This window comes from Vibrio sp. VP6 (assembly GCF_028823755.1).
GTDB lineage: Bacteria > Pseudomonadota > Gammaproteobacteria > Enterobacterales > Vibrionaceae > Vibrio > Vibrio parahaemolyticus.
In genome coordinates this window covers 115,344-173,014 of record NZ_JAPEID010000006.1, presented here as the reverse complement: position 1 = coordinate 173,014, position 57,671 = coordinate 115,344, and the positions used below count along the sequence as shown (strand labels likewise).

Genomic DNA, 57,671 nt, shown 5'->3' with positions numbered 1-57,671 from the left:
TTGCTGGTTTTCCTCGGTACTTAACGTACACGTTGAGTAAACTAGCACGCCACCTGGCTTAAGTGCGTGGAATGCGCTTTCGATGAGATCTTTTTGCGTATCTGCGATTTCTAGAACGGACGCTTGTGTCCAGTTCTTCATGGCATCTTCATCTTTACGAACTGTGCCTTCGCCAGAACAAGGGGCATCAAGCAATACAGCATCAAATTGTTCAGGTAACCAACCACCAAAAACGCGGCCATCAAAGTTGCTCAAAGCGGCATTGCGTACACCACAGCGTTCGATGTTGGCATGCAGAACTTTTACGCGGCTTGCCGCGTACTCGTTCGCGACAAGTACACCTTCATTTTTCATTAATGCGGCGATCTGCGTGGTTTTTGAACCTGGTGCAGCAGCGGTATCTAGTACCGCATCGTAAGATTCGTCATTCATGAATAGGGCAGATACAGGCATCATCGAGCTGGCTTCTTGAATGTAGAATAAGCCAGACATGTGTTCTGCTGTGTTGCCTAATGGTACAACCGACTCGTCGGCTTCAATCCAAAAACCAGTGTCACACCAAGGGACGGGTGACAATGTCCATCCTTTGTCTTCCGCGCGCTTAACAAAGTCTTCCACACTCATTTTGAGCGTGTTTACGCGGATACTTTTGCGAAGAGGCCTTTGACATGCAGAGATGAAATCTTCCATGTTGAGGTTCGCAGGAAGGATAGTTTGGATTTTTTCCAGAAACGCGTCTGGGATGTAAACATTAGGATGCAATGTGGAATCTCGTTTGCAGAATTTGCCGCAAATAATATACGAAAGCGACGCAGAAACGAATAGTGACAAGGTTAACGACCATAAAAAAGAGCAGCGATTGCTGCTCTTTACATCGAATCAATATCCCGCCTTAGGGCTTAGGAATTGGCGTTCTCCATTGAACCCAACTTTCATCGGCACGTGGGTAAAGATAGAAAGAGTGACCACGTTTTGCAGCTGGTGGAATTTGTGATTGCTCTGGCGTTGAAAACGCAATGCCACCACGCACGAGGCTATCAATCGTACCTGCTTTGATGTTCGCACCAGTAATACCGATAGAAACATCCACACCAGACACATTCCAGAACACGCTGTTTTGACGCACTAAATACGCGTATTCAGGTTTGATCTTGATGGTGGAAACCACGCGATCAGCGAACTCGCCCAAGCGAACATCGGTAACTTGACCAACTTCCATTTGACGGTAGAGAACAGGAGTGCCGACTTGAACCGAACCGCGTTGCTCACTTTGCAGGGTAAACATGACGCCTTCTACACGGTCAAACCCTTTTTCTAATTGGAAATCGAACTTCGCCTTACCATTACCCGGTTCAACGCTGATAGATTTTGAAACCAGCGCACCTAAGTTCTTCACGCCGCCAAGGCCAATTTCAGGTTCAGTTAGCCAAAAATGCGTGCCTTCTACCGCGATATTTTCCACGTATTCCGGCAAAATTCGGGCGGTGACTTCAACCAGATTGCGACGGAAATTCGGTACGACAAGCGTCACTTCACCTACCTTCACGCCTTGGTATTCAATCGGCATACCTTTAAGTACTTCTTGCGTGCCGTCTGTTTCTAGCGAAATGACTCGACCAAATTTGCGCGCTTTTTGCTGATCAGCGTAAAGTTTCCAACGTTCTCCGACTTTGTTTTCCACGCCAGGCACGGAATCAAAGGCAATTCCACCTTCAATTAGAGATTTTAGTGGATGTGCTTTAACGCTAACGCCAGAAAGTGAGGCATCAATTTCGATACCTGAACGATTCCAAAAAACGGTTTGTGGTGTGATCAGATAAGCAAAGCGATTTTCAATGGTCGCTTTAATCAATACGCCACCATCGACGAGATGAAAGTCCGAGACGTTACCTACAGGCAGATTTCGATAGAGTAGAGGGCTGCCTTTCGAAATTGGTGGTAGCTCTGAAGCAAACAGCATTAATGTTTTCGAGCCAGTTTTGTTGTATTGCGCGAGTTCTGCTAACGATTCGTTCTGGAACAGTTGGTATTCTTTCTGAATCGACTCAGAACCTTCACTGACGAAACTGATAGAACCGGTCAGTAGTTGTTTTGCTGGCGGAACAGTGACGCTCAACCCAGACTCAGTAAGCTCTGCAGAAGCGCTACCAGTCACGTAAAAACGGTTATTTGACTTAATAAGATGCTTGTATTCGTGATCAATCAGCACATCCATAAAGACTTCGTGCTTCGCTTGTTTTTTCTCATCAACCAAACCTACGTTGATGATGGAGCCTACCACAATGCCTTTATAGAGCACGTTCGCGCCGCTATCTAAACCAAATGAATTGTCAGAAATTAGGCGAATCGCGATAGACTTTTCTTGCTGTTGATTAAATACGTTTTTGCGAATTGCAGTGAAGCGGCGAGAGCGTTCGCCGTCGCCAGGAACGATAGTGAGGAAGTTTCCTCGAACTAAGTTTGCGATGTTTTCGACACCAGACAACGACACTTTCGCTTCTTCCAAAACAAAGCGAGTGCCAGTGGTAAGCATGTCACTGAAAGCAGGCTGAATTGCTGCTGACGCCAAAATGACTTCTCGTCCTTCAGAAAGGCTTAAGTCGGTGACCTGACCAATTTCAATGCCACGGTACATGATTGGTGCGCCTTCGCTGCTGACTTTATTGTCGTCAGGTAGAGCAATTTTGATCGCAATGCCTCGACCTGCTGTTTTTAAGTCTTTGTATAAGCGGAACTCGGTATTTTCTTCCACTGGTTCGCCATCGTCCGGAGAGTCAACGGCGATAGCGCCACCAAGTAGGGCACTCATGCTTTCTAAGCGTACGTCAACGCCTTCAAAACCTATACTTGCGCCAATGCCGCTGACGTTCCAAAAGCGGCTGCGGTCATTGATGATGTGTCGATATTGCTCTTGGATATTAGCTTGAATAGTAATGGATTTTGCATCTTCATCCAGTTGGTAGCTGTAGACCGCACCGATAGGAATTTTCTTATAGACAATCTGAGAGCCAATCGACACGCCGCCTAAGTCTCTGCTTTTAAGCTTGATGTTCAAACCCTGTGAAACACGTAGGTCCGTTGGCGCCGAATCGAGAGCGTGGAATGTGGTCTCAAATTCTTGACCGTCCCCCGGTTGGATAGAGATGTAGTTACCAGAAACAAGCGCATCCAAGCCCGACACACCAGTTAAACTCGCGGTTGGTTTAACAAGCCAAAAACGCGTTTTATCGTTTAGTAACTTCGTTGCTTCAGGGTAGATGTCTGCATCCACGTAAATGCTGCCGAGATCTTCGGACAAATTAATGTCACGGACCATACCGACTTCCAAACCTTGGTAACGGATAGTTGTACGTCCCGCCACCAAACCAGCAGCGTCGGAGAAGTAAATCTGTACTCGTTGCCCCGCATCATGGATGGACTTCACCACAAGCCAGCCGGCGAGCACCATCGTCAAAATTGGCAGTAGCCAAAGTGGAGATATGCCTTTGCTCCTCTTAACATCAGGCACATACGATGTTTGAGAATTGTTCTGATCACTCATTAATTGACTCTTTTTCTGATTGTTTTGGGGCTTCATCCCAGATTAGCCTTGGGTCAATACTCTCTGCGGCTAACATTGTCAGCACAACGACTAAACCAAACGCGACCGCGCCGTAACCTGGCGTAAAGTCGAGTATTTGACCGCGATCGACCAAGGTCATCATGATAGAAATAACAAACAAGTCCATGACAGACCATTTACCGATCCACTTTACTGCAAAGTAAACCATCATTCGTTGTCTTCGAAACACCGAACGCTTGAATTTGATGCACAGCATAATATAGGCAAGGCCGAGGATCTTAACGACTGGCACAACGATACTGGCAACAAAAATAATAATGGCGATACCATACATTCCGCTTCTGACCAAAGACGCAACACCAGAGAAAATCGTATCTTCAAGGCGTTGACCGTTGGTTATCAAAATCGAAATAGGAATAAGGTTAGCAGGAAAAATCGCGATAGTAGCCGCGACTAGGTAAGCCCACGTTTTTTGAATCGAGTTTGGCTTACGATGATAGAGCTCATGATGACAACGTCGGCAACGCTCACCTTCAGGTTGAGAGAGATGACACTCGTGACAATGCACATCTTTGTGTTCGAAAGAGTACGTGTTTTCCGGTTTCCAAGCTTCCCAATAACGACGAACGCTGATGCGTGATACCAGAAGAACAGTAAATATTTGCAGCAAGACCAAGCCAATCAAGCCCGGGCCAACAAAAATATCTGAATAGTCTTGAAGCTTAAAACAAGAGATCGCAATGCTGACCAAAAATACATCCAACATTACCCAATGTTTCAAATGTTGAATCAGCCACAGTGAGACGCGCAGCCCCTTAAACCATCTTTGATGCAATGAGATATGTGCAGTCACGACCGAGACACATACGGTCAATGGGGCAAGTGAGCTACAAAATAGAATTAACAATGAAAGAAGAACAAAGCCTTCTTCCATCAAGGTTATCATCCCAGAGGGTAAGGTTGCCGGAATCATCACACCAAAAAGCCTGATGCTAATGAAGTTAAAGAAGTGCGACGGAATAAATAGCAGGATACAGGTTATCGCGACCGCTAAATTACCAGAAAGGCTAGGGCTGCCTCCGCGATATAATTGCGTGCCACAGCGTGGGCAATGTGCATTTTTACCGTTAGGTAAATCGACAATATCGACAGGGAGTTCGCAACCTTGGCATAAACGCACACTATTAGGTTGCATGGCATGCTTAGACAGAGAGGTCATAAAGACCTCTCTAATAAGAAGGGTTTAAGCTTGGGACTGAATGCCCCCGTACAAGGTTTGATATAAGCCTTCTTGCTCAACGAGCTCACCATGGGTTCCTGTTTGTGTCACTTTCCCATCTTCAAGCACATAGATCAAATCTGATTGTTTTACTGCCGATAGACGGTGCGCGACGATTAAGGTTGTTCGACCACGTAGGAATTCTGTTAGCGCTTTATGTAGTGCAGCTTCTGTTGCAGTATCGAGCGCAGACGTGGCTTCATCTAAAATAACAAATTGAGGATTGCTTAACACCATACGTGCAATCGCTAGGCGTTGGCGTTGTCCGCCGGATAAACGAATCCCGTTGCGGCCAATTTGCGTATCCAAACCGTGGTTAAGTTGAGAAATCACATCTTGTAATTGAGCAACTTCGAGCGCTCTCCACAAAGACATTTCATCAAAGTGACCACCGAGCGTCAGATTATGCCTCAAGGTGTCGTTAAATAGTATAGGTTGCTGTAATACCACGGCAATTTTGTCGCGGATCACTTCAAAACCAATATCTTCTGTTAACTCATCATTAAAACGAATGCTACCTGCGTTCTGTCGGTAAACACCAATTAGCAGTTGAATCAGTGTTGATTTACCACCGCCGCTCGCGCCCACTAACGCAACTTTTTTGCCCGCTGGAATATGTAACGACAGGTCATCCAACACTTTGTTCTCATTATTATATGAGAAATCCACATGCTCGATTTTTACATCGACTTCGCGTGTTTCGTTGAAAGGATTCACCTTCGAGACAGGTCTATCTTCTTCTTCCAACTCTAGAAGGTCGTTAATACGTTTCAATGCGGCTTTTGCGCTATACCAAGAGAATTGTATTCCAAGAAGCTCTTGAACAGGGGACAACATAAACCATAGATAACCAAATACAGCGAAAATTTGGCCAATTGTTAGGTCACTAAACATCACCATTAACATGGCAACCGCACGGAATAATTCAAAACCGATTAAGAAGAGTAAGAAAGAAACTCGACCAGCCGCTTCTGATTGCCAGGCGTATTTGTCAGCATCGACGCGGACTTGATTGGCACTCTCTTTTAACTGCTGAAGAAATTCGCGCTCTTTATTGGCAGCGCGCAGCTGGTAAATACCATCCAACGTTTCTACCAGTCGGTTTTGGAAAATTTCGAACGAGTGGTTTTCTTTACGCTTGAGATGCTTGACCATACTGCCAAGTTTGCGAGAGAAATAAATGACAATAGGGTTTACGAGTAGAATAAATAAGCCCAGACGCCAATCTAGCCAAAGCAGAACGATAGCGGTGCCTATTACGGTCAAAAAGCTGATAACAAACTTTGCGAGTGTCGAACCAACAAATTGATCGATGGTTTCTATATCAGTAATAAGGTGGGCGTTAATTCCTCCACTGCCTTTGGTTTCGTACTGACGAATACTGATTCGACCCAATTTGTCGATCATTTTACTGCGCATCTCAAACGTAATGGTTTTCGATACCAGTGTGAATTGACGACTTTGAACAATGTTCAACGCTTGGCTGGCTGCGCGCATGAGCACAACTAAAAAAAGCGTAAAAAAGATATATCCAGTTGGGGTATGCCACGCTTCAGGAAGCACAGCGTTCATGGCAGAAAGACCAGAGGCAGGTTTGTCCAATAGCACTTCATCAACCATTAATGGCATAAGAAGAGGGATTGGAACACTAATCAAGGTCGCCACAATAGCAATCAAGTTCGCTAAAATCAGCTTTGACTTGTGCTTTTTAACTTGTGTTATCAACCAAGAACGGCTAATAGTGTCATTTTTCGGAATCATTGTAATTGAGAATAAGTCCTATTTTAAAGTAGGTCAGCATTTTAGCGCCATACGAAGAGAATGGAAGCTTTAATAATAAGTAGGAAGTTAATATGAACATAGAACAATACCAACGACTCACCAAACAAGCAGTAGCCCTAATTGAATCTGAGCCAGACTTTATCGCTAACTTGGCGAACCTAAGCTCTTTACTATTTATGGAGCTTGAAGACCTCAACTGGGCAGGCTTCTACCTAACAAAAGGGGATGAGCTTATATTAGGCCCATTCCAAGGTAAACCAGCTTGCGTTCGTATCCCAATGGGACGAGGCGTTTGTGGTACAGCTGCAAAAACAAATACTACTCAAAGAGTATACGACGTTCACGAATTTGAAGGTCATATCGCATGTGATGCCGCGAGTAATTCTGAAATTGTGATTCCGTTTTCAATCAATGGAAAAGTTGCTGGCGTATTGGATATCGATAGCCCAAGTATCGGTCGATTCAATGAAACAGACGAGGAAGGTCTCACACATTTTATGTCAGAAGTAGAAAAGCTGCTTAATTCACACGCGAACGACGCATAAATTAGCCCACGAGTGTGGTTTTTCCTTGGCATGTCACTATAATACGAGAATATTTTTCTTAATGCTTCGCGGAAATCCGCTCAAATCAGGAACCCTCATGACTGAAAAGTTAAAAAACAGCAAAGAAGTTATCGCATATATTGCTGAATGTTTCCCTAAGTGCTTTACTTTAGAAGGTGAAGCAAAACCTCTGAAAATTGGTATTTTTCAAGATCTTGCGGAACGTCTAAATGAAGACGAAAAAGTAAGCAAAACTCAGCTTCGTGCAGCGTTAAGACAGTACACTTCATCATGGCGTTACCTACACGGTGTAAAACCAGGTGCGGTACGTGTTGACCTAGATGGCAACCCTTGTGGTGAACTAGAAGAAGAACACGTAGAACACGCTAAGGCGACACTTGCTGAAAGCAAAGCGAAAGTTCAAGCTCGTCGTAAAGAACAAGCACAGAAAGCTCGTGAAGAGGGTAAGGCGAAAGCAAAACCAGCGGCTAATAAAAAGCCTCAACAGCCTCGCCGAACTAACAAACCAAAAGTACAAAAACCAACTAAGCCTGTAGAAACGCGCGCTCTAAATGCTGATGAAATCACAGTAGGCAATGCAGTAAACGTGAACATGGGCAAAGGAAACATGGCAGCGACCATTGTTGAGATAAATAAGGATGATGTACGTGTTCAACTTGCTAACGGCCTACAAATGGTTGTAAAAGCGGAGCACTTGCGCGCATAAGGGAGATACTCCTACGCATGAATTGCCGTTCAAAAGTGACCCTGATTGCTGCTAGCTTATGGCTAGCAGCATCAGCTCAGGCTCTCGAAGCCAAACTACATAAAGATGACTTGCCGGTTCTCGTTCCTGAAGTTCAGCACGAAACAGCCAGCAAACGAGTCACCTCTCGATTTACCCGCTCTCATTATAAGCATTTCAATCTAAACGATGATTTCTCTAAAGCGATCTTTGAACGCTATGTAGAAATGCTTGATTACAATAGAAATATTTTCACTCAAGCGGATATCGATTCCTTCAAAGATTGGTCAATTGAACTTGATGATCAGCTTAAAGCTGGTAACAACAAGATTGCTTTTGATGTTTACAATCTTTCTATGCAAAAACGTTTTGAACGTTTCGCCTACGCGATGACTTTGCTCGACAAAGAGATCAAGTTTGATAACGCAGACGAGATTGAACTAGATCGATCAGAAGCCGCATGGCCAAAGGATGAAGCTGAGCTTAATGAGTTGTGGCGTAAACGCGTGAAATATGACGCTTTGAATCTAAAACTGACGGGCAAAGAATGGCCTGAAATTAAAGAAGTTTTAGAGAAGCGTTATAACAACGCGATGAAGCGTATCACACAGACCAACAATGAAGACGCGTTCCAGCTTTATATGAACGCCTTCGCAAGACAGGTCGACCCTCATACTAGTTACCTTTCTCCTCGCAACGCCGAGCAATTCCAATCAGAAATGAACCTGTCTCTTGAAGGGATTGGTGCCGTTTTGCAAATGACAGATGACTACACTGTTATTCGTTCATTGGTAGTTGGTGGCCCTGCGTCTAAGAGTAAGCAACTTGGTGAAGGGGACCGCATCATTGGTGTTGGTCAAGACGGTGAAGAAATTGTCGATGTGATTGGCTGGCGTCTGGATGATGTAGTTCAATTAATCAAAGGTCCTAAAGGAACAAAGGTTAATCTACAAATCTTGCCAGAAGGTAATGACGCAAAGAGTTACATTGTCACAATTGTGCGCGACAAAGTTCGTTTAGAAGATCGAGCGGTTAAGTCAGAGATCATTGAGAAAGACGGCAAGAAGATTGGTGTTCTTGAAGTACCAAGTTTCTACGTCGGTCTTTCACAAGACACAGACAAGCTACTTACTGACCTAAAAGCGAAAAACGTTGACGGTATCATCGTTGATTTACGTAACAACGGTGGTGGTGCTCTTACTGAAGCAACAGCACTTACTGGCCTCTTCATTAAAGAAGGCCCAGTCGTACAAGTGCGCGACAGCTATGGCCGCATCAAAGTTAATGCTGATACCGACGGACTGGTAAGTTACGATGGTCCTTTGACGGTATTAATCAACCGCTACAGTGCATCGGCATCTGAAATTTTCGCAGCTGCAATGCAAGACTACAACCGCGCCGTCATTCTTGGCGAAAACTCGTTTGGTAAAGGTACGGTTCAGCAGCACCGTTCATTGAATCATATCTACGATCTTTTCGATAAAGAGCTCGGCTATGTTCAATATACGATTCAAAAGTTCTACCGCATCGATGGCGGCAGTACTCAGAACCGTGGTGTAGCGCCAGACATTGCGTACCCAACACCAATTGATCCGAGTGAAACCGGTGAAAGTGTTGAAGACAATGCTCTGCCTTGGGATAGCATCGATAAGGCGACTTATCAGACATTTCCAGATAACGACAAGTTGATTGCAAACTTGACAGAACTTCACAATAAGCGAATCGCTGATGAGATGGAATTCCGCTTCATTAACGAAGACATTGAGAAGTATCGTAAAGAAAAAGACGACAACATGTTGTCTCTAAACGAGAAAGTCCGCAAAGACGAGTCAGATAAAGCAGAAGCATTACGTTTGAAACGTATTAATGAACGTCAAACGGCTTTGGGTAAGAAAACATTCAAATCTTTGGATGATGTGCCTAAAGACTACGAAGCACCTGATGTTTATTTAGATGAATCTGTTGCGATTATGGTTGATATGCTTAAAGCACCAAAACAGTCATAAGCACTGGCAATTCAGTACAAAAAGGGCGAGTCCTAAGGGTTCGCTCTTTTTTTATGCCTTTTAGCCTGCAAAGTTGACGGCACAAAGTCGGTTGTGCGCTTATTTTACTGCAATAATTTACGTGATATAGATCAAATATTTCGCGAAATAGAGCACCAATGCCTAAGCTAAAAGAAAACGATAAGGATGCCGATATGAAATGGTTCTTTATTTTGCTTAGCTTTTGCTGCTTAAGCGTGTTCGCTGGAGAAAACACAAAGGAAGACGATCTTAGTCACTTTGATACGCCGTTTCTGATTGGGGATTGGTATTTAATGAATCCGAGGCCCGACGAATCGGCTGAAAACTTCCGAGCGATCAAACTTTCTTTAGGCTCTGATTACACATTCTCCATTGATATTCAGAAAAAAGATTATTCTGTTGATCATTGGGAAGGTATGTATAACGCCAATGAAGACACAATTGTTCTTGGATTGAATACCGATGAGCCCCAAATTTACGCTTACCGAAACAATCACAATACCTTGGATTTAAACGGTGTCACTTTTACTAAAGGGTTATCGAACGCTTTAGCCGGTATTTGGTCAAGCTCTCATGTCTCTGGCGATGGATTGATGGCAAATAACATTAACCACATGGATCTGATTTTGCAGCCTGACTTCGTGTTCTTGTTCCGTGTCTCAAACGAAGCCGGTGAAGAGTCCGTTAAACAAGGCGTGTTTTACACTGAAGACGAGTATTTAGTTCTTTTGTATGAAAACGGCGAGCAGGGCACAACGTACAAACTTAAAGAAAATGAACTCACCATCCAAGATAGTAGTGGTGATATGTATGCCGTACTCAACCGAGTCACACAATGAGTCATTCATATTGTTGATTCTATAAATGAGTATTCATACGGCAAACTTGTAATGTTGAGTAAATGTTAATCAGAAAGCGGAGCTAACCATCAAAAAGCTCCGTTTTTTTATAGAAAGACTTGTATTCTGATACCACAACCCATACAAATAGCTTATATCGTGATACCAGTTAAAGGGTTTGAGACCTGTAAACTGGTATTTTTGTAGTTCGACATACAAGGATTTATGGACATGTCTCAAGCTCCCCAGGCGAAATATCGTAAAGATTATCAAGCGCCATCCCACACAATTACTGATATTGATCTTACGTTTGATCTTTACGACAACGACACCATCGTTACTGCACTATCAAAAGTAGTTCAAAAGGGTGAATCAACGACTCTAGAACTGGATGGTGAAGGGTTAGAGCTTCGTTCAGTTAAGGTGAACGGCGAAGATTGGGCGCATCATGAAGTAAAAGAGGCGTCCCTAGTACTGTCTGACTTACCTGCTGAGTTCGAACTTGAAATCATCACTAAAATTGATCCTGAAGCCAACACCGCACTTGAAGGTCTGTACAAATCTGGTGGTGCATTCTGTACACAGTGTGAAGCAGAAGGCTTCCGCCGCATCACGTATTACTTAGATCGCCCAGACGTACTGGCAAAATACACAACCAAAGTCATTGCAGATAAAGCAACATATCCATACTTGCTCAGCAATGGTAACCGTATTGCACAAGGCGAAGCAGAGAACGGTCGTCATTGGGTGCAATGGCAAGATCCACATCCAAAACCAGCTTATCTATTTGCGCTTGTCGCTGGTGACTTTGATGTTCTTCGCGATAAATACACCACAATGTCTGGTCGCAACGTTGACCTAGAAATCTTTGTCGATAAAGGCAACTTAGACCGAGCGGGTCACGCGATGACATCGCTAATCAACTCAATGAAGTGGGACGAAGAACGCTTTGGTCTAGAATACGACCTCGATATTTACATGATCGTGGCGGTTGATTTCTTCAACATGGGCGCAATGGAAAACAAAGGCCTAAATATCTTTAACTCTAAGTTTGTTCTGGCGAATGACCAAACGGCGACAGACCGAGATTACTTGGGTATTGAAGCTGTGATTGGCCATGAATACTTCCATAACTGGACAGGCAACCGCGTGACTTGCCGTGATTGGTTCCAGCTGAGCCTAAAAGAAGGTTTGACGGTGTTCCGTGATCAAGAGTTTTCTTCTGACTTAGGTTCACGTGCGGTAAATCGAATCGACAACGTACGCATTATTCGTGGCCCTCAGTTTGCTGAAGATGCAAGCCCAATGTCACACCCAATTCGTCCTGACAAAGTTATTGAAATGAATAACTTTTATACGCTGACCGTTTATGAAAAGGGCAGTGAAGTGATTCGTATGTACCACACTTTGCTTGGCGAGGAAGGTTTCCAAAAAGGTATGAAGCTTTACTTTGAGCGTCACGACGGTACCGCGGCAACATGTGAAGACTTCGTTTCTGCAATGGAAGATGCAACGGGCGTTGACCTTAAGCAATTCCGTCTATGGTATAGCCAATCTGGTACACCAACACTTCGTGTAAACAGCGAATACAACGCTGAAGCAAAAACTTACGCGCTAACAGTTGAGCAATTTACTGAAGCAACGCAAGACCAAGCAGAAAAACAAGCACTGCACATTCCATTCGATATCGAGCTGTATGATTCGAAAGGTCAGATTATCCCACTGATCATTAACGGCGAATCAGTTCACAATGTTTTGGACATCAAGCAAGATAAACAAACATTTGTGTTCGAGAATGTCGCAGATCAACCAGTGCCTTCATTGTTACGCGAGTTCTCTGCGCCAGTTAAATTGGAATACGATTACAGCGACGCAGAACTGATCTTCCTAATGAAGCACGCAACCAACGATTTTGCTCGTTGGGATGCAAGCCAAATGCTATTAGCGAAGTACATTCGACAAAATGTCAACAATGTCCAAACGGGCAGTGAGGTTCAACTTTCAGAAGATCTTATCGATGCATTCCGCGGCGTATTATTGGATGAAAACTTAGAGCCTGCATTTATCGCTCAAGTCTTCTCATTGCCATCTATCAATGAAATCACAGGCTGGTACAAACAGATTGATGTAGATGCAGTTGATACGGCTTTAAATAGCATTACAGTGTCACTTTCTGCCGCATTGGAAGACGAACTAAGTGCCACTTACCACACGCTAAAACAAGCCGAATACACCATCGACCATGCAGCAATCGGCAAACGTGCGTTGCGTAATCAATGTCTTCAGTTCTTAGCTCATACAGACAAAGGTAATACGTTAGTTAAAGCGCAGTATGAAGCTGCCAATAACATGACCGATACCATTGCAGCTATGAGTGCAGCGAACAGTGCTCAACTGGAATGTCGTGAAGAGCTGATGGCTGATTACAGCGACAAGTGGAAACATGACGGTTTGGTTATGGACAAATGGTTTGCAATGCAGGGTAGTAACCCAGCAGAAGATGCACTTGAAAAAGTGAAAGCTACCATGAATCACGAAGCGTTCAGCTTGAAGAACCCGAACCGTACGCGCAGCTTAATTGGCTCGTTCTTGGCTGCAAACCCAGTTCGTTTCCACGACAAATCGGGTTCTGGTTACCAATTTGCCGGTGAAATTCTTCGTCAGTTGAACGACTCCAACCCTCAAGTTGCATCTCGCATGATTGATCCTCTGCTGAAGTTCCGTAAATACGATGAAGCTCGCCAAGCGATGATTCGAGCAGAACTTGAAAAACTAAAAGCAATGGACAACCTTGCCAAAGACCTGTTTGAAAAAGTGACTAAAGCACTAGACGAATAGTCGCTAAAATAATAGGGTGGTCGCAATGACCACCCTAATTGTATCTACTACAACGTTTCTAGTTCATGAAGCACTATTACTTTACGCTGAATATTCCTTATCAAACATTTCTGTCCCATTACTCGGGCGCCGCAAGTTCCGTTCAAGTCATAACAAACAACGGCTTAAGGCTACAACTTCCTGCAGCCAAATTTAGACCATTTCTTAGCCAATTAGGGGTGAGAGGCCAATTTAGGCTAACAACTGACCAAAATAACAAGTTTCTAAAGTTAGAAACTCTGTGATGCTTTGTATTTGTAGAGAGTTAAATAGGAATCTTAGTCACAGAATCAGACATTTCACCTCCTACCACAGCGAATAGTTGTTAAACATTTGTAATTATGCTTTTACAATGAGTGCATGCATTACCTATGCTTAGTTTCTAGGGTAACAACCCTGTTACTAAGTCCCCCTACAAAACAACAATTCTAATGTGGAGTGTGAATATGACCGCGCGTGAAAATGTAGTGCCGGTTCTGCTTGAAAAGGTTTACCAACTGATTCAAGACAAACTCGAGCTTTCTCACCAAACGCTTGTAACCAAACTTGCTCAACACTTATTTAGTAACATTGCTGATGATGACTTGATTCAGCGAAACGAATCCGACCTCTATGGTGCTGTTGTCAGTCTTTGGCACCACATAAACGAAAAAAAACCAGAAGATATCTCGGTCCGTGTGTTTAACCCGACCGTAAGTCGTCAAGGCTGGCAATCCACACACACAATCGTAGAAGTTGTTGTTCCAGATAGTCCATTCTTAGTGGATTCAATCAAGATGGCGCTAGCGCGCTTAGATCTTGTTTGCCATTTAATGCTCAATAATCCAACTCAGCTAGAGCGTGATAAAAAAGGTCAAGTAACAGAAGTGAACGGTGAGGGTGGTGTTCTTCAATCACTATTCCACATCGAAGTTGACCGCCTAACAAGTAAAGAAGAGATGCAAGCTCTTAAAGAAGAGTTATTGAACATCCTGTCTGATACACGCCTAGTTGTTAATGACTGGCAGCCAATGGTCGACAAACTCAAGATCGTTACAGATGATCTTGAAAAAAACAAAGATCGTGTTTCGATGAAAACCGATCGTTTGGACGAAACCATCGCATTTTTACGTTGGCTTGGTGATCATAACTTTACCTTTATGGGTTACAAAGATTATGACTTAGCGGAAATAAATGGTGATACGGAACTACGACCAGCAAAAGAAAAAGGCCTAGGTCTGTTTGCTGATGAAAAGCGCATTCGCAGCGTTAAATTGTCTGAATTGTCTGATTCAGCAAGACTAGAAGCGAAAAAACCTTACGCTTTGATCATTACGAAAGGCAATCAAGCGTCTCGTATCCACCGTCCTGCTTACACCGACTACATCGGCATCAAAAAGTTTGATGAAAATGGCAAAGTAATTGGCGAGCACCGCTTCACTGGTTTGTACACATCCGCGGTATACAACCAAGCTGTTCACAGCATTCCTCTAATTCGAGAAAAAGTAGATCGTATCTTAGAAGCAAGTGGTTACCGCCGCGGCTCATACTCCTACAAAGCGCTGCATAATATTCTTGAAAACTACCCACGTGATGAACTGCTACAAGCGAACGAAGAAGATTTGCTTGAAGTCGGCATGGGCGTAGTACAAATGCAAGACCGTGACTTACTACGTTTGTTCGTACGTAAAGACCCGTTCGGTCGTTTCTTCAGCTGCATGGTGTACGTAACGAAAGACCGTTACAACACAGAACTCCGCCGCCAAACTCAACGCATTCTTAAGCAGTATTTTGGCTGTGAACAAGAAGTTGAATTTACGACGTTCTTCTCTGAAAGCCCATTGGCAAGAACGCATTACATTGTTCGTGTAGACAATAACAACATTGATGTAGACGTGAAAAAAATCGAGCAGAATTTAATGGAAGTTTCTACCTCTTGGGACGACAGATTAAAAGAGTCGATCATTGCTAACTTTGGTGAAAGCAAAGGTCTACCACTATCGAAAGAGTACATGAGCGCGTTCCCTCGTTCATACAAAGAAGACATGATGCCTGGTTCTGCTGTTGCAGACATTGAGCGCCTTGAAGCACTGAGTGACGACAACAAACTTGGCATGCTTTTCTACCGTCCGCAGGAAGTTGCAACGGATTCGAAAGCGGTTCGCTTAAAACTTTACCATCGTGACGAACCAATCCATCTATCAGACGTAATGCCAATGTTGGAAAACTTGGGTCTACGCGTGATTGGTGAATCTCCTTACGAGATCGAGAAAAACAATGGCCAGACGTTCTGGATCCTAGATTTCTCAATGCTGCATAAGAGCGAAAAAACCGTTGATCTTCGCGAAGCTCGTGATCGTTTCCAACAAGCATTTGCAGCGATTTGGGCAGGGGATCTAGAAAGTGATGGTTTCAACCGTTTGGTACTGGGTGCTTCGTTATCTGGTCGTGAAATCTCGATTCTACGTGCTTACGCGCGCTACATGCGTCAAGTTGGTTTCCCATTCAGCCAACAATACATTGAAGATACACTAAGCCATTACCCTGATTTAGCTACTGGCTTGGTTAACCTATTTGCTAAACGTTTCGATCCAAAACATAAAGGCAGCGAAAAAGGCCAAAGTGATCTGATTAAGAAGCTGACTGAACAACTGGATCGTGTAGAAAGCCTAGATGATGATCGTATTATTCGTCGTTACATGGATATGATTATGGCAACGCTGCGTACTAACTACTACCAGTTGGACGAAAACAAGCAGTCGAAGCCTTGGCTATCTTTGAAGATGAAACCAAGCGAAATCCCAGAGATTCCTCAGCCAGTTCCTGCTTTTGAGATTTTCGTCTACGCGCCAGACATTGAGGGTGTTCACCTTCGTGGCGGTAAAGTTGCACGTGGTGGCTTACGTTGGTCAGATCGCCAAGAAGATTTCCGTACAGAAATTCTTGGTCTTGTAAAAGCTCAGCAAGTTAAGAACACCGTTATTGTTCCAGTTGGGGCAAAAGGTGGTTTCGTTTGTAAGCGTCAGCCGTCTCTGACCACTCGTGATGAAATCTTTGCAGAAGGTCAACGCTGCTATAAACAGTTCATTCGCGCATTGCTTGATGTTTCTGACAACATCATTGAAGGCGAGGTGATTCCACCACAAAACGTAATTCGTCACGATGAAGATGACCCATACCTAGTGGTTGCTGCCGACAAAGGCACGGCGACATTCTCTGATTTGGCGAACTCAGTCTCAGCAGAATACAACTTCTGGCTTGGCGATGCGTTTGCGTCAGGTGGTTCAAACGGTTACGACCACAAAGCAATGGGTATCACTGCAAAAGGTGGTTGGGAATCAGTTAAACGTCATTTCCGTGAAATGGGCATCAACTGTCAAACGACTGACTTTACCGCAATCGGCGTAGGCGATATGGCTGGTGATGTGTTTGGTAACGGTATGCTGCTATCTAAGCACATTCGTCTGCAAGCTGCGTTTAACCACATGCACATCTTTATTGATCCGAACCCAGATTCAGCCACCAGCTGGGAAGAGCGTAACCGATTGTTTAATCTACCAAGATCAAGTTGGGAAGATTACAACGCCGAGTTGATCTCGCAAGGTGGTGGTGTGTTCTCACGTCGTGCAAAATCGATCCAACTAACGCCTGAAATCCAAAAAATGTTGGGCACCAAGAAGGCATCCGTAGCACCAAACGATCTGATTAAAATGATCCTAAAAATGAAAGTGGATCTACTTTGGAACGGTGGTATCGGTACTTACGTTAAAGCTTCGACTGAAACGCATACAGACGTTGGTGACCGAGCAAATGACCTGCTTCGTATTGATGGTCGTGAGCTGCGCGCAAAAGTGGTTGGTGAAGGTGGTAACTTAGGTATGACACAGCTTGGTCGTATCGAGTACGCACTAAACGGTGGTCGAGTTAACACCGACTTTGTTGACAATGTTGGCGGTATAGACTGCTCGGATAACGAAGTAAACATTAAGATCTTTTTGAACGGACTGGTTTCAAATGGCGATCTTACCGTTAAACAACGCAACCAAATTCTTGAATCTATGGAAGAAGAGGTCGGTGAAATCGTTCTGGATGACGCATACCGTCAATCTGAGTCCATTTCAGTGACAGAGCAACAAGGCGTTGGCATCGTTAAAGAACAGATTCGTTTCATCCACACAATGGAAAAAGCAGGGTACTTGGACCGTGCACTTGAGTACATTCCTGATGATGAAACGTTGCTGGAACGCGAAAAGCAGGGCCTAGGTCTTACTCGTCCTGAGCTATCGGTACTTGTCGCTTACGGCAAAATGGTTCTGAAACAGCAACTCGTGACGGATGACATTGCAAATGATGAATTCCATGCGAAACAACTGGTTGAGTACTTCCCAAGTGAGTTACGCCGTAACTATAAAGATCAAATGGTTAACCATCCGCTACGTGCAGAAATTATCGCGACTGCGCTAGCAAACCAAATGGTTAACGAAATGGGCTGTAATTTCGTCACTCGTCTTCAAGAAGAGACGGGAGCAAGTGTTGTTGATATTGCAAATGCTTACAGTGCAGCACGTGAAATATTTGATCTTGCGGAAATTCTTAAGCAAACTCGCGCGTTAGACAACGTTGCAACGGCAGATGCGCAGTACGAGATCATGTTCTACGTACGCCGAGCACTACGTCGTATTGCTCGTTGGTTACTGCGTAATCGCAGCGGTAAATCTACCGTTGGTGAGTTGATTGCAATCTACAAACAAGATGTGAATGTTATTGCTGAAACTCTTGATAGCATGCTGGTTGAATCTGAAGTGGAAGAGCACAATGAGTTGGCTCAAACATGGATGGAGCGTGGGGTAGAAGAAAAACTTGCCCATCAAGTAGCACGTCTATCGAGCCTTCAATCGGCACTGGATATTTCATCGGTTGCAAGTGAAACTGGCAAAACAGTTGAACAAGCATCGAAGCTATACTTCAACCTTGGCGATCGCTTGTCGTTGCACTGGTTCTTGAAACAAATCAATAGCCAAGCTGTCGACAACAACTGGCAAGCTCTAGCTCGCGCGGCATTCCGAGAAGACCTAGATTGGCAACAACGTCAGTTGACAGCGCAAGTTCTCAACTGTGCGTGTGCAAGCGAAGATCTTGATGTAATGCAAGCGCTTGAAGAGTGGATGGAAGCAAACGAACAATCACTTCATCGTTGGGAAAGCATCCTTAATGAGTTCAAAGTCGGTTCTGTACATGAATTTGCCAAATTCTCGGTAGCTCTTCGTGAACTGGTACTGCTTAATTTGAATTGCTCTTCAAACGAGTAGGTGAGTTAACTTATTAGAAAAAGCCTCGTAAATGCGAGGCTTTTTTGTATCCGCAAACACCAATTTCGGCTATTAACGTGACATTGTAACTAAATTTTAAAACTTAACTTCTGCTGAAATCGATTGCTTTTCCATTAGAAACTGAATATTTCAATGCGGCAAAAAATCGCTAATTCTTTGTTTTTATGAAAAAACTTCTAACTCAAGATGCAATTTTACTTAATTCATTCATTTTCATTGAATTACAATAAAAAACAGTAAATAATATTGACCCGTTTACACGGGGCTTTTTTCTTTCGGAGGCACAATGCTTTACCGTCTAGCCAGAACTGGCTTTTTCCAACTTGATGCCGAAAAGGCACATGATCTTGCAATCAAGAACTTCCAACGCTTTAACGGCACACCACTCGATCTTTTCTATCGTCAACAATTACCTAACCGTCCAGTAGAATGCATGGGGTTAACATTCCGTAACCCAGTGGGTCTTGCTGCTGGTTTAGATAAAAACGGGGAATGTATTGAAGCATTCGATGCGATGGGATTTGGCTTTGTTGAAGTTGGCACAGTGACTCCTCGTCCTCAGCCAGGTAATGACAAACCGCGTTTGTTCCGTTTGGTTGAAGCAGAAGGCATCATCAACCGAATGGGCTTTAACAACTTAGGTGTGGATCATCTGGTTGAGAATGTGAAAAAAGCAAAGTTCAACTGTGTTCTTGGTATCAACATTGGTAAAAACAAAGATACACCAATCGAGAACGGGGCAGAGGACTACTTGATTTGTATGGAGAAAGTGTACGAATATGCTGGTTACATCGCTGTAAACATTTCTTCTCCAAACACTCCGGGGCTTCGCTCTCTACAATACGGTGAAGCACTCGACGAGTTACTATCAGAGCTTAAAGCGAAACAATCAGAGCTTGCAGAAAAACACGGTAAGTACGTTCCACTAGCACTTAAGATTGCCCCTGATTTGAGCGATGATGAAATCACTCAGATTTGTGAATCACTACTGAAAAACAATATCGATGGTGTTATTGCAACAAACACTACACTGGATCGAACAGTAGTTGAAGGTATGAAACACGCAAATGAAGCAGGTGGTTTAAGCGGTCGTCCGGTGCAATCTCGTTCAACAGAAGTTGTTCGCAAATTGCACGAAGCATTGGGTGACAAACTTCCTATCATTGGTGTTGGCGGCATTGACTCTTATGTTGCTGCAAAAGAGAAAATGATGGCAGGCGCTCAACTCGTACAAGTTTATACTGGCTTTATCTACCATGGTCCTGGCCTAGTACGCGATATTGTTAAAAATCTGTAGCACTCATCAAATAAATCGCTGAGAATTCAACGCTTATTTCAGAAAAAAGAGGAACTCGTTTCCTCTTTTTTTTTGTCCGTTCGTTTGTAAAATTTAGAAAATCATGAGTAGGTAATTAAGCGTCTTACCTCTTTACCATTGATTCACTAGTCAAGAGAGAACGGAATAATGCTTAAACCCAGCGACAAATGGAATTGGTATTTTGACGAGCACAAAGCTTGCTTAATGCTGGATCTGGGGGAGGAAATGATTTTCCAAACCAATCTATCCCGTAAGCTGTTGGTCAACTGTGCCTTCTCAAAAAACGAATTTACAGTCGACGATGCTAGTGCGTTTCAAACGTTTAATGAACGCATTCGCTGTCTCGATATCAATGAGTACCGTCAGGCCGAGCTAACACTTTACTGTGTAGCTGCGAAACGCTTCCATAAACCAGTCCAGCCTAAGAGCTGGTTCTTCGATGCTCAATCAACAGGGCACGAACCAGAAGAAGGGGACATGGTATTTCTATCTAACCGCTATTCTGAAGGGGTTTTCATCGTTTTAGAACCTGGCGAAGCTTCAAGCTTATGCGCGTATGTCGGTCAAGAAGAGTTCATTCTTGATGGCCATAAAACGCTGCAGTTTGGACAACCAATAAAAGTTATGCACGACAGAATGGTTTGTGCGAATCATTTATTTGTCATGGCTCCAATGGCTATGGTGGGTTAAACCTCTTTAAGTTTTCTCTATTTCGTTCCTTTGTTTGCCTTAATCGACCGCCTCAGGTCGATTTTTTTTATCCTTCTCCTTTCAAATACCTTTATTAATCGGCTGAAATCACTGCGTTGTTAAGCACATAACTATGAAGCTGGTCACTTTTATTCCACTTTTTTCATCTTAGCGATCACTAATATTAGGCAACTTATCGCCTAACATTCCCCAATTTCTTCCCCAATACATACAATTAGTAAGTAAATTACAACATAATTTTGCCATTGGTATATACCAATTATGAAGTAAATAAGTATTCACTTCTTCTTTAAAGTAAGGTTTTCGGTTAGCTAAAAGAATGGGAAAAGAATGGGAAAAGAAATGCTCAGCTCGAAATGTAGGAAGTTTCAGATCAAGTGATTGGTGATTGTTTGCTCTGGTGAAACTAAAAACGCCTTTAAAAACGAGGCATTGATCGTAAAGTCAGGTATAATTAAGGCCATTTTTTATTAACGAAAGAACACTATGAATCAATATCTCGCGGTAACTTCAAACGGCATGGAAAACCTGCTTGTTGAAGAACTGACTAAACTAGGCATTGAAAACGCGAAACCAGTACAGGCGGGCGTAAAATTTAAAGCCACGAATGAGCAAATCTATCGTTGTTGTTTGTGGAGCCGCTTGGCATCACGATTTGTACGTGTTTTATCTGAATTCACTTGTAACGACGACATGGATCTATACCTATCGACTTCGTCAATTAACTGGGTGAATCAATTCCACAGTTCTAAGCGTTTCGTTGTGGACTTTAACGGTACCAACCGCGAGATCCGCAACAGTCAGTACGGCGCGATGAAAGTAAAAGATGGCATCGTTGATTGCTTTGAGAAGAAAGGCTTACCTCGACCAAACATCAGCAAAGAACGTCCTGATATTCGCGTTCATGTTCGCCTTCACAAAGATAAAGCTATCTTAGGTGTTGATATGGTAGGCAGTGGCCTTCATCAACGTGGCTACCGTCCGGAATCTGGCCGAGCACCACTTCGTGAAACATTAGCAGCGGCGATCATTATGCGTTGTGGTTGGGACGGTCATCAGCCACTTCTCGATCCAATGTGTGGTTCTGGTACGTTACTGATTGAAGCGGCAATGATGGCTGCAAATATGGCTCCTGGTGTAAAACGAAAGCAATGGTGCTTTGAATCACTTGAAGACTTTGAGCCAGATACATGGGCTGAAATCAAATCAGAAGCAAACGTTCAGGCTAGACGCAGTGTCAAGAAAGTTGACGCTAAGTTTTTTGGCTTCGATAACGACCCTAAAGTGCTCAAAGTTGCACAAGAGAACGCTCGCAGAGCAGGGGTTGAGGAACTGATTGAGTTTGCTCAAGGCGATGCGGCAACTATTACGCGACCTGCAGGTTTTGAAAATGGTGTGATTGTATCTAACCCACCTTACGGCGAACGTTTGGGTACAGAGCCAGGTCTGATTGCGCTTTACACCGCGTTTGGTGGCCAATTGAAAGCAGAATTTGGTGGCTGCAAAGCGTCTATTTTCTCTAGTTCAGATGAGTTGTTGAGCTGTCTTCGCATGCGTGCAGATAAGCAATTCAAATTAAACAATGGTGCGTTACCGTGTCACCAAAAAAACTACAGCATCGCAGAACGTAGTGCCGATGAAGTAAAAGGTGCAGATACCAATACTCAAATCGCTCCTGATTTTTCAAACCGTTTGAAGAAAAACATTGGCAAAATTGGCAAATGGGCTCGTAAAGAGAAATTAGATTGCTACCGCATCTATGACGCAGACCTTCCTGAATATAACGTAGCGATTGACGTATATGGCGATCAAATCGTGATTCAAGAATACGCAGCACCTAAAAATATCCCTGAAGAGAAAGCGAAACGCCGTTTGACGGATATCATTCGCGCAACGATTCAAGTGACAGGCGTAGAAGCGAACAAAGTTGTCCTTAAAGTTCGTGAAAAGCAGAAAGGTCGCAGCCAATATCAAAAGTTGGGTCAGGTATCTGAAACGTTAGAGGTGAACGAGTACGGCGTGAAGCTGATCGTGAATTTGCACGACTATCTTGATACGGGACTATTCCTAGATCATAAGATCACACGTCGTCGCTTAGGCGAAATGGCTCAAGGCAAAGATTTCTTGAACCTATTTGCTTACACAGGTAGTGCAACAGTACACGCGGCAGTTGGCGGAGCTCGTTCAACAACGACAGTAGACATGTCAAACACTTACCTGAACTGGGCAAAAGACAATATGCAGTTGAATGGTTGTATTGGACGCCAACATAGCTTTGAGCAAGCCGATTGTCTGCAGTGGCTTGAAAATGCAAAAGGCGAATACGACCTTATCTTTATTGATCCACCGACGTTTTCAAACTCAAAACGTATGGAAACGTCATTCGACGTGCAACGTGACCATATCAAGCTAATGACGAACTTGAAACGTTTGTTACGCGCAGGCGGTACGATTGTGTTCTCGAACAATAAACGTCACTTTAAGATGGATGAAGAAGGGTTGGCTGAGCTAGGACTAAAAGCTCAGAATATTTCATCGCAAACTTTACCTTTGGATTTTTCTCGAAACAAACACATCCATAACTGCTGGTTAGTGACACACGCAGAGTAAAGAAACGATTGAGTATAAGGACGTATAAGTGCTGACATTGTATAGCACAGAGGGGTGCCATCTTTGTGAGATGGCATTTGCTCTAGTAAGCCAGGTCGGCCTGGCGGAACAAACAGATATTATCGATATCGCATTCGATGATGAACTGTTTTCTCGTTACGGTGTAACGATACCCGTATTAAAATATCAAGATTCTGAGTTGAACTGGCCGTTCGATTTAGATGAACTCAAAAATTGGTTGGAAAATAATGGCATTACTTACCATTCATAACGCGCAACTTGCTTTCGGTGATCATCCGCTATTAGACCGCGCAGAGTTTGCTTTGCAGGAAAATGAGCGTGTTTGTTTAGTAGGGCGAAACGGTGCTGGTAAGTCAACGTTGATGAAAGTACTTGCTGGCGACATCTTACTGGACGACGGCAAAATTCAAATAACACAAGATGTTGTTGTTTCTCGTTTGGAGCAAGATCCACCGCGCAACCAAGAAGGTACTGTTTATGAGTATGTCTCTGGTGGCTTAGCGGAAATTGGCGAACAGCTTAAGATCTACCATGATCTTCTTGATCTTGTTGCGCAAGACCCAAGCGAAAAGAACATCAACCGCTTAGCAAAAACTCAAGAACAATTGGATCATTCCAATGCGTGGCGTTTTGATGACCGAGTTAAAAACGTACTTAGTGCCCTAAAGTTAAGTCCAGACACATTACTTCGTGACTTATCTGGCGGCTGGCAACGCAAGGCGGCATTAGCTCGCGCTCTAGTTTGTGACCCTGATGTATTACTACTTGACGAACCAACCAACCATTTGGACGTCACAACCATCGAATGGCTAGAGAACTTCCTGAAAGATTTCAAAGGTTCGATTATCTTCATTTCCCACGACCGCGCATTCATTAAATCTATGGCGACACGTATTGTCGACTTAGACCGCGGGCAACTTTCCTCTTTCCCTGGTGATTACGACAATTACTTGCTTGAGAAAGAAGAGATGCTTCGTGTTGAAGAGATGCAAAACGCTGAGTTCGACAAGAAACTGGCTCAAGAAGAAGTGTGGATTCGCCAAGGTATTAAAGCGCGTCGTACTCGTAATGAAGGACGCGTACGAGCACTTAAGAAACTTCGTGAAGAGCGTCGCGACCGCAGAGAAGTGCAGGGTAAAGTTAATCTCAATATCGATGATGCGTCACGCTCAGGCAAAATCGTCTTTGAAGCAGAGAATGTGTCTTTTGCTTACGACGGTAAGCAAATTGTTGATAACTTCAGCTTCAACATCATGCGCGGCGATCGTATTGCCCTTATTGGTCCAAATGGTTGTGGTAAAAGTACCGTACTGAAGTTATTGCTTGGGCAACTAGAAGCTCAATCGGGTCGCTTACATTGTGGTACCAAGCTTGAAGTCGCTTACTTCGATCAATACCGTGAGATCCTCGATCCTGAGAAAACTGTTATCGACAACTTAGCGGACGGTAAGCAGGAAGTAATGGTAGGTGGTCGTCAGCGTCACGCTTTAAGCTATCTTCAAGATTTTCTGTTTGCACCAAAGCGCGCTCGCACGCCAGTTAAAGCCTTATCTGGCGGAGAAAAAAACCGATTGTTGCTCGCTCGTATCTTACTGAAACCTAATAACTTACTTATTCTTGATGAGCCAACCAACGATTTGGATATCGAAACGTTGGAACTTTTAGAAGAAATGCTTGCCAATTATCAGGGTACGTTGCTGTTAGTAAGTCACGACCGTGAGTTTGTTGATAATACAGTAACGACTAGCTGGATTTTTGAAGGTGACGGTGTAATCGAAGAGTTCGTGGGTGGTTATCACGATGCGAAGCAGCAACGTGATCAAGCACTTGCAGTTCGTTTTTCGACGGAAAAACCAGCGAAAAAAGAGAAAGTGGTTGAGGAAACTCCCAAAACAACTCAACCTAAGAACAACTCTAAGAAGTTATCGTATAAGCTGCAAAGAGAATTAGAAGCTCTTCCAGCTAAGCTAGAACAGTTAGAATCGGATATTGAAACTCTGCAAGAACAAGTGAATGACCCTGAGTTTTTCGCTAAGCCAGTCGAGCAGACTCAACCGGTATTGGAACAACTTGCTGCTTTAGAGCAGGAGTTAGAAATCGCATTCGAGAGATGGGAAGAACTCGAAGCAATGCAACAGGATAGTTAAGAATTCAATGAATTGTAGTAAGAAATTCAAGTTAACCGCTGTCGCTTTGATGGTGGGTACCGCAATGAATGCTAATGCAGCACTGTATCAAGTAGTTGAAGTTTCCCCTGAAAACGTCACTACGGAAACAATGCACGGTGTCGCAATTCAACAAGGTGACGTGGATAATAATCCTGATACAGGAAAACCTTTCGCGCTAGGTTGTTTTGATAAAGGAGCAGATTGTGATTCAAAGCACTTTAAACTTGCGCTTGAAACGCGAGTAACCCCAATCTCAACTGGGCAAGAAGTCGACGGTGTTAGCTACCGTGAAGAAGTGCCATTTGCTTTGGATTCTGGCTTCTATTACGTACAAGAGTATGACGATTTTGAAAGATACTGTTTCAACGAACGTCGCTACTCAACCTGTGAATCTTGGGCATCCGTACATTGGAATCCTTGGCAAAAAGAAGCGTTTAATAAAGATTTTACTCCAAATGCACTAGCTTATGTTGAGGGGGATACGCCCAATACAATCGATTCTTCAGCGTATACAAATGAGTACAATAATATCATTAACAGTCTGACTAAAGACGGTGAGCCCGTAGGTAATCAGAGTGTTGTTGATCAAACGGTAACACCTCCGGTACTAAAAACTCGAAATACCATTGTTGCACCTGGAGTAGAGCCGCAGTTCGAAACTGATGGTACTACTCCCAAAGTTCTAGAAAGCAGGGCTTGGAAAACAAACGGAACATTTACTGTAGGTAGCGTTTCGAGATTTGCTAACAATGATAATGGCGACCATTCTACGTCTAAAGCTGCCATTTGGGACTCGACAGGCTCTGCCTTCGAATTAAATTGGCCAAGTGGACAAGCTCAAGAAGATGAACGCTTGGCACAAGGTAGCATGCGAGATCTTGTTGTAAAAGGTTCAACTGTTTATGGTGTTGGGTACAACACCTATGACAGTGACAACAACTACATGAACGCAACAGTCTTCGTAGGAACGTTGGCAAAAGAAGGCTCAGTCGTTGATTCTACATGGGTAAATAAAGAAGTTGATGGTGCCCAACAAAGAATCAGTGGTGATACGGTTCATACCAACTCACGTCTAACTGATGTAAATGCAAATTTTGTTGCGATTGGTGAAGCCAAACGTTCGGGGGCTTACTTAATGCCAACGGGGTCAGCACCAAATCGTCTTTTTGTTGTTGACGATGTGACTAAGAGCTCAGTAAGTGCCTTCTACCCAACTTCTGGTATATTCTTTAGCGGTGCTGGCGGTCAAATGGGTGGCATCAACTCATACAATGAGATTGTTGGTCAATTAGACGCTGAGAAGACTCGTGAAGAAGAGGGTAAACCTCGTCGTAAGCGTGGATTTATCTATCCATATGCTCAAGGTGGTACAGTTAGTGAGCGTGCTAAAGAAATCTTCGATGGCAAAGCGTGGTTTCTCGACGATCTTACCAACGGTGCAAACGATCAGAGCGCAAGCGCTAGAGATATTTCTGACAGCAACAACGAGTTCCGTATCATTAATGCTTCAGATATCAACGACGCCGGCGTTATCTCAGCGACAGCAATGAAGTGCGCAGGCGGTTACGACACAACGGCTCACAACTCTTTCTGTAGTAGCGGTGAAGAGAAAATCGTTGCTGTCAAGCTTAAGCCGATTCCAGGTGCAACTAAAGCTAATATTCAACCACGAAGTGTTGAAGAAGCAACAGCGGAACGTCAAGGCGCAGGCCTTGGTTGGTTAGCTTTGACCATGCTTGGTTTGTTTGGGTTCCGTAGAAAATAGTCAGTAATTTTTAATTCAAGCAGAGGCTCACAGAATTGAGTCTCTGCTTTTTTTATGCCTTGAGAAATCGCGCAATTTGATCGATTCTTATAAGTGGAGTCATAAAAACTCCACCAAAGTTTCACAATAACAGCTGTACGTTAGTAAATGGACCTGTATGAGGAATTAACTATGAAGAGACAAAAGCGTGATCGCCTAGAACGAGCTCAATCTCAAGGCTATAAAGCTGGGTTGAATGGAAGGTCTCAAGAGGCTTGCCCATATCAACAAATTGACGCTCGGTCGTATTGGTTAGGTGGTTGGCGTGATGCCAGAGATGAAAAACAATCTGGTCTCTACAAATAACTCTCCACATACAAACAGAAGGATTTGAAAGGGCTCGTTAAGAGCCTTTTCTGCATTTGATAGCTAGGAGTATGGTTATCTAGATAAAGAAAAGGCCCCTAAAGGAGCCTTCTTAAATAATTCAGAGTAGGAGACTAGAAGCTTGAAGTGTCTTGGAATAAGCCCACTTTCAGATCTTTTGCTACGTAGATTTCTTTGCCATCTACACATACACGACCATCAGCTAAACCCATTACCAATTTACGGTTAACAACACGCTTCATGTGGATCTCGTATGTCACTTTTTTCGCTGTTGGTAGGATCTGACCAGTAAATTTCACTTCGCCAACCCCAAGAGCACGGCCTTTGCCTTTACCGCCAACCCAGCCTAGGAAAAAACCAACAAGCTGCCACATTGCATCAAGGCCAAGACAGCCAGGCATTACTGGGTCGCCAGGGAAGTGACAATCGAAGAACCAAAGATCTGGAGTAATATCCAACTCTGCAAGAATTAAACCTTTACCAAAATCACCTTCTGTTTCAGACATTTTAGTAACTCGGTCCATCATTAGCATGTTTGGTGCAGGAAGTTGTGGGTAACCCGGACCAAAAAGCTCGCCTTGGCTAGAAGCAAGAAGATCATCACGGTTGTAAGAATCACGTTTGTTTTGCATTATCAATTACTCCAATTTTTGACAGATGCATGTTAGTGAACACGTGTACGCTAAACAACTCCGATCAGTACTAGACAAACCAGTTTTTGATGCGCTGCACAATTCCTTCTGGATGCTCATGTCTTTCAAAATTTTCAATACGTTCGGCGATCTTGCCGATGACGCTATCATCTTCGCCTCTGAATGATTTGCCCATTAGAATTGGTATTGCTTCATCAACGGTAGAAACCGACCAAATATGGAACTCACCATTCTTAATGCTTTCTATGACATCTTTATGTAAAGCAAGGTGCTTCAAGTTCGATTTAGGCATAATAACGCCTTGATGACCAGTGAAGCCTTGGTGTTTACAAACTTGATAAAAACCTTCGATCTTCTCATTTAAGCCGCCTACCGCTTGTACTCGGCCAAATTGGTCCACCGCGCCAGTCACCGCGATTTGTTGATTAACCGGTGATTCAGACAGTGCACTTACCAAACAGCATAACTCTGCCAATGAAGCACTATCACCATCAACTTCACTATAGGATTGCTCGAAAACAATGGACGCAGAGTAAGGCAGTGGTTCATCCAAATTCAAAGCAGAGCTTAAAAATGCTTGCATGATCATCATGCCTTTCGCATGAAGATTGCCTCCAAGTTCAGCTTTGCGCTCAACATCGGAAATGTCACCATCTCCAAAGTGAATAACACATGAAATTCGCGCTGGCTCGCCATAAGAGACAGGATGCCCGGCCATATCAATAACCGTGAGTCCGTTAATTTGGCCGATTTGTTCGCCAGTAGTCTCAATGATGACCTGACCATCAAGAATGTCATAAACTGCACGTTGAGGAAGGTAAGACTCTCGATAATATTTATCGTCGATGGCTTTATCTATCGCCACATAATCAATGATATTTTGATCGCTAAACTGAGCTGCTAAGCTAAGTAGTTGGCAATGCCACATCACACCTAAAGGCAAATAATGTTGGTCCTCAGTTAAACGCATGCCTGCTAATAGTAACCGTTGAAAAGCACCTTCATCCAACGATGGGAAACCGTACTCCGAACAAATCCAATTCACCAAACCTACATACAACTCTAAGTTACTTGCAGATAAGTGGATATCTTCTTCAACTTCGGTATACATCGTTAGGCCGGTTGAAAAATCTTCGTCAACATACTCAAGGTCGGCCAATTGATTACGATCGCCAGTAACAATAATCTTAACGTCAAATTCTTTTTCATCGGCCGTTAAAATAGGTAGTCGAGTAGGGCTTACATTCAAGGGTTTTACTGACTTTCCTTGAATGGCAGACTTAATGCTCGGCCAATATCCGGGATTCGCCAAAATGAGATTCGCTGGTAAAATCAAATACCCGCCGTTAGCCTTGGAAAGTAATCCAGCTTCAACTACAACATCGCCTTTTAAATCAACACTGTAGCGATCAAACAAGAGCTTTGCGTCCAAAGACTCTGTCATTATTGTAGGCTCTAAACCATCAGTGACCACGTCACAAATAAACTTACGATAAACCGTATTATCTGCACAGTTTATTACCAAAACTCGAGTCAAGCCTTTGATTTTCTTGAATCGTTCAACAGTAGCGAGGAGTCTTGGTTGAAGTTCTACGAACTTCTTCTTAGGTAGAGAGGAGGCAGATTTTAAAATGTCTTCGTACTGTTCGAACGAAGGAGTCACGTCTTTCCAATTAAGTTGATTCATTTAGTTTCATCATTATTCAATATTGCGGTCATTATAACGAAAGGGCTCTGAACTCCCTAGTGCCAATTGGTGTAGTTGTAAATGCAAATAACTCGTTGAGTATCATTTGGACAAATGAGTGATCAACATCGATACTTCAAAGAGTTTTCATTGATGAATAACTATAACTGGGTTACGCTGTCACCAGGTTAGCTTTATGAGTCAGAAAGAATGAAATATCAGCAACTTGAAAATTTAGAGTGTGGATGGAAGTGGAAGTATCTAATCAAAAAATGGAAAGATGGTGAAGCGATTACCAGACATATTGATACAAGTGAAGCTGATGCAGCTGTCGCCGAGTTACGACGCATAGAGCACGAACCTACATTAGTGCTAGCTTGGATTGAAAAACACATGTCTGAAGAGCTAGAGAACAAACTCAAGCAGGCAATTCGCGCAAAACGAAAGCGCCACTTCAACGCAGAACAAGTTCACACCAAAAAGAAATCGATCGATCTTGATTACCGTGTTTGGGAAAAATTATCTAATCGAGCTAATGAACTGGGGTGTACGCTGTCTGATGCCATTGAATATCTACTTTCAGAAGCCTCAAGAAGTGAAAAAGCAAGCCAGAAAGTTACGTCCATCAAAGAAGACTTGAGTAAGCTACTATCCAGCTAAGGAGTGTTAGATGCTATATGTGATATTAATTGCTGCAATCGTCATATTCTGGTTGATCGCCGTGGATAGACCCGTGTTAAAAGTGAGTTTTGATGACGGCCACTTGAGCAAGGTAAAAGGGCATATACCTCCATCTTTTAAACATAACTTACAAGATATTGGCGAACATGACCCATTTACTGGTGAACTCAAAGTGTACAACCAACGCTCCGGAATGAGGCTGGTCTTTTCTAAAGACGTACCAAAGAAAGTTCAACAACGAATTCGAAATGTTTTTCCTCATCAAGGTTTCAAAGCTAATAAAGGCAAGAAACAAGCTTAGCCGACATATCAATTACTTATCTACGTTAAACGGGACGCAAAATTGTGTCCCGTTTTAGCATTTGACGCATAAAAAATTACAATCAGTCCATTTATCAAAAATGGATTTACGAATGCGATACGTTGTCACTTTATTTTTATTATTGTTACCCACAGCGTCAACATTGGCCGATGATTCAGAAACAAATCCAGTGGCTAAGAAAATTAAATCGACGCTACAAAAGAAAGTCGATAAGCAGTTCGACCAATATGATGGTTATTGCGATTTAATGATTGAAATGGAACATAAAGGAAAAGTAGCAATAGTAAAACGAGTTACTGGAAGCGGAGATACAAAAGTTTGCCGTTTTGCTCGTTCAAACTTAAAAACCGGTAAGCGATATCGTTACAAACATCCTGAAAAATATATCCGCATACATATAACAACTGGTTCGTGAACCTTCAGTTTAAAGTAAGCAAGACCGAGTTACCGCAAATCAATTGGTTTCTATAATCCGTAACCCTGCGAACTGGTTCGAAACGTCATTAATGACGATTTACACAGCGAGTAGGGAGCCTATACTTTTGGCGGATCGATTGACCTCGACAGGCTTCAAATGAAAGCCACCAAAGCAGAAGCCTAAAAAAGCCGAACCCTTAGCGATGGGGTTCGGCTTTTTTGTGTGGCAATGGTGTGCGAAAAATTTTGGCGGAGTGGATATGTACAATAAATCATACTAATGTGGCGCTTCCTAGACATTTCAATTATTGGAGAACCACAAATGAGAGACAAACAACACTACCTCACAAGAAGACAAATTTATAAAGTTGATACGGATTTGGCATTTTCATTAGATGTATTCGGGGATTTCCTAGCAGAACGAGAAGGTTATAAATCACTAGATGGCATGGATGCCGTTTATTTCTATCTTGTCCATAAATTCCATTGGCTTCCTTCGGTAGTTAAAAGTATGACAGTTGATGACCTACGTTTTGTTCTATCAGAAGAAATGCATGGCTGGGTGATGCCTAAGGATGCTGCAGAAGTGTGCGCGAACTGAAAGTGAACATAAAAGCCCTCTATTTTTGAGGGTTTTTATGTATGCAAAAGGACAAACTGTATTGCTGGTAACGCATTGAATATTTATACTTTTTAAAAAAGAATATGGGAGATTCGATGAAACTTTTTACCACAAGTAGCATACAACTTAGGAGTGAATATCCGAAATTGGACAACCATCAGCTATTTGAAATTCTTAATGAGGTGGCAGATGAAGAAAATCTCGAAGATTGTGCAAATCTATTGCAAGCGCATATATTGCAAACAGCCGAGTTGGAGCAAAACAAGTGTTAGACGTAAGAGATTTGTTAGAGTTTATTGGTGAGGACATCAAGACTTGTCGTCCAGTTTATCAGCTACGCAATCCCAAAGAGCCACACACATTGCAGAAATTGAAGGCTGCGGGTTATGTGGAGCGAAAGATAAAAACAACCGAAGGTAGAGAGGTAAAAGCGTGGATAACCGCAAACTAGCAATTAGTTTACTGAATGACTTAGGTTTTGAACATAAAGTAATTGTGGGTCCGATAATTCCACCACTAGGTGACATTTATCATTACTGGGCATCTGCTAAAACTCAAAAAGTTATACCTAGCAAAGAAATTATAGAGCCGAAGACATTTAAAGAGAGTTATGGTCGCACTAAAAAAGAGGCTGAAGATAGGCAGTACGCAAAAATTCTAGAGTGGGCAAAATCTCAAAAAGGCGGAGTATAATCCGCCTAAATTTTCCATTTTCTACCTCTAAATTTACTAGGTATCCATTCTGCGGCGTTCATTCTACGGCCGCCACGAAACGGCAACACGTTTTCTTTAGCGGGGTAAATCTTGGGATATTCGAAGTGTCCGTACATTTCCACAAACTGACGATGTTCGTCACGCCAGAACACAAAGCTTTCCAATTCTTTAGGGCTAAACTCACGACCAGACGGTGTGATAAACACAGCTCGTTTTTCACAGATACGAAACCCAGACCAACGCAAATCATTAGGCAAATAACCAAGCGCTTTAATCAACAGTAGTTTTTCTGCCATTGGATTGATAGGAACGAAACATGACAACGCTCGCATATTGAATAACTGACTAAAATTATTTTTCTTGTTGTTTTGGGCGTTACCGAACGCAACATTATGTGGCGGTCAGGCTTATAGTGGTTTTTCGTTGATTGCACAAAACAATCGTTACGAATAGTACAAGTAACTTGAGCTATGGAAACTCACAAAATTAAAAATTACAGTTTGGTTATCAGACACTTATGAAACGCTTAATCAAAGAGTTAGCCTTTGTTAACAAATCACCCCTTGGTGCGCATTATATCTGCTTATGTTGAATGCGATTGCATATGCTAGTCCTATAAAATGTCTCTCTTTTGAGGGACTATTCAATGAAGTATCACGAAATGACTAAAAACTATATTTTTCGTGAATTTGAATGTGGTTTATCCGTCGAACAAGCTGCTGAACTTTGTTTAAAAACTGTGAGAACAGTCAAAGAATGGGATAAGGGGAAAACCATTCCTCCTGAGTGTAAACGGCTCATGAGAATGACAAAGGGAAGAGAACTTAGCCCATCTGAGCAATGGGAGAACTTTAAAATGCATTACGATAGATTAGAACTTCCAACAGGACAACTGGTAACGGCTCAGCAAGTATTAACTGGAATAGCGTTGATTGAAATTGGTGCAGAACCCGACCGAAGAATAATGAGCAAACTTTTACGATACGCTAGAGTGCTAGCAACAAATAAATAGTGCATAAAGGACTCTGAGAAGAGTCCTTCGTGTTTTAATCGGTATGGTAGTTTTTGATTTGTTTCGCGATAGCTTTGAAGTGTGAACTTGATACCGAATACTTGTCACCATACTTCTCTAAGATTAAGTCTGCTAGTTGATTGGCTCTGACATAATCATCTTCATTACATTTTCTTTTTTCTTGGTATCGACTTCCCATTCGTCTGGCGAACTCAAAGAGATTTTCATTACTCAAAGATTCTAGAGCTGACAATGCATCTTTGGGAACAATGCCATTAAAAATAGGTAAGCATAGCTCTGGTCTATTCGCTATTGCTTCTGTGTCGTCATATTTTCCTAGCTTATACCAAAAATCAATTATAGTATTCTTGTTGTTGATGCCTTCGATGTACAAAATACTTTCTTTTAGGTGTGCTCTAATGTCTTCGCAGTCATATCTCTCTTCATCATACCCATCTTCCATATATATACCATCGGTAATTAGTCGTTCAAAGTGTGACAGATACGATATATGTAATTTTACTTTTTCCTTGAACTTAAAAAAATCTATATTTAATGAGCCTCTCTCTATGTCAGATGAAACTCTTTGTGCAAACTTTAATATTTCTTTAGGGTGAATTATTGAACAGTCAATAAAGAAACTCTTGAATATCTTTTTACGAAGAGTATCTGCACTCTTATCATCAAGGTACCAGTGTTGAAATACATCAAAATATGACGCCAAGTCATTGTTACCCTCCCATGATTCAAAGGCATTATCAAAATAACTTTCGATATAATAGCCATACCTGATTATTGAATATATAGCGTATTGACTAACGGCGACATCATGATGAAAAAGAAAACTAAGCGTTTCTTTAGTTTTACTATCAAGTATTGGCTCTTTTTCAAAGTAACCGACTTCTGAGAGAAATCTGTAACTGCTTGAACTATCCTTATCTTCAAATAATTTCTTTGTGGATTCAGTTAAGATGTTGCCATTTAACAAAAATATCATGACAATTAATGCAAAAAGGAAATTAAGGGCGCGCACAGGTGATTTGTCAAATGTGGACTTATTATTCTGATAGACAATTGAAAATAACTCTAATGAAGTAAATATGTTTCTAAGGTTTTTGAATTCAAACCTTGATATAAAATCACAAATTTCCCTTTTATTTTGTGTTAAAAACAAATCTAATATTTGACAATCGGAGTATTTTTCTTTAAAAAGAGGAGATAGTATCTCATCAATAATGTAATTTGAATCATGAGAAAAATAATATCGATAACGTATAGATTTTTGCAATGCCTTATTTAAAGACTTCTTATTTTCTTCTTCTAGTCTTTCTTGAGCGCATATTATAATAGTCCGCGTGTTGTATTGTTCAACTAACTTTGCAACATAGGATAGACAGACATCTACATCTCCGTTCCATCTCTCTAAATCATCAAAGCATATGATTAATTTCTTTGAGCCGTTTATTTTTCTTTGTTTATAGTGCTCAAAAACAGATTTTATAGCAAAACCAACGCCACCGAATCGAGCTTGTTCTGATGATAGGGAAATTGAATTTAAAGCTCCGTATAGTTCTTCATTTTGTTCGAGAAATGCCATTGATTTATATATTTCATTTTCAATCTCCTTTATCGTTGACAAACCAAATAAAGAAATATGTAGAAAGTTGTACTTATGAAATGTATTCAGGTAATTTCTGACAAACTCGGTCTTTCCTGTTCCCCAGTCCCCATCAAACAAAATAGCGTAATCAACATGATTGGATGTGCAGTACTGTTGCAAAGCATTGCGTGTATCTAAGGCGTTCATCTCAGGCTCACTTTGATAGACATTCTTCTATCGTACCATTGAAATCTATGTGTATTGAATTAGTTTTTTTCTTAAATAAGATAGGTTTATAAGCAAATCGATAGTGACGTAATTGTATCAACACAACTGTTGCTAAAGTGCCTAATTGCGTTATGCAAATAGCGAGAGCATGAATTCTTGTAATACGGCATTGGAGCGCATAAAAGCTGATTTCATTAACATTTCGAACAAAATCAGTATGCTACCATGCACTCATTTTTTATGAGTGAGGAACAGAAAGTGCCTGAATTACTGATACTTATATCCTTAGCGTGTATTGTGTATCTATTCACAAAGAAGGGTAAGAAACCTAAACGCAGGCTTAACGAATGGGAACAAGGTGCAGCGGTTCGAAGACCGAACAGCATACATTCTTTTGAACCAAAAGCTGTAGAGCAGAACCCAAAGATAGTCGAAGTACCTCTGCCGAACACTGGCAATAAGACTAATTCTATACCTCACAAGAAAAGTACATACTTAGCCACCAAGACAGAGCGCAGATTCTATAAAGTGTTGCAGGAGCTTCTACCGGAAGAATATGTCATTCATAGTCAGGTCTCTTTAATGGCGTTGGTTCAACCTACCAACTTTAAAGACAACTCTCGAACTTGGGCTAAAAGAATGGACTATGTGATAACGGATAGAGACACAAAAGTATTGGCGGTCATCGAGCTGGATGACGCATCTCATAGGCAAAAGAAGAGACAAGAACGAGATATATACGTAAACAATGCACTTAACGGACACCATCCGTTGCTTCGGTTTGAAGCTAGAAGCTCTTATGACAAAACACATATCGCAACCCTGTTAGAACGTGACACGATAATAAAGTGTAGAGAATTGGAAAGCGTATGATTTTACATTCTAGTGACTGAGCCAATCTCATCATTTTTTGAAGAGAAAACTTGAAGATGAAGCTCTATATTTGAATCAATACTCTCGTCATATACAGAAAACGACATATTTACTGTGTAACTTTCATCATAGTTATCGACTACCCAGCCTTCTTTAAATTGAGCACTAAGATAGTAGGAGCTTGGTTCGTTATCTTTCAAATGATCCATAATTACAGATACTGCAAGTTTTTTATGACACCATAGGTTGTTTAATTCGGTATATCGTTTTCTCATAGTTTACCTAGTGCTCCTGACACTTTTTAAACGATTTTCAATCCATGTATTGTGCCGAAACTATATCAAGGCATCAATCGTTCTCCATTTTAGTTTCAATGAGCTCTCAGATTACCGAAGTTTGGTGGAATTTACCCCCGTAATACAGATTCGGGGGGTAGCTCTCAGATTACCGAAGTTTGGTGGAATTTACCCCCGTAATACAGATTCGGGGGGTTGCTCCGCTTTTAGGTCCCTCCCGCAAAGCGGGCCCCTCCCAAAATGCTCGCAATACCGCGCACGTAATAAAAAAGGGCTCGTATAGAGCCCCATGATTAAGTTCGGTGTGGAAGTGCCAAGGTTTGGTGTCCTACATGTTCCGCTTCCTCGGTCTACGCAGACTGCGCTAGCTTCGACGCTGTGGCGAGCGGTCTAGATATGGACAGGCATGTTTTGCTGCAATATGTCTGACGGCTTTTCTCTTTGGCCACACGTGAAGATCCTTTCTGTTTCTTCCCAAGTCACTCGATACACGCAATCGCTCAACACTTCGAACTGATACCCAATCTTTACCAAGTCCAGATGATCGAAACTGAATAGCTTGTCGCGGCCATCGTACACATCGATGTATATCTTGTAGAACGTCAGGTCACGGTCGAGTTCGGCAGCATACTTCAGCCGTTTGGTGTAGGCGATTTGCTTTGCGTATCCGGTGATATAGAAGTCGTAATCTTCCAAAGGCCCGAACCCTGATGCTTTCTTTTTCTTCTTCGCTTTGGTTTCTGCCGTATCTACCGTTGGCGTTCCGTCAGGCAGCTGCGCTTGTACTGGTTGTGGTGGTTTAACGGGGTCGGGCGGTTGCTCTGACTCTGGCCACCAAGCCCAGATATTGAAAACTAACCCAAGCGATAAAAGCACCACCGTTCCGACGACAGGCCAGCGCTTCCAGAACGGGCGAATGTCTTTTGCTTCGGCTTCCTGAACTTGCTTGTTGGATTGCGAATGACTCTTATAGAACGGGAAGTATTCCGACTTATAAAATCGGGTAGAGGTGTTCACCACTTCACCGGCACAACCATCTTGCACTTTCTTGGTGTAAGAACTGGTTGAGCCCATGGCCGTGTTCTTTGTGCATCGGTAGGTCACTTCAATCATGTCCTTAATGTCTCGATGCACTTTGCGGATGTTCTGCGTAAGCAAAATGATATCAACACCGTAGTGACGGTGTATTGAGTACCATTCTAGAATCGGCGCGGCCAAGCCTCGACTTGGCAAGCTCATGTGCGCCTCATCGACCACATAAAGTGGCCCTTGTCCTTTTTCATTACGCCATTCGTCGGAGTAGTCTTCAATCTGGCTGAAAGGGCGCGTAGTCGAACCGAAATCCGTTAAACGACCATCCACGATTTTGATGAGTTCTCGAACGTCTTCACCAAACACCTTAACGAACCAATCAATGTTTAAGGTGATATTGGTGATGACTTTGCGGCCATCTTTAATGGCCGGAATGATGTGATAGGCGACAGCCTCATACGTTTTACCGCCACCTGGTCTCCCTGCTATGGCGTATATCATGAGCCTAACCTCGTAAACGGAATCAATTGCAGCATCAAACGCACCGTAATGGCGGCCAGAATGATGGACAGACATTGAGGCACGCCGACCGCCGCCATGACCCAAGCCACGGTAGGCGGAATACTGGTCATGTACTGGCTCATATCGACCGGAGCGAATAGGGAGAACACACCAGAGAGCAACAGATTCACCATTGCCATGATTTGCTCAACCGCCCAAAAGAACAGGTCTTTGAGCATGTTGACCAGCGAGATTAAAAGCTGATAGAGGAACACCAACAGCTTGTTAAATAAATCGACTAACCATTCCATATTAACCTCCAAAGATGATACGACGCGCCGCAAACACTGACGTCATGATGAGCACCGCACGAATAAAACCGAACACCCAATCAAAGCTGATTTGCTCTTCAAAACTGAAGTCACCGAAGAACGGCACAGGGAGCACGAAAGAAGGGCGCTTGGCACTGGATAAGTCGAGGTCACCGAACGAGCTGACAAAGTTGTCGATGGTGTTGTGTTTGAGATTGTCTAACTGACCGGACACCAAACCACCTAAGCCATCGGGATAGGCCGACTCATAAAAACCTGTACAGGTTTGAGATTCGATGCACGTACCACCCGTACCTGCGCCAGACGTATCTGTGTTGGCAATGCCGTCTAAGATGTCGGAAATGCCGGAAACATCCTCTGCGATACCATCCATTGCCCCTGCAATTTTCTCTACATCATCACCCACACCATTAATGGCATTGGTGTTCTTGTTCACGGCCGTGGTGATGTCAGCATTCGCTTGTTGGATAAGGGCCTTAGTGTTTTCGTAAATCTTGTTGTCGTTGATTTGCTGCTTTTGAATGGCTTGCGTATTGGTGACCATCGACGCATTTAATGCAATGATTTGGTTTTGAACGTCAGCACTGGCTTGATTGATGTCGATGTTCATATCATTTAGCGCCTTGTTGACATCCGAGTTCAAGCCTTTAATCGCATTCAATACTGCCATGTCTGTTGAATCATCAGTATCAGGGTCTTCAACATCCGGCTTTTTCTCAGTATCCGGTGGATTCACCGTATTGGTTGAGCCATCAGGTAATACGCTAGGGTCTTCGATGTCGCCTGTTGGGTCGTCAGGGTCATGAATTGGGTCATCAGGAATGATAGGAGTATCAGGGCCATCTTTACCCCAGAAGAGTGTGCCACCTTCACACTGATTGCCCGTGAACTGAAAGTTACCGTGACATAATGTGTTTTGAGTCCATTGACCAGACTCGACATCCGTACAAAGCGTAGTATCACTGGGAACGCGGCCTAATTCGCAACGGGTTGCCCCAAAGTCGCCATAGCATGCCCCAGTGACTTGTTCACCGTAGACGTATGCAACCCATTGAAGCAGCTTGGTTTCATCAATGGATTTTTTGAACTGGCAAGCGTCCATACAGGTGCCATCAGGGTTTTCACCATACTCACATGCAGGAACGATGGGTTCACATGATACGACGTACCCGTCTTCTACTTTTTCATGGTCGGGAGGACATTGAGCTGAATTTTGAAAGAATCCTGCTGCACGATAAAGAGGCCAAGAAGCACTGGTTGTGTGACACATAATATCTACAACGTATTTGCCATGCCTCAAATAACAGGACTTAGTCGAGAAATCCTTGTAGTTAACAAACTTGTTTTCATAACAAGAGACATAAGAGGCAGGGTTAACTCTCATACCCAATAGCAACTTACAATCGGGATAAGCTGAAACGTCTGAAACCTTATATGTTGGTTGAGCCGCGCTTGCATTAAGTGATAAAAACAAGCACGAAAACAGAAGTAAAAAGAGTGATTTATTCACGTTTTCACCATTAAAAAAGGGGACCGAAGCCCCCTTATCCTCTAAAGTTTTGGCTGGCCACGTATCCGGCAATGCCACCCAAAAGCACAAAGACGATGAGTTGGACATCGTGGAGAACGGCCAACATAAACTTAAGCCTTGTTCACAGCACGCTTAGCAAGAGTGATGGATTTGTAAGCCATAGTAATGCCGACAATCACCAGACCTGCCGCGCCGATTTTGGTTGCCACACCAGATAAGTCGATAGCGGAGAACGGGTCAGCCGCACCACCTTCCGCCGCCATAGCAGGGACAGAAAGCACCGCAACAGTGACGGTTGCCGCCGCTTGTTTACCGAACTTTTTAAGCGCGTTTAGACGTTTCATAACAGATTCCTCAAAGTAGTTTTATTAAACGTATTGCCATCTTGATGGCGTAAGTTGAGAGATAGCCGCCAACGAACACCAAGGTAAAACCCAAGCCGAACGCTTGAGATATCTCTCCTGGAGTCAGCTGTGTGTAGCTCATTAACGTGTCATATTCTTGAGCCGTCACCATGACATAACCACTGCATGAAGCCGCTTCAATGTCAGGAACGACAGCGAGAAAACCGTCCGCGTTAGGTAGAGCACACACAGGCATAACGAAATTCCTTATTTAGCCTTTAGCGAGGCTTCAAAATGTTTCTTGATGTCGTCATCCACAGGGATGAGTTCCGTAACGATGGCACCCGCCAATGGGTCTTCTGGGTTAATCTCCAAGCGCAATTGGTATTCACGACGAGGAACGAGAGCACCAGTACGTTCAAGTAATAGGGCGTATTGATGATCAATCATCAAAGGTTGATCCCATTGGGGATTCACATCACCCGATTCACCGATAGTGCGGCGTTTGAATTTCTCCGAGTTGATTTCACGTAGAGGTCGTGACACGTTCAGTTGAGCACTGTCACCACGAGCTGAGTTCCAAGTGATATCCATGCCAAGTACAAAAACGGATTTAGCCATTTGTTAAGTCTCCAATATGTGAGTCACCAACTTGCCGTAGGTATCGGGGAAGGTGAATTTCGTTCCATCACGGACAAGGGAACCGACCACGGTTTCAATGTCGCCCTCATGGAACTCGATAAGTGAATTAAGGATTTTCCCGTACTGGCGACGCATCCAGTGCGCAGAGGCCAACAGGTCTAACGCCGCGCGTTTCGTCGGGACGGGTTTGGTATTGAATTTCTTAGCAGTAGAAATTGACGCAGCGAAATCATTCAGCGCGGCATACGCGCCAGCAGGATTCAGCAACACATCAACATTCCATTTTTTAAGCTCGACCTCAGAGCGATACCAGACAAGGCCCGTGTTCGCGAGTTTCTGCTCAAGAGCCTTGTTGTAGATACGCCAGTAAATGCGCGAGGTACGCGAACCAATCGAGTATTGCTCTTTGGTGTAAATCGGTTTGCCGTCTTTGCCGATACTGGCAATGGTCATATCTTCATGAAGCACCGGGCCACGACCACGTTCGGCGGTGCGGAAACAGTCATCACGCCACGCCTTGTAAGCGTATTCGCAATCAAAAATCCCGTCGTAATCGTCATAGGCCAAGTCAACACGCGCCAGAGTTTGCACACCAAGCACATTGGTCAGCCAGTCATGCAGCGACCACGTAGGACGACGGGCAAATACATGCTTGCATCCCGTTCCGTTGATTTGGAAATGCACCGTGTCATTGTTACCGCCGATACCAACGAAGCCGCAGAAGTCCTCACCATCTGGCGAAGTCAGTTTCATGGATTCGGTGTAGAACTGGAAACCCAAACCGCGAGGTGCAGACAGCGACAGACCAAGCACTTGATTGGTGAAGATACGTAAGCAGTCTTCCAAGTAGTTGCGATAGCAGATATCAAAGGCTTTGTTGTACGCATCAATCTCGTCGGAAGTCTGAGCGACCGTCGGATTAAACACAGGTGGAGCAGGGAACTTAGGTGCACGACAGTGACGCTGTAACAGCCCAGATTTGGCAAAGCCTTTGTATTCCTCATGCTTGTGCAATCGACGAACGGCATCGTGACAATGACGTAAATCCTTCACGGCAAACGTAAAACACAGGTAGTCGATATGAACGCTTTGCTCATCGAAACTTTTAAGGATGTTAGTTGCAGTAGTCATCGAACACCCCCATATTGATACGTTGTTCAACGGTCGTGTTGGTGATGGACACCAACTCATAAGAAGCGAACTGAGACGAAGCCCAAGACTCAAGATGAGACATGGATTTAAGCAAATCCCATTCGTCGCAACCTTTGACCAACACAGACACCGTGTAGTCAGGCAGCAAGTCGTAATAGATGATTTGAGCTTCGTTCATGAGCACTGAGCCTCCAATGTTGGAGTGCCAAGGCTGAGTGGCGAACGAAACCAAGCTAAAATCGGCAGGGCGCTGATATTCAGTTCAAACGGTATGGTGTCGTTCTTAGCCTGTTTAGCTTGCAAACAAGTGAGGATTTCAGTGACAGCGTCACCAGTAAATAAAACACCGTTAGACAAAGACTTACCAACGCGATGTACGCCAAGTTTCTTGAGATAGCGACGAATCCATTTGGTTGGTGTTGGCATTGAACGAGAAACCGAGCGAACCATCAGAACGCCTTGATTGAGTTCAAAACGCAGAGAGCCAATGAACTGAGCTCGAGATTGGTTAGCGGATTTCTTTACGGACTGATTAACGCGTTTAACTGATTCTTGCTGTTGTTCGTGTTGAAGACGACATTGTTCAAGACGAGCATGAAAGGCTTTTTGCTCAGCAGCGCGTTTGAGTTCGTTAAAGTAGTGATGGCATTGAATGGCGAACTCAGTGAGTTGGCCGTCATCACCATACATAGATTGATTCAGGTGCTTACGGAAGAACACGCCAGTAAGTCGAGGACTAAGCGCATATTCATTTTCGATAAGGGATTTGATTTGTTCCGTAAGCATAACCACACCAAGCTAATTTAAGTGAGTAACCAAATTTGGTTATTAGCGTAATCACCAAAATTGGTTAGCGCAAGACACCAAAAATGGTGATTGATAAGCTAAACTGACGGAAACGGAGGAAGCGGTATGTATCAGAACAAACTATTAGATGCCTACAAAAAGGCTCAAAGTTACGTACAAGACAAACAAATTGCAGCGGATATGAATGTGCCGCCGCAAAGAATCAGTGATTTCCGCAAAGGAAAGCGTTATATGACTGATACACAAGCAATTTTTCTTGCTGAGCAATCAGGTTTAGACCCTGAGATTGCATTGTTGGGTTGTCACGCTGATCGCAATGATAATCCGCAGATAAAAGCAGTATGGGAAGGAATTGCAAAAAAGTTTAATGGGCTTGGATTATCAGGTATTTCAATGGCTTGTGCCGGATTGGCTCTAGTGATTGCAAGTCCACAGGAACCACTATTACAGTGCGCATTATGTATATTATGTTAAATTAAGTGTAACCATACGTCAGATTCTTGCTACTTTGCTCTCCTATCTCTTTCAGATTTTAAATTTGAGCTAACTTTAGATAGCTGATTAAACATAATCAGTATTTACCATAAAATACTTAATATAGATCTTAATAATCTATCGATTTTTAAGATCTATATTAATGGCTACGTCGTTTCTATTAATGATTGTATAGCTTCATAGATATCTTGCCTGCGAACTGGCTTTGATACAAAACTATCCATGCCAGCGTCTAAGCACTTATCTTTATCACTTTCTAGCGCGTGCGCTGTTAAAGCGACGATTGGAATTGTGATTCCTTTCTTTCTAATCAGCCTAGTTGCCGTTATTCCATCCATTACTGGCATCGAGACATCCATCAAGATCATATCAATTTGAGTATCGTTTTCTTCAAGAAATGTAAGCGCCTCTGCACCATGGCTTGCAATATGAACATTATGGCCAAGCTTGTTAAGAATCAATTTAATGACAAGTTGATTTGATTGAGTGTCTTCGACGATAAGCAAGTTTAGAGCTTTGCTTGGTCTATTATGCTCAATTTTTACAGGACGGTTTTGGTTGTAACGTGTTAGAACTGGAATTCGAATGGTGAAGTCAGAACCCTCATTCTCGCGGCTTTTTACACAGATTTCACCTCTCATCATTTCAACTAAGTGCTTGGTAATAGCAAGCCCTAAACCTGTACCACCAAACCTTCGAGTAATTGAGCGATCACCTTGATGGAATGCCGTAAACAAATGGGCTTGTTTTGCTCTCGTGATTCCAATTCCGGTGTCAGATATAGAAACTACAATTTCGTCATTTTCTTCAGCGACAGAAACAGACACACTTCCTGAGTCCGTAAACTTAATGGCATTCCCAATCAAATTAAAGAGAATTTGTGACAGCCTCGTCGAATCAATCCAATACTGTTTGTCTGATGAGATCTGACAATCAAAGTTAAAAGAAAGATTCTTAGTTATAGCTACTTGTTTTTGCTGAGAAATTACAAAAGTTACAGTGTCATTTAAATGTATCCACTGTTCGTTTAATTGAAAACTACCGGATTCAATTTTTGAAAGATCGAGAATGTCGCTAATGATGGCTAAAAGAAGCTCAGCGGAGCATTCCATTTGATTGAGGGCATCAAACTGTTCATCTGATAACATAGATTGTCTCAAGATGTCTAGCATTCCTAAAACTGAGTTAAGAGGCGTTCTGATCTCGTGGCTCATCATTGCCAAAAACTCAGATTTTGACTGGTTGGCTAGTTCTGCTTCTTCACGAGCTCTTGCAAGTTGAGTCGTTCTTACCTCAACAATACGTTGTAACTTTTCCTTTGTTTCTATGTCGATAACAGCACGTTCTATAAGGGGTCTAAAGCGCCTTAGAGTCTCTTTGTTTTCAATACTAAAATGCCCTTTTTGAGCTCCAATTAATAGTATGATGCTTTGTGTTACTTCCGAACGAATGCCCGTTAAAATTACGGAGTTAACATGTGTTTTAACAAAGCTATTTAAGTTCTCAAACTCTAACAATTTCGTTGGCTCGAATAATAGAATACACTCGCCGTTTAATGCGCGCTCCATTGTGTTACCGTGTAACCACTCTACCTTATCAAACACGCTATTGGTTGAGATTAACGTCTTGAACGGATAACGGCTGTCATCGCGCGTGATGACAATAAAGTCTTCAAAACTGATGTACTTTTTTAGAACGCTGTTTAGCCCCGAAAAAATTTCATTACGATTTTTTGCCTCGCTCATTGCAGAGATTGCTGAAAGAATCGCTTTGTTTTCATCGGCAAGCAATTTTTCCCGTTGTTTGGTCTGCTTTAGCTCAACTAACGCTTCTTGTAATGCTTCTTGTTGGTATGTGTCTAAATATTTATCTTTCATAAGGTTTATGGAAAATCGCTGATGAGATCATCAAGTTTCCATGTCCATTTTCGCCGCCGATAAATCTTCCCTGCTCACCAAAGGTAAATGGGCATATAAATGGCAAGTGTTCCAGTTCCTGATTAATTTGTTCGCAAACGCTATTCATGTCTTGCATTAAGTGCAACATCGGTCCTGCACAAAATATATTTATGACACCAATTTTTCGAGATTCTTCTAATTTTTGGTTAAATGCAGCATTCACGACTTTTGCCGCTCGAGCGATTAAATGCTCCCTACTCCCTTTCATCAAAGTAAGCTCTTCCCCTACCGAAATCTGGGTAAATAGCTCAATCCCCCCATCTTCGGTCTCACGTATTGGATGGGAAAGCTTGTAATAAGGTCTATCGTACAAATGTCCGGCAACTCTTCCCAAGGGATAAGCGCTGGAGTTGGTAAAGAGTAGGTTTTCTTTGCTAGTTAGGTTTTCTTGATGACGAGTCCACTTTCGATAAGTATCTAGTGCTGATTCACCATCTATTTCCAGTAAACACCGTCCTTTTGCTTTGGAAACAATGCCTTTGATGTTGGTTGGTGTGTGACCTGCACTAAAAGCAATATCAACGGGATTAGAGGAGTAAAATAGTGTGAGGCTAATCCCTTGCTTTTCATGGCCTTGCGCTGTAATCACTGACCATTTTCCCTCAATGTGGTTATCTGCTGCAGAACCGCCAATGATAGGAACAAGTGTGCCGAAGCGTTCGTCGATCGATTCGATAATCTTTTCTTCTTTCCCAGGAGTTGCATGAAGAAGAATTAAGTTCGGTACTTCGCCAATTCGATTAGCATTTTGAAGAGCCATATCTAGAGCGACGGAGACACACTCATTTTCTTCACAATTAGAAATACCAGTTCCATAAGCATGTGGGCCTGAGTCATAGATAGCCATAGCCGCTATGACTGGCCCAACGTGAAAACCCTGATCAGTCATAATGGCTTGGCATGAACTTGAACCGTGGAATGGAACACCAGGGAAACATCTAAGAAAGGCAGAGCGAATGGCTCTGAAGTCGTATTCTTCTGTGTAATAACAGATGATGTAAGACAAGTGTTCTTGCATCAGCTCTGAACGAAGCCTCTCTACTGCTAAATATTCGTCGGTAATATGGGTAAATACTGATTGGCACTGCATACGCTTTTATTATTGTTTGTCACGTTACTGTTATACCATTACGACAAATTATCGTTAGGCTAGAAGGTTCGAATTTCACAAAGAAGATGCCATTATCTCGTGTCAGATCTAATTTATAAATGCACTAAGACAATATTTTGGTTTATTTTGAGCTTAATCGTTTTGGTTGCAGATATAGCATTCCATTCAGCTCTATAATGATTGTCGCTTATACTATCAAACACACCAGATTGATTCAGATCAATTTTTAGACCTGTACTTTCAGTTGTTTCAATCAAAATCCCACTCGAATCACGATTAATCGTGATTTTATCTTCACCAATTGTTACATCGCATCGCTCTTTTTGTGAACAGTCAACGCTTGTACTGGTCTCGTGCGTAAAGGTTCTCCAGAAAAACGCACCAACTAAAAGACTGAGCATGATTAAGATTTGTGCAAGTCTCGCCTTTGTTAACTTTTGTGCAGGCATAATTACTAATATCCTTGTTACAAACTTCAAACTTTTTAAATAAAAAATGATTTCCAGAGCTTCAGTAAGGTTACTACTCTGTCATTGAATTGTTAATTCAAGTATAGTGTCACGCTGAAAATGCCACTTTTTATTAAAGTCAGCAATAGAAATAAGGTGATGATAACACTTGAGTTCTAGAGTTTACTTGGGTGGTGTTACGACGCAAGTCGTGTTGGAAGTAAAGTGTAGTTAATTAGAAATTGGAAGCATGCAAATGAGCCAAGTAAAGCAGCTTGAACAAAACTACAACTATACAGTCGTTCGCCAATTTACCCTTGTGACCATTTTATGGGGCATAGTTGGTATGGCTGTTGGTGTTTTGATTGCCGCTCAATTAGTTTGGCCACAGCTAAACTTTGATACGCCGTGGTTGACGTACAGTCGTTTACGTCCACTGCATACTAATGCGGTAATTTTTGCGTTTGGTACTAGTGCCCTGTTTGCAACATCTTATTATGTTGTTCAGCGTACATGTCAAACACGTCTTTTTGGTGGCCCACTCGTTGCCTTCACCTTCTGGGGTTGGCAAGCAATTATCCTAGCCGCAGCGATTTCTCTACCTCTAGGTTTTACCTCAGGTAAAGAATATGCTGAACTAGAATGGCCTATTGATATCGCTATTGCGATTGTATGGGTTTCATATGCAGTGGTGTTCTTTGGAACGTTAGTGAAACGAAACACTTCCCACATTTATGTGGCGAACTGGTTTTTCGGTGCATTTATCATCACAGTAGCAGTACTTCACATCGTGAACAGCATGGCTATCCCTGTATCACTAGGTAAATCTTACTCGATTTATTCCGGTGCGGTGGATGCAATGGTGCAATGGTGGTACGGACACAACGCGGTAGGTTTCCTACTCACCGCTGGTTTCCTAGGTATGATGTACTACTTTGTACCTAAACAAGCTGAACGTCCTGTTTATTCTTACCGTCTGTCTATCGTTCACTTCTGGGCATTGATCTCTCTATATATTTGGGCAGGTCCTCACCACCTTCACTATACTGCGCTACCAGACTGGACACAGTCTCTGGGTATGGTGATGTCTCTTGTTCTATTTGCTCCTTCATGGGGTGGTATGATCAACGGTATTATGACGTTGTCTGGTGCTTGGCATAAGCTTCGTTACGACCCTATTCTACGATTCCTAATCGTTTCATTGTCTTTCTATGGTATGTCTACTTTCGAAGGTCCGATGATGTCGATTAAGACAGTAAACGCATTATCTCACTACACAGACTGGACCATTGGTCACGTTCACTCTGGTGCGCTAGGTTGGGTTGCAATGGTTTCAATCGGCTCAGTTTACCACTTAGTCCCTCGCCTGTTTGGCCAAGAGCGCATGTACTCTGTGGGTCTGGTCAACGTTCACTTCTGGTTAGCAACAATTGGTACGGTTCTTTATATCGTAGCAATGTGGATCTCTGGCGTGATGCAAGGCTTGATGTGGCGTGCAGTTAACTCTGACGGCACCCTGACTTACAGCTTCGTGGAGTCAGTTGAAGCATCTTACCCATTCTACTTTGTACGTTTCTTAGGAGGCTTCATCTTCCTATCAGGTATGTTCTTAATGGCATACAACACGTACAAAACGGTAAGTGCGCCAAAAGAAAGCCTCAAGGCTATCCCTCATCCGGCATAAGGAGATTTAAGAATGAGTAATAATTCTAATAATCGCCATGAAATTCTAGAACGTAATGTCGGTTTGTTGGCTATTTTTATTGTTTTTGCAATCAGCTGGGGTGCTCTTGTTGAAATCACTCCTTTGATTTTCCAAAAGCAAACCACAGAAAGTGTAGAAAACTTACGAGTCTACACTCCTCTGGAAATGGAAGGTCGTGACATCTATATCCGTGAAGGTTGTAACGTTTGTCACAGTCAAATGGTTCGTCCTTTCCGCTCTGAAACGGAACGCTACGGCCACTACTCTGTAGCAGGTGAAAGTGTGTGGGAACATCCATTCCTTTGGGGTTCTAAGCGTACAGGTCCTGATTTGGCTCGTGTCGGTGGTCGTTATTCTGATGAGTGGCACCGCGTACACCTACTTGACCCTCGCGAACTAGTACCTGAATCAAACATGCCTGGTTTCCCTTGGCTTGCTGAGAACGTATTAGATGGCAAGCTGACTCAGAAGAAACTTGAAGTGTTCCGCGATCAGTTTGGTGTTCCATACGAAGATGAAACAATCGCGAATGCGGCTAAAGAAGTAGAAGGTAAAACAGAGATGGATGCAATCATCGCTTACCTTCAGTCTCTTGGTCATGCAATGAAGTAAGGGGATCATATGGATTTCGGTACAATTCATAGTATTTATACCGTAGTGCTCTTCGCGAGTTTTATCGGCATCGTATGGTGGGCATTTAGTAAGAAGCGTAAAGCACGCTTCGAAGAAGATGCCAACTTGGTGTTTGCTGACGAAGAACAAACGACCCCAAATAACCAAGGAGTGAAGAAGTAATGACTACATTCTGGAGTCTCTGGATTATCGTGATTACTATCGGTACGCTAGTAGGCTGTGCGATCCTCCTGACTTGGTGCGCCAAAGATAAAATGGGCGTCGAGGAAGGGGAAGACATGGGCCACGAGTACGATGGTATTCGCGAGCTAAACAACCCTCTACCGAAATGGTGGACTTACCTTTTCGTAAGCACTTTTGTGTTTGCAGCAGTATATCTAGCCCTGTTCCCAGGTCTAGGTAGCTTTAAAGGCTTTTTAAACTGGCAAAGTTCGGCTCAAACCGTTCGTTCGCTTGAAGAGTCAAAAGAAGCTATTGCACAGGCACAAGAAAATAAACAACTCAACCAATACGCAAAAGAACTGGATGATGCGGATGCCTACTTCGGCGAAGCATTCCGTAAACTTGCTCATAATGCGAATGGTCTACGCCCTGTTCCTGAGATCGCGCAAGACCCAGAAGCATTAAAAGTTGGTCAACGTTTATTCTTGCAAAACTGTTCACAATGTCACGGCTCAGATGCTCGCGGTCAAAAAGGTTTCCCTAACCTAACTGATGACGCATGGCTATATGGCGGTGAGCCAGCAGCAATCGTAACAACCATCATGCATGGCCGTATTGGTCAAATGCCAGCATGGAAAGATGCGCTTGGTGAGCAAGGTGTCCAAGAAGTAGTAAGTTACACATTAAGTCTATCGGGTCGTAAAGTTAACGCTCGTGAAGCTGCAGCAGGTAAAGCTCGCTTTGTTGTGTGTGCAGCGTGTCATGGTACAGATGGTAAAGGTAACCCAGCAGTTGGTGCCCCTGACCTAACTGACCAAGACTGGCTATTTGGTGACTCGCGTGCTGCCGTAACTGAAACCGTAATGAATGGCCGCTCTGGTGTTATGCCAGCATGGAAGGACATTCTAGGTGAGGATAAGGTTCAACTTGTTGCCTCTTATGTCTGGAGTTTAAGCAACTCAGACAATAAGTAACATTTCAATAACAGCCCCTTTCACAGGGGCTGTCTTTCCTTTAAATTTAATGCCTTACATTTTTTCATTTAGCTGTTGAGAACTTTTTTATGGTAAAGCCTTGGTATAAACAATTCTGGCCGTGGTTCCTAATCATCCTTCCTCTTACGGTAGTCGTTTGGACAATCGCCACGGTAGTCGTCTTTTCAAACAACTCTGTTTCTCTTGTTGCTGAGGATTACTATAAAAAAGGCAAAGGCATAAATATCGACATCAGTAAAATGAACGTCGCTCGTGACCTTGGTCTTCATGCGAACATTTCTTCTCTAGATAACAATATCGTGATTGGCTTTACGAAAGGATCGCTAACGCACTACCCAGCGCTTACAGCAACGTTTACTCACCGTACATTACCCGATCGTGATTTTACGAAGCTAGTTACCGCAGATGCATCTGGCAACTATCGTTTTACCACTGAAGACGCTATACAAGGCCCGTGGTTTGTTGAACTTCAACCACACGATAAGCAATGGATGATTCAAGGCAAAGTCGAATTTCCAGCAGTTTCAGTTTCATTAATGAAGTAATTTTATGTGCAAATCCTGTTACCACTGTGGTGAAGATGTACCAGCAAACACGGATTTTAAAGTAGAAATACTTGGCGAAGTTCGTGAGATGTGCTGCCCGGGGTGTGAAACTGTCGCACAAACTATCGTAGATAGCGGTCTTGTTTCTTACTACCAGTACCGAACCGCGCCCGCTGAAAAAGCGGACCTCGTTCCAGAACAACTTCAAGCCCTGATCCACTATGACAATGAAGATGTTCAATCAGAATTTGTACGTAATCATGACAATGTATCTGAAGTAACATTATCTCTCGAAGGTGTATCCTGCGCCGCTTGTGCATGGCTTATTGAAAAGCAAGTATCCAGCGCTAAAGGTTTAGTCTCCATACGGGTAAATACGACAACAAACCGAGCTTTGCTTGCGTGGGACAAAACTCAAGTTAAGTTAAGTGAACTGCTTTCAGTTATTCATAAGCTTGGTTATAAAGCCGCGCCATTTGAAGCAGACAAACAAGAAGCATCTTATCACCGAATGATGAAGCAGTACCTTTACCGATTGGGTATTGCTGGCTTAGCGACGATGCAAGTGATGATGCTTGCTGTGGCGTTGTATTTAGAAGTGTTTGGCGATTTGGAACCCGAATTTAAAAACTACTTCCGATGGGTAAGTTTGATTTTCGCTACACCAGTTCTTCTTTACTCTGCCCTACCATTTTACCTTAATGCTTGGCGAAGCATTAAAGGGCGAACTCTAGGCATGGACGTCCCAGTTTCGATCGCTTTGATTTTCGCTTATGTTGCGAGTTTAGTTGCGACAGTAACTGAGCAAGGCGAAGTATTCTTTGAATCTATCTCGATGTTTACCTTCTTTTTGTTAGTGGGTCGATTCTTAGAAATGCGCGCTCGCCGCAAAGCTGCTGCTGCTAGCGGTAACTTGCTCAAGCTTATCCCTGCCATTGCAACAACACTAGACGGCGAACAAATTCCAGTTAAAACGCTGAAGATTGCTGATCGCATTCGCGTTCTCCCTGGCGAACATATCCCTGCTGATGGCAAAGTTATTTCTGGCCGTATTCATATTGATGAATCAATGCTGACTGGTGAGTCTATTCATGTCGTAAAAAAAGAAGGTGATGCTGTTTATGCAGGTACATTAAACGGAGATGAATCATTTGAGTTGGAAGTCACCAATTCAAAAGCAGACTCGATGATTTCAAATATTGTGCGCCTTCAAGATGAAGCACAGCATTCGAAGCCAAAAATTGCAGAAGTTGCTGACGTCGTAGCACGCTACTTTGTTGGTGTAATTCTTATCATCTCAGCTGGAACCTGGTTTTATTGGCACCAAACCAAACCAGATGATGCTTTTTGGATTATGCTTTCGGTTCTCGTCGCTACATGCCCTTGTGCATTATCCCTTGCTACACCGACCGCACTAACTTGTGCGACTTCACGAATGGGCAATTTTGGCATTCTGTTGCGAAAAGGCCATGTATTCGAAACGCTTTGCAAAGTTAATCATCTCGTCGTCGACAAGACAGGAACATTAACGAAAGGTGACATCGAGATTAGCCGTACGAGCACATTCAAAGAGCTTTCTGAAGCGGAAAGTCTGGCCCTTGCATCTGCTCTTGAAGCTCATGCAAACCACCCTATTGCGCGTTCATTTACCGGTTTCAGTAATGACGAGATTATTGTAACAGATGTTAAAAACGTGATTGGCTCAGGAATCGAAGGGATTTGGAATGGTAAGACGGTAAAAATTGGCAGCTCCTCGTTTGTGCTAGATTCGAGCATAAAAGAAAGCAATGCCATTTACTTGTCAATAAACAACGAACACGCTGCAACTTTTTATTATCACGATCCTATTCGCAAAGAAAGTCAGGCGTTTATTCAACGTTTTGCTGAAGCTGGCATCAAAACAACCTTACTTACTGGTGATTCTATTCAAAACGCACAGCCTGTTGCTGACGAAATTGGTATCGAGCATGTGATCGCATCTGCAAAACCAGAAGACAAACTCGCGTATCTTAAGAGCCTTGATAGCAGTGATATCACCATGATGGTTGGTGATGGCATAAACGACGCACCTACTCTAGCGGGAGCCCATTTATCCGTGGCTATGGGCGGTGGTACTGACGTTGCAAAGGCATCAGCAGATATGACGCTTCTTGGAGATAACTTAGAAAAGTTATTGGAAGCTCGCCTATTGGCTCTTCGTACAAGAAAGATTATCCGTGAAAACTTAGCTTGGTCATTAGGCTACAACTTGTTAATTTTGCCGTTAGCGGTTGCAGGGCTAGTTGCGCCTTATATCGCGGTTGTTGGGATGTCAGCAAGTTCAATCATTGTTGTATCTAACTCACTGCGACTTCTTAAAGAGAAGTAAATAAGAGAACACTTATGGAAAGCCTTTATATTTTAATTCCAATCGCGATTGTTCTTGTTTGCGTTGCTGTCGCTATTTTTCTTTGGGCGGTTCGAAGCGACCAGTTTGAAGATCTTGAGCGACAAGGACACAACATTTTATTAGATGAAGAAGAACAATCAGACAATAAGAAACCGTAGTATGTTTTATGAATCCTGATTTTTTAGGTGCTTTGCTTATCGGCCTTGTCGGGGCCGGCCATTGTATGGGGATGTGTGGTGGTATCGCATCCCTACTTTCCTTAGGTAGTTCAAGCTCAAAATCCTCCCCAACCATACCTTTATTCTACAACCTTGGACGACTCAGCAGTTACGCCTTAATAGGCGCACTTGTCGGAGGTGCAATATCAGGGTTATCGGAACTCAGCGGCTTAGCTCAATCTCTTGCGTGGCTGCGTTTTGTTGCCGCAATCTTCATGATTTTGGTTGCGTTATATATTGCGAAATGGTGGCAAGGTTTACTCATCGTAGAAAAGGGGGGCCAGCACCTTTGGAAGTTTATCTCTCCAGCTGGAAAAAGCCTTTTACCACTTAAAAAGCCAATACACGCACTGCCCTTTGGTTTTGTCTGGGGGTGGTTACCATGCGGGTTAGTTTATTCGGCATTAACATGGTCGGCGGTGTCCGGTAGCGCAGTAAATGGCGGCCTAATCATGCTAGCTTTTGGTTTGGGAACGCTGCCATCCATGCTCGCTGTTGGTTACGGAGCTAGCCATTTTCAGAAACTGCAAAAATCATTAATATTTAGAAACATCTCAGCATTAATCTTAATTGTCTATGGCGCGTATACTGCCGCGGGTGCCATGCAGATGCTTGGTTTCATATAACGCAAAACTCTATACCACCGATATTTTTGCTATCCTTTAGGATTAAGCGGTGCTAAAATATTGATGTATATCAAATAGTGAAAGGTTGTTATGATTTCTGAAAAACCTGCAACAAAGCGTATCCAATCAGGCGGTTGCGCGATTCATTGCCAAGATTGTAGCATTAGCCAACTGTGTATCCCATTCACTCTGAATGAATCTGAACTTGACCAGTTGGACCAAATCATCGAGCGTAAAAAGCCTATCCAAAAAGGACAAGAGCTATTTAAAGCAGGTGATGAGCTTAAATCTTTGTACGCTATCCGTTCTGGCACGATTAAGAGCTACACAATCACAGAACAAGGTGATGAGCAAATCACAGCATTTCACTTAGCTGGTGACTTAGTTGGTTTTGACGCTATTACTGGTGACTGCCACCCTAGTTTCGCTCAAGCTCTTGAAACATCAATGGTTTGTGAAATCCCTTACGAGATCCTTGACGACCTATCAGGCAAAATGCCTAAACTTCGTCAGCAAATCATGCGTTTAATGAGTAATGAAATTAAAGGCGACCAGGAAATGATTCTTCTGCTTTCTAAGAAGAATGCTGAGGAGCGTCTCGCTGCTTTCTTGTACAACCTGTCAACTCGCTTCTCTCAACGTGGCTTCAGCCCAAGAGAATTTCGTTTGACCATGACTCGTGGCGATATTGGTAACTACTTAGGCCTAACGGTTGAAACCATCAGCCGCCTATTAGGTCGTTTCCAAAAATCTGAAATTCTGAGTGTTAAAGGTAAGTACATCACCATCTTAGATCATGATGCGCTAATGGAACTTGCCGGTGTAACAAAAGAGTAATCTCGCTTACTTATTGATGTAGCTCGAAAATGAGCTACATCATGTTTCTCATAAAATCCCTTCGAAAGTCCTCAAAAAGTTCACCAAACTAAGCTACAGTAAAAATATACGAAGAGTCTCCAATTTACTGATTTAACTTGTTTTCAGTATTTGGTTTCGCAACATAAGTGGGCTTAGTTATGAGTATATACAGTAAGATTCTTGTTGTTGCTGACATCAATAATGATGAACAGCCTGCACTCGCTAGAGCGGTTCAATTAGCTCAAAAGAGTGTATCCAGAAGCCGAATCACCTTCTTCTTATCCATCTACGATTTTTCCTATGACATGACCTCAATGCTGTCAGTCGACGAAAGAGATGCGATGCGCCGCGGCGTTATCCATCAACGTGAGCAGTGGATGCGTAAGATTGCTCAACCGTACTTAAACGATAGCTTCGATTTTGATGTTTGCGTTGTGTGGCACAACCGTCCTTACGAAGCAATCATTGCTGAAGTGTATGCTGGAGGGCACGATCTTCTAATCAAAGGGACACGTAAACACGATGTTTTAGAGTCTGTGATTTTCACGCCGACAGACTGGCATTTATTACGTAAATGCCCTATTCCTGTACTTTTGATCAAGAACTCGGATTGGCCGGAGCAAGCTAATATTCTCGCTTCTGTACACGTGGGGTCAGAAAACCCAACTCACATTGACTTGAACGACGCGATGGTTGAACGCCTCAAAGAGATGTCAAACCGTCTTGATGCTGAACCGTATCTCGTCAACGCTTATCCTGTTACACCGGCTAACATTACGATTGAATTGCCTGAATTTGACCCAACGACCTACACGGATGCGGTTCGTGGCCACCATCTCACCGCAATGAAAGCATTGAGACAAAAACATGGCATCGACGAGGAACAAACCATCGTTGAACAAGGTTTACCAGAAGACGTCATTCCTGCCGCAGCGGAGCGATTAAATGCAGCAATGGTGATTTTGGGTACGACTGGTCGTACGGGGCTTTCAGCGGTCTTTATCGGCAACACGGCAGAGCATGTGATCGATAAGATTAACTGTGATGTACTGGCATTAAAACCAAAAGGTTATATCAGCCCTCTCGATCCAAATACCGCAACGTAGAGCAAATAATCAAAAATAAAAACGCCCCTCTTTTGGGGCGTTTTTATTTTCGGTTTAAGCAAGTACAAAATAGGAGGCATCGTTGCCTCCTATTTACTAGATGTTCGTTACATCGATGAATAGAGATTCATCGATGTTAGTTGAAGAAACGACTGCTTCACTAAACTCATACTCTTCGCGGCTACCGTCACGATCTAGCGGCAAGTTTACAAAATCAAACAACTCACGGTCTGCCAATTGGCTTGGGCTTACGTTTTGGATTGATTTGAAAATCGCTTCTACGCGTCCTGGCGTCTTCTTATCCCAATCAATCAGCATTGCTTTGATTGCTTGGCGCTGCAAGTTCTCTTGAGAACCACATAGGTTACAAGGAATAATTGGGAAATCTTTGTGCTCTGCGTATTTGATCAGGTCTTTTTCGCGGCAGTAAGTCAGCGGACGAATAACCACGTTACGACCATCATCAGAGCGTAGTTTTGGTGGCATTGCCTTCAAACGAGAACCATGGAACATGTTCAAGAACATCGTTTCTACGATGTCATCCATATGATGACCAAGTGCAAGTTTTGTTGCGCCGATTTTCTCAGCAAATGAGTAAAGCGTACCACGACGTAGACGAGAACATAGACCACACGTTGTCTTACCTTCTGGCACTTTTTCTTTAACTACTGAGTATGTGTCTTTATCTACGATGTAGTAAGGAATATTCAGCGTCTCAAAATACTCAGGCAAAATATGCTCTGGGAAACCAGGTTGTTTTTGGTCTAGGTTAACAGCAACCACTTCAAATTTGATTGGTGCCGCTTTTTGTAGATTCAACAGGATATCGAGCATCGCAAATGAGTCTTTACCACCGCTTATGCATGCCATGACAACATCGCCTTCTTCGATCATGTTGTAATCTGTAATGGCATTTCCAACATTTCTTCTCAAACGTTTTTGAAGTTTGTTGAATTCAAGGGTTTCTTTTCTTGTATCTTTCTGGTTCATTGCGGGCTCTCACATCGCCGATAAAATCGACAGTAGGACTTCCTAACATGGGTTTCTTTGG

55 protein-coding genes (1 of these 55 only partly in view) are annotated in these 57,671 nt (G+C 43.0%); 33 read left to right on the top strand and 22 right to left on the bottom strand.

Annotated features, from left to right (window positions below; genetic code table 11):
• The 4 genes from rsmF to OU793_RS06360 form a co-directional block, all read right to left on the bottom strand.
• A protein-coding gene (gene rsmF / locus OU793_RS06375; protein ID WP_274647740.1) for a 16S rRNA (cytosine(1407)-C(5))-methyltransferase RsmF crosses the window boundary here: on the bottom strand, positions 1–762 show its 5' portion. 738 nt of this gene lie to the left of the window's left edge; 762 of the gene's 1,500 nt are visible here — the first part of the coding sequence; its start codon is at positions 760–762; the stop codon falls past the left edge of the window.
• A gap of 130 nt (positions 763–892) precedes the next feature.
• Positions 893–3,541 carry an MCE family putative adhesion factor MAM7 gene (gene mam7, locus OU793_RS06370; RefSeq protein WP_140103900.1) on the bottom strand — a complete coding sequence of 883 codons (2,649 nt, stop codon included), beginning with the start codon at positions 3,539–3,541 and terminating at the stop codon, positions 893–895.
• Positions 3,534–4,781, bottom strand: coding sequence for a paraquat-inducible protein A (locus tag OU793_RS06365; RefSeq protein WP_005486416.1), 1,248 nt, complete (start codon positions 4,779–4,781; stop codon positions 3,534–3,536). Before OU793_RS06365 ends, mam7 begins: the two co-directional genes overlap by 8 nt.
• 24 nt (positions 4,782–4,805) lie before the next feature.
• Complete coding sequence (locus tag OU793_RS06360; protein WP_140103899.1) at positions 4,806–6,602, bottom strand: ABC transporter ATP-binding protein; 1,797 nt, start codon at positions 6,600–6,602, stop codon at positions 4,806–4,808.
• Positions 6,603–6,694: 92 nt separating this feature from the next.
• Here OU793_RS06360 and OU793_RS06355 point away from each other — a divergent pair, with 92 nt between their 5' ends.
• The 14 genes from OU793_RS06355 (at position 6,695) to rmf (ending at position 27,903) form a co-directional block, all read left to right on the top strand.
• Positions 6,695–7,168: a GAF domain-containing protein gene (locus OU793_RS06355; protein ID WP_140079210.1), complete on the top strand. Its 474-nt coding sequence runs from the start codon at positions 6,695–6,697 to the stop codon at positions 7,166–7,168.
• 97 nt (positions 7,169–7,265) lie between these two features.
• A complete protein-coding gene (gene proQ, locus OU793_RS06350) occupies positions 7,266–7,895 on the top strand; it encodes an RNA chaperone ProQ (protein WP_005458274.1) in 630 nt (209 codons plus the stop codon).
• A 17-nt stretch (positions 7,896–7,912) separates the two neighbouring features.
• Positions 7,913–9,919, top strand: a complete 2,007-nt coding sequence (prc, locus tag OU793_RS06345; protein WP_159404107.1) for a carboxy terminal-processing peptidase — start codon at positions 7,913–7,915, stop codon at positions 9,917–9,919.
• A 194-nt stretch (positions 9,920–10,113) separates the two neighbouring features.
• Positions 10,114–10,779 carry a hypothetical protein gene (locus OU793_RS06340; RefSeq protein ID WP_021448557.1) on the top strand — a complete coding sequence of 222 codons (666 nt, stop codon included), beginning with the start codon at positions 10,114–10,116 and terminating at the stop codon, positions 10,777–10,779.
• Between the two features lie 231 nt (positions 10,780–11,010).
• Entirely contained in the window at positions 11,011–13,617 is a 2,607-nt protein-coding gene (gene pepN, locus OU793_RS06335) for an aminopeptidase N (RefSeq protein WP_159404108.1), read from the top strand.
• 65 nt (positions 13,618–13,682) lie between these two features.
• Complete coding sequence (locus OU793_RS06330; protein WP_074546339.1) at positions 13,683–13,901, top strand: DUF2835 domain-containing protein; 219 nt, start codon at positions 13,683–13,685, stop codon at positions 13,899–13,901.
• 201 nt (positions 13,902–14,102) lie between these two features.
• On the top strand, positions 14,103–18,944 hold the full coding sequence (locus tag OU793_RS06325; protein ID WP_274647739.1) for an NAD-glutamate dehydrogenase: 4,842 nt from the start codon (positions 14,103–14,105) through the stop codon (positions 18,942–18,944).
• Positions 18,945–19,251: 307 nt separating this feature from the next.
• Positions 19,252–20,262 carry a quinone-dependent dihydroorotate dehydrogenase gene (gene pyrD, locus OU793_RS06320; protein WP_005458264.1) on the top strand — a complete coding sequence of 337 codons (1,011 nt, stop codon included), beginning with the start codon at positions 19,252–19,254 and terminating at the stop codon, positions 20,260–20,262.
• A gap of 168 nt (positions 20,263–20,430) precedes the next feature.
• Entirely contained in the window at positions 20,431–20,973 is a 543-nt protein-coding gene (locus OU793_RS06315) for a cell division protein ZapC (RefSeq protein ID WP_005494967.1), read from the top strand.
• A 507-nt stretch (positions 20,974–21,480) separates the two neighbouring features.
• Positions 21,481–23,604 (top strand): bifunctional 23S rRNA (guanine(2069)-N(7))-methyltransferase RlmK/23S rRNA (guanine(2445)-N(2))-methyltransferase RlmL, encoded by a 2,124-nt coding sequence (gene rlmKL / locus OU793_RS06310; RefSeq protein WP_159404110.1) that lies wholly within the window; start codon positions 21,481–21,483, stop codon positions 23,602–23,604.
• A 28-nt stretch (positions 23,605–23,632) separates the two neighbouring features.
• On the top strand, positions 23,633–23,875 hold the full coding sequence (locus OU793_RS06305; protein WP_011105882.1) for a glutaredoxin family protein: 243 nt from the start codon (positions 23,633–23,635) through the stop codon (positions 23,873–23,875).
• Positions 23,853–25,772 (top strand): ABC transporter ATP-binding protein, encoded by a 1,920-nt coding sequence (locus OU793_RS06300; protein ID WP_005490212.1) that lies wholly within the window; start codon positions 23,853–23,855, stop codon positions 25,770–25,772. The genes OU793_RS06305 and OU793_RS06300 overlap by 23 nt, the downstream gene beginning before the upstream one ends.
• Positions 25,773–25,779: 7 nt before the next feature.
• Complete coding sequence (locus OU793_RS06295; protein WP_140104015.1) at positions 25,780–27,558, top strand: DUF3466 family protein; 1,779 nt, start codon at positions 25,780–25,782, stop codon at positions 27,556–27,558.
• A 171-nt stretch (positions 27,559–27,729) separates the two neighbouring features.
• Positions 27,730–27,903 carry a ribosome modulation factor gene (gene rmf, locus OU793_RS06290; RefSeq protein WP_005532367.1) on the top strand — a complete coding sequence of 58 codons (174 nt, stop codon included), beginning with the start codon at positions 27,730–27,732 and terminating at the stop codon, positions 27,901–27,903.
• A 134-nt stretch (positions 27,904–28,037) separates the two neighbouring features.
• Here the strand turns inward: rmf and fabA are convergent, their stop codons facing one another.
• Positions 28,038–28,556 (bottom strand): bifunctional 3-hydroxydecanoyl-ACP dehydratase/trans-2-decenoyl-ACP isomerase, encoded by a 519-nt coding sequence (fabA, locus tag OU793_RS06285; protein WP_005390081.1) that lies wholly within the window; start codon positions 28,554–28,556, stop codon positions 28,038–28,040.
• Positions 28,557–28,626: 70 nt separating this feature from the next.
• Positions 28,627–30,264, bottom strand: coding sequence for a Lon protease family protein (locus tag OU793_RS06280; RefSeq protein WP_024699850.1), 1,638 nt, complete (start codon positions 30,262–30,264; stop codon positions 28,627–28,629).
• A 210-nt stretch (positions 30,265–30,474) separates the two neighbouring features.
• Between OU793_RS06280 and matP the strand changes: the two genes are divergently transcribed.
• The 6 genes from matP (at position 30,475) to OU793_RS06250 (ending at position 32,999) form a co-directional block, all read left to right on the top strand.
• The gene (gene matP / locus OU793_RS06275; protein ID WP_005494981.1) at positions 30,475–30,924 is read left to right on the top strand and encodes a macrodomain Ter protein MatP; all 450 of its coding nucleotides are present in this window, start codon (positions 30,475–30,477) and stop codon (positions 30,922–30,924) included.
• Positions 30,925–30,934: 10 nt separating this feature from the next.
• Positions 30,935–31,246, top strand: coding sequence for a DUF3634 family protein (locus tag OU793_RS06270; protein WP_005494983.1), 312 nt, complete (start codon positions 30,935–30,937; stop codon positions 31,244–31,246).
• A 112-nt stretch (positions 31,247–31,358) separates the two neighbouring features.
• Entirely contained in the window at positions 31,359–31,682 is a 324-nt protein-coding gene (locus tag OU793_RS06265; protein ID WP_015296753.1) for a hypothetical protein, read from the top strand.
• Between the two features lie 324 nt (positions 31,683–32,006).
• Positions 32,007–32,285, top strand: a complete 279-nt coding sequence (locus OU793_RS06260; RefSeq protein ID WP_025527047.1) for a hypothetical protein — start codon at positions 32,007–32,009, stop codon at positions 32,283–32,285.
• A gap of 286 nt (positions 32,286–32,571) precedes the next feature.
• On the top strand, positions 32,572–32,757 hold the full coding sequence (locus OU793_RS06255) for a hypothetical protein (RefSeq protein WP_025527046.1): 186 nt from the start codon (positions 32,572–32,574) through the stop codon (positions 32,755–32,757).
• Positions 32,739–32,999 carry a hypothetical protein gene (locus OU793_RS06250; protein WP_025527044.1) on the top strand — a complete coding sequence of 87 codons (261 nt, stop codon included), beginning with the start codon at positions 32,739–32,741 and terminating at the stop codon, positions 32,997–32,999. Before OU793_RS06255 ends, OU793_RS06250 begins: the two co-directional genes overlap by 19 nt.
• A 5-nt stretch (positions 33,000–33,004) precedes the next feature.
• Here OU793_RS06250 and OU793_RS06245 read toward each other — a convergent pair whose 3' ends face one another.
• On the bottom strand, positions 33,005–33,352 hold the full coding sequence (locus OU793_RS06245; RefSeq protein ID WP_025625195.1) for a phage protein: 348 nt from the start codon (positions 33,350–33,352) through the stop codon (positions 33,005–33,007).
• A gap of 314 nt (positions 33,353–33,666) precedes the next feature.
• Here OU793_RS06245 and OU793_RS06240 point away from each other — a divergent pair, with 314 nt between their 5' ends.
• On the top strand, positions 33,667–34,032 hold the full coding sequence (locus OU793_RS06240) for a regulator (protein ID WP_159404111.1): 366 nt from the start codon (positions 33,667–33,669) through the stop codon (positions 34,030–34,032).
• 34 nt (positions 34,033–34,066) lie between these two features.
• Here the strand turns inward: OU793_RS06240 and OU793_RS06235 are convergent, their stop codons facing one another.
• Positions 34,067–35,839, bottom strand: coding sequence for a P-loop NTPase fold protein (locus OU793_RS06235; protein WP_159404112.1), 1,773 nt, complete (start codon positions 35,837–35,839; stop codon positions 34,067–34,069).
• Between the two features lie 246 nt (positions 35,840–36,085).
• Between OU793_RS06235 and OU793_RS06230 the strand changes: the two genes are divergently transcribed.
• A complete protein-coding gene (locus OU793_RS06230; protein WP_159404113.1) occupies positions 36,086–36,733 on the top strand; it encodes a DUF2726 domain-containing protein in 648 nt (215 codons plus the stop codon).
• 2 nt (positions 36,734–36,735) lie between these two features.
• On the opposite strand, the gene OU793_RS06225 is transcribed toward OU793_RS06230, so the two are convergent.
• The 10 genes from OU793_RS06225 to OU793_RS06180 all read right to left on the bottom strand — a co-directional run bounded on the left by OU793_RS06225 (position 36,736) and on the right by OU793_RS06180 (position 43,349).
• Positions 36,736–37,008, bottom strand: a complete 273-nt coding sequence (locus OU793_RS06225; RefSeq protein WP_159404114.1) for a hypothetical protein — start codon at positions 37,006–37,008, stop codon at positions 36,736–36,738.
• 411 nt (positions 37,009–37,419) lie between these two features.
• Positions 37,420–38,562, bottom strand: a complete 1,143-nt coding sequence (locus OU793_RS06220) for a zonular occludens toxin domain-containing protein (protein WP_159404115.1) — start codon at positions 38,560–38,562, stop codon at positions 37,420–37,422.
• Positions 38,559–38,873: a DUF2523 family protein gene (locus OU793_RS06215; protein WP_015975177.1), complete on the bottom strand. Its 315-nt coding sequence runs from the start codon at positions 38,871–38,873 to the stop codon at positions 38,559–38,561. Before OU793_RS06215 ends, OU793_RS06220 begins: the two co-directional genes overlap by 4 nt.
• A gap of 1 nt (position 38,874) precedes the next feature.
• Positions 38,875–40,404, bottom strand: coding sequence for a methyl-accepting chemotaxis protein (locus OU793_RS06210; RefSeq protein WP_029811602.1), 1,530 nt, complete (start codon positions 40,402–40,404; stop codon positions 38,875–38,877).
• A 131-nt stretch (positions 40,405–40,535) separates the two neighbouring features.
• On the bottom strand, positions 40,536–40,769 hold the full coding sequence (locus tag OU793_RS06205) for a major coat protein (RefSeq protein ID WP_015975175.1): 234 nt from the start codon (positions 40,767–40,769) through the stop codon (positions 40,536–40,538).
• A gap of 10 nt (positions 40,770–40,779) precedes the next feature.
• Positions 40,780–41,025, bottom strand: coding sequence for a hypothetical protein (locus OU793_RS06200; protein ID WP_015975174.1), 246 nt, complete (start codon positions 41,023–41,025; stop codon positions 40,780–40,782).
• A gap of 11 nt (positions 41,026–41,036) precedes the next feature.
• Entirely contained in the window at positions 41,037–41,390 is a 354-nt protein-coding gene (locus tag OU793_RS06195) for a DUF1293 family protein (protein WP_015975173.1), read from the bottom strand.
• Positions 41,391–41,393: 3 nt separating this feature from the next.
• On the bottom strand, positions 41,394–42,542 hold the full coding sequence (locus OU793_RS06190) for a replication initiation factor domain-containing protein (protein ID WP_005477651.1): 1,149 nt from the start codon (positions 42,540–42,542) through the stop codon (positions 41,394–41,396).
• On the bottom strand, positions 42,526–42,741 hold the full coding sequence (locus OU793_RS06185; RefSeq protein ID WP_005488200.1) for a hypothetical protein: 216 nt from the start codon (positions 42,739–42,741) through the stop codon (positions 42,526–42,528). The genes OU793_RS06190 and OU793_RS06185 overlap by 17 nt, the downstream gene beginning before the upstream one ends.
• Positions 42,738–43,349, bottom strand: a complete 612-nt coding sequence (locus tag OU793_RS06180) for a hypothetical protein (protein ID WP_159404116.1) — start codon at positions 43,347–43,349, stop codon at positions 42,738–42,740. Before OU793_RS06180 ends, OU793_RS06185 begins: the two co-directional genes overlap by 4 nt.
• 126 nt (positions 43,350–43,475) lie before the next feature.
• Between OU793_RS06180 and OU793_RS06175 the strand changes: the two genes are divergently transcribed.
• Entirely contained in the window at positions 43,476–43,844 is a 369-nt protein-coding gene (locus OU793_RS06175; RefSeq protein ID WP_025639340.1) for a DUF3693 domain-containing protein, read from the top strand.
• A 167-nt stretch (positions 43,845–44,011) separates the two neighbouring features.
• On the opposite strand, the gene OU793_RS06170 is transcribed toward OU793_RS06175, so the two are convergent.
• From OU793_RS06170 to OU793_RS06160, 3 genes are all read right to left on the bottom strand, one after another.
• Complete coding sequence (locus OU793_RS06170; protein WP_159404117.1) at positions 44,012–45,742, bottom strand: ATP-binding protein; 1,731 nt, start codon at positions 45,740–45,742, stop codon at positions 44,012–44,014.
• Complete coding sequence (locus OU793_RS06165; RefSeq protein WP_140104176.1) at positions 45,732–46,913, bottom strand: FIST signal transduction protein; 1,182 nt, start codon at positions 46,911–46,913, stop codon at positions 45,732–45,734. Before OU793_RS06165 ends, OU793_RS06170 begins: the two co-directional genes overlap by 11 nt.
• Before the next feature lie 113 nt (positions 46,914–47,026).
• Positions 47,027–47,383 (bottom strand): hypothetical protein, encoded by a 357-nt coding sequence (locus OU793_RS06160; RefSeq protein ID WP_005457383.1) that lies wholly within the window; start codon positions 47,381–47,383, stop codon positions 47,027–47,029.
• 256 nt (positions 47,384–47,639) lie between these two features.
• On the opposite strand from OU793_RS06160, the gene ccoN reads away from it, so the two are divergent.
• The 10 genes from ccoN (at position 47,640) to uspE (ending at position 56,620) form a co-directional block, all read left to right on the top strand.
• Positions 47,640–49,067 carry a cytochrome-c oxidase, cbb3-type subunit I gene (ccoN, locus tag OU793_RS06155; RefSeq protein ID WP_005477654.1) on the top strand — a complete coding sequence of 476 codons (1,428 nt, stop codon included), beginning with the start codon at positions 47,640–47,642 and terminating at the stop codon, positions 49,065–49,067.
• Positions 49,068–49,079: 12 nt separating this feature from the next.
• Positions 49,080–49,700, top strand: coding sequence for a cytochrome-c oxidase, cbb3-type subunit II (gene ccoO / locus OU793_RS06150; RefSeq protein ID WP_005457377.1), 621 nt, complete (start codon positions 49,080–49,082; stop codon positions 49,698–49,700).
• A gap of 9 nt (positions 49,701–49,709) precedes the next feature.
• Complete coding sequence (locus tag OU793_RS06145; RefSeq protein WP_005396487.1) at positions 49,710–49,883, top strand: CcoQ/FixQ family Cbb3-type cytochrome c oxidase assembly chaperone; 174 nt, start codon at positions 49,710–49,712, stop codon at positions 49,881–49,883.
• On the top strand, positions 49,883–50,857 hold the full coding sequence (gene ccoP / locus OU793_RS06140) for a cytochrome-c oxidase, cbb3-type subunit III (RefSeq protein ID WP_005477628.1): 975 nt from the start codon (positions 49,883–49,885) through the stop codon (positions 50,855–50,857). The genes OU793_RS06145 and ccoP overlap by 1 nt, the downstream gene beginning before the upstream one ends.
• An 89-nt stretch (positions 50,858–50,946) precedes the next feature.
• A complete protein-coding gene (locus tag OU793_RS06135) occupies positions 50,947–51,423 on the top strand; it encodes a FixH family protein (protein ID WP_021454310.1) in 477 nt (158 codons plus the stop codon).
• A gap of 4 nt (positions 51,424–51,427) precedes the next feature.
• A complete protein-coding gene (locus OU793_RS06130) occupies positions 51,428–53,791 on the top strand; it encodes a heavy metal translocating P-type ATPase metal-binding domain-containing protein (protein WP_140103958.1) in 2,364 nt (787 codons plus the stop codon).
• A gap of 14 nt (positions 53,792–53,805) precedes the next feature.
• Entirely contained in the window at positions 53,806–53,970 is a 165-nt protein-coding gene (ccoS, locus tag OU793_RS06125) for a cbb3-type cytochrome oxidase assembly protein CcoS (RefSeq protein WP_005457379.1), read from the top strand.
• A gap of 8 nt (positions 53,971–53,978) precedes the next feature.
• Positions 53,979–54,656, top strand: a complete 678-nt coding sequence (locus OU793_RS06120) for a sulfite exporter TauE/SafE family protein (protein ID WP_069496882.1) — start codon at positions 53,979–53,981, stop codon at positions 54,654–54,656.
• A gap of 90 nt (positions 54,657–54,746) precedes the next feature.
• Positions 54,747–55,493, top strand: a complete 747-nt coding sequence (locus tag OU793_RS06115; RefSeq protein WP_005477663.1) for an FNR family transcription factor — start codon at positions 54,747–54,749, stop codon at positions 55,491–55,493.
• 179 nt (positions 55,494–55,672) lie between these two features.
• The gene (gene uspE, locus OU793_RS06110) at positions 55,673–56,620 is read left to right on the top strand and encodes a universal stress protein UspE (RefSeq protein ID WP_005495023.1); all 948 of its coding nucleotides are present in this window, start codon (positions 55,673–55,675) and stop codon (positions 56,618–56,620) included.
• 96 nt (positions 56,621–56,716) lie between these two features.
• Here uspE and ttcA read toward each other — a convergent pair whose 3' ends face one another.
• The gene (gene ttcA / locus OU793_RS06105; protein ID WP_005477636.1) at positions 56,717–57,610 is read right to left on the bottom strand and encodes a tRNA 2-thiocytidine(32) synthetase TtcA; all 894 of its coding nucleotides are present in this window, start codon (positions 57,608–57,610) and stop codon (positions 56,717–56,719) included.
• Positions 57,611–57,671: the final 61 nt, after the last annotated feature.

Bases quoted from the DNA above. Each gene is read 5' to 3' on its own strand.
- OU793_RS06225 (WP_159404114.1), bottom strand. From the start codon at position 37,008: ATGAGAAAACGATATACCGAATTAAACAACCTATGGTGTCATAAAAAA.
- ttcA (WP_005477636.1), bottom strand. From the start codon at position 57,610: ATGAACCAGAAAGATACAAGAAAAGAAACCCTTGAATTCAACAAACTT.
- OU793_RS06245 (WP_025625195.1), bottom strand. From the start codon at position 33,352: ATGCGAGCGTTGTCATGTTTCGTTCCTATCAATCCAATGGCAGAAAAA.
- OU793_RS06115 (WP_005477663.1), top strand. From the start codon at position 54,747: ATGATTTCTGAAAAACCTGCAACAAAGCGTATCCAATCAGGCGGTTGC.
- OU793_RS06330 (WP_074546339.1), top strand. From the start codon at position 13,683: ATGAAGCACTATTACTTTACGCTGAATATTCCTTATCAAACATTTCTG.
- OU793_RS06185 (WP_005488200.1), bottom strand. From the start codon at position 42,741: ATGAACGAAGCTCAAATCATCTATTACGACTTGCTGCCTGACTACACG.
- OU793_RS06235 (WP_159404112.1), bottom strand. From the start codon at position 35,839: ATGAACGCCTTAGATACACGCAATGCTTTGCAACAGTACTGCACATCC.
- ccoO (WP_005457377.1), top strand. From the start codon at position 49,080: ATGAGTAATAATTCTAATAATCGCCATGAAATTCTAGAACGTAATGTC.
- OU793_RS06170 (WP_159404117.1), bottom strand. From the start codon at position 45,742: ATGAAAGATAAATATTTAGACACATACCAACAAGAAGCATTACAAGAA.
- OU793_RS06325 (WP_274647739.1), top strand. From the start codon at position 14,103: ATGACCGCGCGTGAAAATGTAGTGCCGGTTCTGCTTGAAAAGGTTTAC.
- OU793_RS06135 (WP_021454310.1), top strand. From the start codon at position 50,947: ATGGTAAAGCCTTGGTATAAACAATTCTGGCCGTGGTTCCTAATCATC.
- OU793_RS06195 (WP_015975173.1), bottom strand. From the start codon at position 41,390: ATGGCTAAATCCGTTTTTGTACTTGGCATGGATATCACTTGGAACTCA.
- OU793_RS06340 (WP_021448557.1), top strand. From the start codon at position 10,114: ATGAAATGGTTCTTTATTTTGCTTAGCTTTTGCTGCTTAAGCGTGTTC.
- matP (WP_005494981.1), top strand. From the start codon at position 30,475: ATGAAATATCAGCAACTTGAAAATTTAGAGTGTGGATGGAAGTGGAAG.
- OU793_RS06270 (WP_005494983.1), top strand. From the start codon at position 30,935: ATGCTATATGTGATATTAATTGCTGCAATCGTCATATTCTGGTTGATC.
- mam7 (WP_140103900.1), bottom strand. From the start codon at position 3,541: ATGAGTGATCAGAACAATTCTCAAACATCGTATGTGCCTGATGTTAAG.
- rlmKL (WP_159404110.1), top strand. From the start codon at position 21,481: ATGAATCAATATCTCGCGGTAACTTCAAACGGCATGGAAAACCTGCTT.
- ccoP (WP_005477628.1), top strand. From the start codon at position 49,883: ATGACTACATTCTGGAGTCTCTGGATTATCGTGATTACTATCGGTACG.
- OU793_RS06265 (WP_015296753.1), top strand. From the start codon at position 31,359: ATGCGATACGTTGTCACTTTATTTTTATTATTGTTACCCACAGCGTCA.
- fabA (WP_005390081.1), bottom strand. From the start codon at position 28,556: ATGCAAAACAAACGTGATTCTTACAACCGTGATGATCTTCTTGCTTCT.
- ccoN (WP_005477654.1), top strand. From the start codon at position 47,640: ATGAGCCAAGTAAAGCAGCTTGAACAAAACTACAACTATACAGTCGTT.
- OU793_RS06300 (WP_005490212.1), top strand. From the start codon at position 23,853: ATGGCATTACTTACCATTCATAACGCGCAACTTGCTTTCGGTGATCAT.
- OU793_RS06200 (WP_015975174.1), bottom strand. From the start codon at position 41,025: ATGCCTGTGTGTGCTCTACCTAACGCGGACGGTTTTCTCGCTGTCGTT.
- OU793_RS06215 (WP_015975177.1), bottom strand. From the start codon at position 38,873: ATGGAATGGTTAGTCGATTTATTTAACAAGCTGTTGGTGTTCCTCTAT.
- OU793_RS06130 (WP_140103958.1), top strand. From the start codon at position 51,428: ATGTGCAAATCCTGTTACCACTGTGGTGAAGATGTACCAGCAAACACG.
- OU793_RS06165 (WP_140104176.1), bottom strand. From the start codon at position 46,913: ATGCAGTGCCAATCAGTATTTACCCATATTACCGACGAATATTTAGCA.
- OU793_RS06220 (WP_159404115.1), bottom strand. From the start codon at position 38,562: ATGATATACGCCATAGCAGGGAGACCAGGTGGCGGTAAAACGTATGAG.
- OU793_RS06295 (WP_140104015.1), top strand. From the start codon at position 25,780: ATGAATTGTAGTAAGAAATTCAAGTTAACCGCTGTCGCTTTGATGGTG.
- pepN (WP_159404108.1), top strand. From the start codon at position 11,011: ATGTCTCAAGCTCCCCAGGCGAAATATCGTAAAGATTATCAAGCGCCA.
- uspE (WP_005495023.1), top strand. From the start codon at position 55,673: ATGAGTATATACAGTAAGATTCTTGTTGTTGCTGACATCAATAATGAT.
- OU793_RS06145 (WP_005396487.1), top strand. From the start codon at position 49,710: ATGGATTTCGGTACAATTCATAGTATTTATACCGTAGTGCTCTTCGCG.
- OU793_RS06180 (WP_159404116.1), bottom strand. From the start codon at position 43,349: ATGCTTACGGAACAAATCAAATCCCTTATCGAAAATGAATATGCGCTT.
- OU793_RS06240 (WP_159404111.1), top strand. From the start codon at position 33,667: ATGAAGTATCACGAAATGACTAAAAACTATATTTTTCGTGAATTTGAA.
- OU793_RS06360 (WP_140103899.1), bottom strand. From the start codon at position 6,602: ATGATTCCGAAAAATGACACTATTAGCCGTTCTTGGTTGATAACACAA.
- OU793_RS06120 (WP_069496882.1), top strand. From the start codon at position 53,979: ATGAATCCTGATTTTTTAGGTGCTTTGCTTATCGGCCTTGTCGGGGCC.
- OU793_RS06230 (WP_159404113.1), top strand. From the start codon at position 36,086: ATGCACTCATTTTTTATGAGTGAGGAACAGAAAGTGCCTGAATTACTG.
- OU793_RS06175 (WP_025639340.1), top strand. From the start codon at position 43,476: ATGTATCAGAACAAACTATTAGATGCCTACAAAAAGGCTCAAAGTTAC.
- OU793_RS06315 (WP_005494967.1), top strand. From the start codon at position 20,431: ATGCTTAAACCCAGCGACAAATGGAATTGGTATTTTGACGAGCACAAA.
- ccoS (WP_005457379.1), top strand. From the start codon at position 53,806: ATGGAAAGCCTTTATATTTTAATTCCAATCGCGATTGTTCTTGTTTGC.
- OU793_RS06355 (WP_140079210.1), top strand. From the start codon at position 6,695: ATGAACATAGAACAATACCAACGACTCACCAAACAAGCAGTAGCCCTA.
- OU793_RS06280 (WP_024699850.1), bottom strand. From the start codon at position 30,264: ATGAATCAACTTAATTGGAAAGACGTGACTCCTTCGTTCGAACAGTAC.
- proQ (WP_005458274.1), top strand. From the start codon at position 7,266: ATGACTGAAAAGTTAAAAAACAGCAAAGAAGTTATCGCATATATTGCT.
- OU793_RS06190 (WP_005477651.1), bottom strand. From the start codon at position 42,542: ATGACTACTGCAACTAACATCCTTAAAAGTTTCGATGAGCAAAGCGTT.
- pyrD (WP_005458264.1), top strand. From the start codon at position 19,252: ATGCTTTACCGTCTAGCCAGAACTGGCTTTTTCCAACTTGATGCCGAA.
- OU793_RS06365 (WP_005486416.1), bottom strand. From the start codon at position 4,781: ATGACCTCTCTGTCTAAGCATGCCATGCAACCTAATAGTGTGCGTTTA.
- OU793_RS06260 (WP_025527047.1), top strand. From the start codon at position 32,007: ATGAGAGACAAACAACACTACCTCACAAGAAGACAAATTTATAAAGTT.
- OU793_RS06160 (WP_005457383.1), bottom strand. From the start codon at position 47,383: ATGCCTGCACAAAAGTTAACAAAGGCGAGACTTGCACAAATCTTAATC.
- rmf (WP_005532367.1), top strand. From the start codon at position 27,730: ATGAAGAGACAAAAGCGTGATCGCCTAGAACGAGCTCAATCTCAAGGC.
- OU793_RS06205 (WP_015975175.1), bottom strand. From the start codon at position 40,769: ATGAAACGTCTAAACGCGCTTAAAAAGTTCGGTAAACAAGCGGCGGCA.
- prc (WP_159404107.1), top strand. From the start codon at position 7,913: ATGAATTGCCGTTCAAAAGTGACCCTGATTGCTGCTAGCTTATGGCTA.